This is a genomic window from Methylohalobius crimeensis 10Ki, from assembly GCF_000421465.1.
Classification (GTDB): Bacteria; Pseudomonadota; Gammaproteobacteria; order Methylococcales; family Methylothermaceae; genus Methylohalobius; species Methylohalobius crimeensis.
In genome coordinates this window covers 2303358-2361028 of sequence record NZ_ATXB01000001.1, presented here as the reverse complement: position 1 = coordinate 2361028, position 57671 = coordinate 2303358, and the positions used below count along the sequence as shown (strand labels likewise).

Genomic DNA, 57671 nt, shown 5'->3' with positions numbered 1-57671 from the left:
AGCGCGCCGAAGCGATGTTGCAGCTAAGGCCATCGGAATATCCCACCCTCGCAACCGAGGATGTTCGAGCGTTGATCCAGGAACTCAGCGTCCACCAGATAGAACTCGAACTCCAAAACGAGGAATTGCGCCAGGCTCAACACGAACTGGCGCAGGCGCGGGATCGATATACCGATCTGTACGATTTTGCGCCTTTCGGCTATGTCATGCTGGCAAAGGATGGCGCGATTCTCGAAGCCAACCACAAGGCCTCCACTCTGTTAGGCGTCAACCGTTCGCAATTGCCGCGGAGTCCGTTCTCGAAATTCCTGACCCAGGAATCGGCGGACGTGTTGTATCTGCATCTGCAAGACGTTTTTGGCGGCGATGATCCGCAGATTTGCGAAATCGAGCTCGTTAAGACGGGAGGATCGAGCCGGACCCTGCGCCTTGAAAGCATCTCCGTCGGCGCCGAGCCGGGACGCCTCTGCCGCTGTGCGTTGATCGACATCAGCGACCTCAAATCCGCGGAACGGCTTTTGAAAAAAAACAAAGAAGCGCTTCACCGGTTCAACGATACCCTAGAGCAGCAGATCGTCGAACAGACCCGCGAAGTCCGCTTACTGGCCGCGGCGGTTTCGCATCTGGGCGAAGGCGTATTGATCACAACTGACGATTTGGACTGGCCCGACCCCACAATTGTGTTTGTCAACGAGGCCATGTGCCGCATCTCCGGTTTTCACCGGGACGAATTGCTTGGCCGGACGCCACGGATGCTGCAAGGGGAGGACACCGATCACGAAGCGATTGCACGAATCAAGGCCGAATTGCAGGCAGAGCATCCTTGTACCGCCGAAATCGTCAATTATCGCAAGGACGGTTCGCGCTACGACACCGAATGGTTCATTACCCCTTTATTCGATGTCGAAGGCCGGCACACGAATTTTGTCTCGATTCATCGCGACATTACCGCGCGGAAACGCAGCGAGGCGGAGCTGAGGCAAAGCCATGCGTTGCTGGAGCGGCGCGTGCGGGAGCGAACGGCCGAACTCGAGGAGGCGAACAGGATCTGTCATAGAGCGAATGAAACAAAGTCCCGCTTTTTGAGTGCGGTCAGCCACGATCTGCGCCAGCCTTTGCAGGCGGCCGAGCTTTACCTTTCGGTATTGGCGTCACAGCTTGAGCGGCCGGAGCAGCGCGAACTCTACCAGAAAATTCGTCAGCCCTTGCTTTCCATGGCGGATATGCTCAACGACTTGCTCGATCTGTCGAAATTTGAATCCGGGACGTTGAAGCCGTCACAGATAGACTTCCCGCTGCACTCGGTGCTGAGCCGAATCGTCGCCAATCATCTGGCGCAGGCAACGGAAAAAAGTTTGCGCCTCGAGTGCGTGGAAACGAGCCCAATCGTGCATAGCGATCCGGCGCTGCTCGAGCGCGTGCTCGACAACTTCGTGGCCAATGCGGTTCGCTATACCGATCAAGGCATCGTCAAGATTGACTGTCATCGCGGCGCCCACAGTGCCTGGATCGCCGTCAGCGACACCGGCAAGGGGATTGCCGAGAAGGACTTGGAAACCATTTTCGAGACCTACCATCAACTCGATAATCCGATGCGTGATCGGAACAAGGGGTTCGGTTTGGGATTGTCGATCGTCAAGCTGATCGCCGAACTCCTCGACCACCGGTTGAAAGTCGATTCGACGCCCGGCGTCGGTTCAACCTTTGCGATCGAGGTGCCCCTCGCGCGCACGACGAAACCGCCGGCCGCTGTCCACCCATCGACCCAAGCGACGCATGAAGCGGCAGGTGGTTACGTCGTGCTGGTGGTGGACGACGATTCCGTGCTTGTCGACGCGATCACCCTGATTTTGCGGTCTGGCGGATATCAGGTCCATGGCGCATCGAACGGCGACGAGGCGCTTCAATGGATTGCGGACGGGGTGCGGCCAGACGCCATGATCTGCGACTATCGGTTGCCCGGGCGCAACGGCATGGATGTGATCGCAGAGGTTCGCAAAGCCTTGGACGACAATCTTCCGGCCTTGCTCTTTACCGGGGACACGTCGACGCCGGAAATCAAGGCGCAACAGAATTTGAACTGTAAGGTGCTCAACAAAGCGGTGGAAACGGAAATTCTGCTCTCCGCGGTCAGAACACTCATCGGAGGGAAGTGAATCCCGCTTCCCGAAGCGGGATTGAAGCTCTCATCGGTCCTTTGGTCTTTTGGATTCACATGCAAGATAAGCCAAATCTTGAACCGGATGGCCCAGGCGGCGGCCGCGGCGCTCGTATTTGGTGGGCGGTCGCGGCGGTATCAGCCGGTCGGGTTCGGTCGCTTGAAAAGCCGGGCTAGCTGCGAGGACGGTTCGCATGTGCTCGGCGTAGTCGGGCCAGTCGGTGGCGAGATGGAGCAGGCCGCCCGATTTCAAACGGTTGGCCAGCAAAGCGACGAAGTCGGGCTGAATCAGCCGCCGTTTGTGGTGGCGCTTTTTCGGCCAGGGATCGGGAAAGAAGATATTGATTCGGTCCAGCGTTCCTTCCGTCAAGCAGGACTGCAACACTTCCACTGCGTCGGCATGGTAGACCCGAACATTATCCAGATGGTGCTCCGAAAGCTCCAAGAAGAGACGGCCGACACCGGGGCGGTGGACTTCGATCCCCAGGTAATTGAACTCCGGGTATTGAACGGCCATCTGCAACAGGCTTTCGCCGTTGCCGAAACCGATTTCCAGGATGAGGGGCACCGGCCGGGAAAAGGTCGTCTCGGGCGTCAAGATCCGATCCGGCGAAAGGCCGTAGCGCGGCCATAGATTTTCCAATGCCCGTTCTTGACCGGGTGTGAGCCGGCCTTCGCGGCGGACGAAGCTGCGGATGCGGCGACGTGGGGGCGATTTCAAAGATTTGTTTGGAGACGGTCGAGATAGTTCAGCCATTGGTTTGCGTATTTTCGGGTTAGGGAATGCTGGGAAGCCTTGACGAAATCTTGTCAAGGCTTGATGCATCCAAATCAACGGGACTATTTTGTGCTCACGACCCTATGGGAGAGGAATGTCAAGATCCTTGCAGATTCGTTGAGCCAGATATTCGTTGATTTCCCGGTGACGAGGTACGGTGGAGCTTTTGCCTGCTGTGCGGTTTACAAACACGGTGTGTTTTCCACCTTCCCGGAATTGTTCGCAACCGTGTCGCTTCAAGTGCTTGAGTAGATCGCGGCGCTTCATTATGCCGTTGTGGTGAACCGCTCCTTGAGAACCGTATGGCCCCGGATGGATTCTTCGGCGAGCGCACGATTGGCTTCTAAGACCAGTTCTATGGCCTCGCGCAGATTGTTTCTTGCCTCTTCCAACGTGGCGCCCTGAGTGTTGGTACCGGGTAGCTCTTCTACAAACGCGATATAACCTTCAGGGACTTGCTCGAATATGGCAGTGAATTCCATCATAAGCGCTCTCTCGATAACTTTGTTTGCCCACCTTGTCGGTGCACGAAAACGTGTAAGCTTTTACGATATTTTACACTGGAAAAGTGAAATCATAATATCTATAGCTATCGGGGAGAGATGCCAAACCTAGGGGGCTGTCTGTAGGCGCTCCAGATAAGTCAGCCATTGGGTTGCGGATTTTCGGGTTCGGGAATATTGGGATGCTTTGCCGAAGGCCGAGCGGGCCTTGTCGAGGGCGTCTTGTTCGAAGTGGGCGCTGCCCAGCAGCAGCCACGCTTGCCCCGGGGAGTCGAGTTTGCCTTTGGTCAAAGCCTTGTTCAGGGCGGTGATGGCCCGGGACCAATCTTCCTGCTCGATGTGAATCTGGGCGAGTCGCAACCAGGTGCGGCCGTTGGCGCTCACGCTCGCCGCCTGTTCCAGCGCGGGAATGGCGCGATTCCACTCCCGCGCTTCGATCCACGCGGAAGCCAAGAGGTTCAGGTGCTTGAAATTTCGCTTCACCCGGCCGGCCTCGAGGGCGTCATTCAGGCGTTGCGCGGCCAGATAGGGGACATTGACCGAACGCAGCATTTGGACCAGATGGATGATCTCCGATTCCCGGTCTAAAAATCCCAAATAGTTTTCCAGTTCCTGGACCGCCGCGGCGGTGATCGGCCGGTCGACTTGGTGATAGAGGCCGGCCAGTTGCTCCCAATACTTGGTTGCGTCGGGTTTTAGGCGAAGCAGCGCTTTCACGTCTTCGATGGCGGCGGAATACTGTTTGAGCTGGTAGTGGAGTCCCAGCTGCAACTGCAGCCAGTCTTCCCGCGGGCGCGAAGATTGGGCGATGGCTTGGTTCAAGTGGCTCAGCGCTTTTCGGTATTGTTCCAGCTGAGTGTAAACCTGGGTCAGGAGAATGTGGTCCTGCGGCTCGATTTCGGGGGAGGTCTTGAGCCAGCGCTCGAGCATGGCGGCGGCTTTGGACGGTTGATCCGCAGCGGCGTAGAGCTGCCCCAGGTTGAGCCAGGTTTGCCGCTTCTGTGTTTCGTCCAATCCGTCGGTGGCCAGGGCCTGTTCCAGAAATTTCGCCGCCCGGGAATAATTTCCCTGAAGCGAATGAGCCGAGCCGAGCGCGCGAAGGAGATAGGCCTTTTCCAAGGGCTTTTCGACCTTCTCCAAGCGTTGCTTGAGGAGATGGGCGGCCTGGGCATAGGCTTCCCGATCCAATAATTTCTCGGCTTCCTCGAGCGCTTCGAAAGTGGCGGGCGAAACGGTGGTTTGGGCCGAAGCGATGGTCGCACACCCCAGGGTGAACCATAGCAGAACGATCGGGAGGCTCAGAATGCGTTTACAAAGCCACCTGTTTGGATGTTGAGGCAAGGGCTGGGGGGTTGCCTGAAGGGCGTTCACCCCCCTCCCTAGCCCTCCCCCCAGCGGGGGGAGGGTTGGGGGTAGAATCCCGATGCCGATGACATGGGCCACCCACCTCCATAGCCCTCCCCCCAGCGGGGGGAGGGTTGGGTGGGGGGAGTCCCCGGCGAGGGGTTCACGGCGTCCCGGATGGTAACCCCCCGGTCTTTGCAGCACGGGCAGGGAAAATTGTGAAAAGGCTTTCATTGGCGCAACTTGAATTCCAGTACTTGAACCGCTCTCTGTTCCACCTTGCGGCCGTCGATCTCCAGGGGCTTGAATTTCCAGCGCGAGATGGCGCGGATGGCCGCCCGATCGAACACGCCGCGCGGGTGAGCTTCCACTACCCGCACATCCTCGACGCTGCCGTCGCGGGTCACCGTGAATTCCAGTTTGACCCACCCTTCGGTGCGCCGCATTCGGGCCCGCATCGGATACCGGGGCGGTACGCGCACCAGGGGAATCAGGCCGGCGTTCGGAGAACCGCCGGGGGCCACTTCGATGCCGGCGGTCAAGGAACTGCGCAGACGCTGGGACACGGAAATGTCCAGCGGCGGCATGTCGATGTTCGGCGTCTTGGCGGTCACCGGTTGCGGAGTGGCCAGGGCCGGCTTGGGCGGCGGAGGCACTTTTTCCGGCGGCTTGGGCGGCGGTTTGCGGGTTTCAGGCGGCGGAGGCGGCTCGCGCTTGAGGCGCACGAAATCCACCAAGCGTCTGGATTGGGTTTCCGGCTGGGGCGGGTTGCCGTCGGAAATCATCCAGTGCATCAGCCAGAACAGCCCCAGGGAGGCCGCCAGTCCCAGCAGCAGGGCCGGTGCCCACCAGCGGAGAAGCGCCCTCATCGCGATTGGTCGGCCGCGGCGATGGCCATGTCGGTCACCCCGGCGAGGCGAATCTGGTCCATGACCCGGGTCAGGATGTTGACCTTGGCTTCGCGATCGGCGGCGATGACCACCGTGCCCAGCGGATTCTCGGCTTTCAGCCGGGCCACCACGGCGCGGACCGCGCGAATGTCCACCGGGCGTTTGTCGATCCAGATTTCCCCGTTGGGACGGATGGCGACGATGATATTGCCCCGTTCCTGGCGTTCGGCGGTCTGGGCGCTGGGGCGGTTGACCTGAATTCCGGCCTCCTTGACGAAGGAGGTGGTCACGATGAAAAAGATCAACATGATGAAAATGATGTCCAACATCGGCGTCAGATTGATGTCGCCGCTGTCTTGGTTGTCGTTGCTGCGATGACGTCGTCTCATGGGCTTAATCGAAATGTAGGCTGTCGGTCAGGTGCCGGGTTTCGTCCTCCACCCGGTGCTGAATTCTTTGGCTGAAGTAAAGACCGGCGATGGCGACGGTCATGCCTGCCAGGGTGGGCAAGGTGGCGTGGGAAATGTGGGTGGCCATGGCGCGGGCGTTGCCGGTGCCGAATACCGCCAGCACGTCGAACATGTGAATCATGCCGGTGACGGTTCCCAACAGGCCGAGCAGGGGACATAAGGCCACCAGGGTTTTGATCAGGATCAGAGGACGGGCCAGCTCAAGGCGCGCCTCGGAAATCAGGCCCTCCCGAATGCGGTGGGCGTACCAGGAATGGCGGTCATCGCGGGCGAGCCAACGGTCCCGATAGCGGTCGCGCAGGCGCGGATAGACCCAGCGGAAGAACAGATAGCGTTCCGCCACCAGGGTCCAGAGCACCACCGACAGCGCCAGTATGAATGGAATGACCGGCCCGCCTTGGGCGAGAAATTCGGAGACGGCGGTGAATAGGTGCATGCCGCTCCTTAGGCCGCCTTTCGCTTTTCCAGAATCTGGCTGACCAAGGCCGCGCTTTGTTCCTCCAAAATTTGGATGATCGTGCGGCTGCGGTTGGCCAGCAGGGAATGGAGGAACAGGAGCGGAATGGCGACCGCCAGTCCGAGCATGGTGGTGACCAGGGCCTGGGAAATGCCACCGGCCATCAGTTTGGGGTCGCCGGTGCCGAACAAACTGATGGCTTGGAATGTCTGGATCATGCCGGTGACGGTTCCCAGAAGCCCCAGCAGCGGCGTGACGGCGGTGAGCAGCTTCACCAAGGGTTGGCCTCGCTCCAAGGGAGGGATTTCCCGCAGAATGGTCTCGTCCAAGAGGGCTTCCAAATTCTCGGGATCCAAGGTCTTGGCGCTGAGGGTGTTTTCCAGAATACGCCCCAAAGGATTGTCGGCGCGCGGATTTTCCAGATCGGAAAGTTGCTTTTCCACCTGCCGGCCCGCCCGGAAGAGGTAGATCAGGCGCACCGCGACGATCAAGAGTCCCACCGCCCCGAGCGCCAGGATGATATAACCGATCAGTCCGCCTTGTTGGATGCGTTCCCAGACATTGGGGGTCTGAATGAGCATATCGAGCAGGGCGCCCCGGGTCGGATCGAGGCCTACGGGCGCGTAGTCGCCGCTGGCGTCCATGAATGCTTCGGCCAGCGAAAGGATGCGGCCTTCCGGCTGCCGCGGCAATTCCATCAGTCCTTCGGTTTCCGGCAGATAGCGGAGGTAAAGGCCGTCGGCGAGCGCGTTGAAGGTGCCGATGCGCACCACTTCGGCTTGACGGGGGACGCCTGCGCTATCCAGTACCTTGGTCTGGAATTTCACCACTTTGCCGGCCTCGGTCATTTCCTGTTGGAGGAGATACCAGAGGGTGTTCAGTTGTTTCAGGGTGGGCAGCCGCTTGCCGTCGGCGATCGGATCCAACTGGGTTGCCCGGCCGGAATATTGAGCCGATACCAGCGATTGCTTGAGATCGGCCCGCAGATCTCCGGCGGCCTGGCGGACGGTGCCGACGATTTCCCCCAAAACGCCGCTTTGCGCCTGCAGTTTATCTTCCAGTTCCGCCAAGGCTTGCTGATTGGCCTCGTATTCGGATTTCAACGAATCCGCCTGGTTTTCCAAGGTTTCCAGCGTCGTCTTGGCATCGGCCAACAAACGCTTGCGTTGGTCGTGGTCGGATAGAAACTCCGCCTCGCGTTCGCGGTTGATTTGGGTCATGGCCTGTTGTTGGCGCCGGACTTCCTGCAGCAGTTGGTCCAGATCCGGCGGTGCCGCGTGGGCGGGGGGGACAAGGAGCGCAACGCTCAACAATAAGGTGGAGAGAAACGTTGGCCGGAACCCATCATTCAATAACGATCGGTTTTGCTTCCGGAGGGAGGCGAGGGGTATGTTCATCAGGAATCGCACGACGTTTTTCATTGTTCGACCTCCGGCGCCGGTATGGGGAGAGTCAATAGATCCGGGGCCGCTTCCTTACGTGCGATGCGGAGTCCCTGACTGAGGGGGCGGAGATATTCGTCCGGAAGCGTCTCCCATCGTTCCTGGCGGGCGTTCCATAAACCGGCGGATTTTCCATCCAGCGTCAGGTAGAACAAAGCGACCCGGCCGACACGGAGGAAATCCATGGGCCGGGTTTCGTCACCTAGCGCCAGTTCGGCGCGATAGGCTTCGATGGTATGGGCGTAGTCGTTTTCGATCTGATAAGCCTCGATAATCCGACGGAATTTTTCCGCGGTGGAGGTTTCCGCCGAATCGAGCATCGCTTTGAGCTGGGCAATCCGTTGCCGCCTCTCTTCGGGCAGGAAGGGGGTGTCCAGTTGGACGAGTCGCTCCAGGGCGGTCACCATGTTCAGCATCAAGGGCACGATTTGCTGCTCGGCGGAGGCGATTTCCTCGATCTGACGCGCCAGGTCCGCCTTTTCGCGGCGCTGGGATTCAACCAGGGTCTTAAGATGGGCGGTGTAGGTTTTCAGCGATTCGATCTCGCGCAAGGCGTGGCGGTATTCGTCCAGCATGCGTCGGGTGGCGTCGTCCAGGCGGTCGATTTTTTTCTGGCTTCGAGCCGCTTCGGACAAGGTCCGGGTTTCGGTGTCGATGGCTTGCTCCAGCTTGTCGGCAAGGGCGGGAGCCGTCAGCATCCAGACGGCCGACGAAAACAGCAAGGTGCGAAAAGTTCTCAACATACTGAAATTATTCTATTAAAGTTGTTACGGGTAAGGAAATCGTCATGCACGAGGTTTCCCGGAAGGGGAGCAAATCCTGCCGCCGATTTAACGGGCGCACAGCCCGGCAAAAATGTTTATTGTACCGCACTGATCTGTCTAACTTATAGGATTGGTCCGTCGTTTCATCCGTTTGATCGTCGAGTCCTCGCATGTCCCGTTAACGTGGAAGAAAGGTGGGAAGTGCCCTGTTTAGCGGACAAAATTATTATTTATTATAAGGCATTTTTTGTGCCAAAATATATAAATGCAATTATATCAAGAGATTGCATGTGATTAGTAGTTTGGCTTTTACTTGGGTTCTGTGGCATTTGCCTGATTCGCTGTGGCATATCCCACAATGGCTGAGGGATGGTTGAAAACGATCAAAGAATTAAATCGATGTAATTAAAGTAATATTCAGTTTGTAAATATTCCATAATAAAAAATAACAACTAAAGGTATTGTTAATGCGATCCAAGATGCTATATCGCCATAGTCGTCATCTATAAGGGCTGAAATCAACCCTATGAGACTCAGGAGTGTTAAGCAGATTGGCGCAACCCAAATTTCCATTGCTTTGAGTGTTTTTTTCATATAACAATGCCAAAAAACATGAATTATTTTAAGTTTTTAACAAAGTTTCGAGTAAGTAATTATGACGTTTGATCCACAAATATAAGCCACTTCCTAATAAGAGGATTGAGAAAATATCCAAAGCGGCCCATAGAATTTTAAGCGGCATTCCGCCGTAATCGCCGAAATGCAAAGGCTGAGAAAGCAATAACATGGTTACATACCAAGGCAATTCTCGGCTATCCTCAACCACGGCACTTTCAGAATCGACGAGCACCGGTTTCAGTAACTTCGAGCTCCATGCTTTGGTTCCCTGCATGAAGGCGACATAGTGAAAAGGGGTGGAAAGGCTGGTTCCAGGGAATGCCATGAAACTCAAAACCTTATCGGGTTCGGCTTTCCGAGCGGAGTCGAGAACTTCTTGAGTGGAGGCGACCTTTTGTAAAGGTTTTCGTTTTCCATAAGCATCGGTCATGCTGGCCAGCTCCGTGGACTGCCAGTGACCGAAAATCGGAATGGCCAAGGTATTGATTACGCCGGTAGCACCAACCACTGCCAGCCAGCCCAAGGTAACAATACCGATCAAGTTATGAAGATCCAGCCACTTCAATACAGAGGAACGTCTGCGCCGTACAGTACCGAATGGCAGTTTGCGCATGAAGGGACCATACAAGACGACTCCGGATACTATCGAGGCAATTAACAAAAGTCCCATGAATCCGAGGAAAAGAGTGCCCGGCAGGCCCGAAAACATATCGTAATGCAGTCTGAACAGGAAATCCATTATCCCTTTATTCAGTGGATATTCATTTAGAAGTTTCCCGGTGCGGGCATCGTAGATCAAAAATGCCGACGGCTCGGAGGCAGTCGCTGTTTTTCCAAACCGGATAAACCAGGCATCCGGTTCTTCCAAGTCGCGTGACAAAAACTGCAGAACATCTTCAGGTTGGTGCTTTTTAGCCGCCTTGATAATTTTATCTATATTGATGTGTTCATGAAATTCTTGCATCTCAGGTGGTTTTGTCCTGTAACCCGATATATGATCAATCTCATCGTGAAAAATAAGAGGTAAACCGGTTATGCAGAGCAATAGTATAAATGCAGTACAAATTAAGCTGGTCCATTTATGAATTTGATACCACTTTATGAGAGTCGCCGGCTTCATGTTTTCTGATGTTCGAAATTATAACATAATGAGATAGTGATAAATATAATCGCGCCAATATTATAACCAGTTGAGTTCGTAGCTGATTCCAACTGTACGCCCAGGCCCTTTTGCAAAAGCGCTATTGATATTGAATGCCTGATTGACGGCTGGGAAATAATCATTGTTTAATAGGTTTCTGGCCGATATTTGCAAATGCCCCGGTCCAACTTTAAAACGGCTGATTATATCCACCAGTGCATAACCATTGACATTCCCGTTTGCAAATCCTGTAGTCGTTCCCGTATCCGGATTGCGGTCGCCGACATAAAGTAATTGCAGCCGGTTGTCCCACCAGGAAAGCGGTCGGTAGTCGAGGTACGCGGTGAGTTTAATCGGTGATATGCGGGTATTGTCCAGATCCACGGTTCCTCCGGCCTCGGAATCTCTCTCACCCTCGGCCCAAGAAAAAGTTCCGCCGATATCTAGATTGTGGAATGCGGAATAGTCCAAGGAGGCTTCGACACCCCATATTCTTTCGGCAAACTTTTGTATTGCCAGATTCGTGTCGAAGGTGGAACCATTATCGGATTCACTGAAAAATCCGACTACAGAATACTTTAGTTCACCTGTTCTTCCTCTTAGCCCGAGTTCATAATTGTTTACTTTTTCAGCTTCACTTTCAAACTGCTTGGCGTTAAATGTCGCGCCGGCACCAAAAGGTCCCGCATTGGATATCACGCGTCCAATATCGGCAACTGAAAATCCCTGGGAAAAACTAGCGAATAGATCAAGAGAATCCGTTAGGAAAAATACGGCGCTGGCATTGTAGACGGTTTCGCTGAATTCCAGGTTTCCGCCCAGCACGGTATTTTGAAATCGATTTAGTGCAACTGTATCGGTATCCACCCAGATTTGCTCGTGTCTTAATCCGCCACGCAGCAAGCCGATCGAACCCAGAGGAAGGTTCCCCTCCAGAAAGCCTGCAATGGCGTTTAGTTCCATGTTCGGAACGGCATTGCTCGTCCCTTCACCAAATTCATCCTGTACGGTTTGGTCGTTAATATAGTCAACCCCCCAGATGGCATTGAAATTGTAGTTATAGACTTCGATGGGGGTATCGATGGTTAGTCGCGTTCCGATTTTTTCTGAATTAATTTGGCCTTGATTGAACCCGGGAAAGCGCGGGAAAGTGGCCGATTGATCGCCATAATAAGCTTGTAAGTTGAGCGAGCTTCCCAAAAGGTTGCGGTTTGTATAACTCGCGCTCACGACGGTATTTTCGGTTCCCGGATCGATGATATTGGTACTTCCGGATAGGGCGGAATCGATGGGTATGGCAGGCGTTCTTCTGCTGTTCGGCGTAGGGTCTTCCGCCGTTGTGAAAGGTTCTGCACCGAAGATATAGTCCGTGTTTTGTTGATTATTCAGGTGGTTGACCATCAAATCGAAGCGCTGTCTATCTCCGTCGAAAGCATATCCCAGCTTGCCGAGCAAATCGTATTCGTTGGAGTCTGAAAAACCCCCTTGCGAACCTAAAGGATTCGGCGGTATTCGCCGCCCGTTCGCATCGAACTGACCGTTTCGGTTGACAAATGTACCCGACAGCAGATATTCAAAATTATCTGTGGTACCCGATAGGCGATGGGTGGTTTCATACGTTTGCGAATCTTCGAAATGCTCGGTCGAAAACCGGACACCCGCCTGAGAATAAGCTTCAATTGTTTGACTGGAAGGTTTTTTGGTAATGATGTTGATCAATCCTCCGCTGGCGCCAAAACCATAGACGGCGGTTCCGCCCCGAAGTACTTCTATCTGTTCAATGGAGGACGGCTCAATTGTATTTAGATCCCTGAACCCGTCTCGCAAAGGGGTTGATTGAGGAACGCCGTCAATCAAAACCAGGAAATTCCTGCCGCGAAGATCCTGGCCGAAATTGGAAACGGCTTCCGTACTGGGTCCCAGGCCGGGAACCGTATTGGCCAGAATACTGCTCAGATTTCTACTTAATCGGGCTTGCTTAGCTATTTCTTCTTTTGTGACCACGGTTACCGAGCGGCTGATCTCCGAAATCGGAGTTTCGGTGCGGGTGGCGGATACGACCACCTTATCCAGCACCTCTTTTTCGTTTTCATTCTCCTGAGCCACGATCGGCGACGCACCCAGCGCCATGATCGTGAGTATTCCAAGAATGCGCCGTGTTAAAAACATATCAATTATCAACATCTTATTATCCTTATACTAAAACAAAAATAAAAACAAATAATAACGATTATAATTAAAAAAGTTTTTCCACGAAGAAGCCGACGCAATTAACAAACATTTTCTAAATCAAATCGCCGGACTTCTGGTCGGAGTGCTGCAATCGGATTATTCAAGGTACCGGCGAATTTTAGATTTTTGGCTGGGTCCTGGAGATCGATCATCTGTTGATTGTTGCCCAATTGCAGCCTGTTCAGGCACGATCGCGCGAATTCGGGCGCGAACAAATCATAGCGTTGGAATTTGTCTGAGAGTTCGGGGTGCGCTGTTTGATAAGCCGTGACGCAGTCAGCCACTTGTTGCCAAAAACGCTGTTCGGAATAGTCGTTGTGTTCGAGCAAGATGGGCGCGACAAACCGAAAGATGCAATCGAATACATCCGTAAACAGGGACAGCACTTTGAGCACTTCCGGCACGTGGACGGACAGTCGTTGTACTTTTTCGGATAAAACGACGTCCTCGTTCATGATGGCCGTTTCTTCAGCGATATCCTTCATGATGGCCCGGACCGGCACATGGTTTTCCATCACCAGGATCAGATTTTCGCCATGCGGCATGAACACCAAATCATGGGCGTAAAAACAATGCAAAAGCGGACTTAAGTAGCAATCGAGATAGCTCTTCAACCAGCGATCGATATCCAGGCCGGAGGAGCGAATAATTTCGGGTAACAGCGCCCGACCCTCGGCATCCACGTGGAGCAGAGAGGCCATAGTGATCAGGCGTTGACCCGGCCGGATTTTCGGGATAGGGCTCTCCCGCCACAACGAGGAAAGCATCTTTTTATACGGGCTATCCTCAACGATCGCGTTTTCGAAATAAGCATTGCGATAGCCGATGGCGGCCACCTCCCGCAAGATGCTAAAACCTTTTTCGGCGAGGTAAGGGTCTTGCTCGATGAGGCTGCTTATCCAGTCGTTGATCGCGGGCGTGGTTCGCATGTAATAAGGGGACAAACCGCGCATGAAACCCATGTTGAGGATGGATAGCGCCGTTTTGACGTAGCATTTTTCAGGATGGCTCTGGTTGAAGAAAGTGCGAATCGATTGCTGGGGGCGATAAACATCCTTCCCGTAACCCAGACAAATGAGGTTGCGGTTCGCTATGTCCGCGGAAAACACGGTCGCCAGTTTATTGAACCATTGCCAGGGATGAACCGGCATCAGGTAATAATCCTCCATGGCCAAACCTTCGCTGCCCAGTTTTCGAGCAAACGCCTCCAGGGTTTCTTCACCTAGTTCCCGGGCGAGCAGTGACTGATAAGAGAGATCCTCGGAACAGGCGAACTCGGCCTTGCTCTTATGGGCGGCGAGCCAAATCAGCTTTACTGGTGCACCGGTCTCCGGAGCGTAGGTGTGGTAATCTATCGCGTCGAAGCCGATCCGGCCGTTGTTGGCCACAAAGACCGGGTGGCCTTCCAGCATCGCGGTTTCCACATCCTGAAAGTCGGCGTGGGCGAGTTCCGTGGCACTGAGTCCGGGTCGGGCGTGTTTGTACGCATTGCCGTATAGGGTGCTGGCGATCTCTTCCAGGTAGGTCGGCAGCATCGCCGGGTCCATATTCAGGCGTTCCCGGAATTCAATGAAAAAGCTCAGCGAATCGAGCGGGGCTGAATGCCCGTCGACGAGCTTTTCGATCGAATCCGAATCGATATGCCAGTGGTCCAGGCTCAGTAATTGCGCGCGAAACCGATACTCGGTGCCCGGCCGGTCGGCCGGCAATCGATAAGATTTCCAGTCGCCTTGAGTTTCGATGAGTTCCGGCTCGATCAGCAATTCGTGCGCGAATTCGCTGATTGCCTTGCGCAGATGCAGGCGATTGATGCGGGACCATCGATTTGGCTGGAGATGTTTCGTGACCCCATCCGGCGATGCGCCCAATAAACCGGGTAGGTTACCACGGTCGGCCGAACGGGCGGCCTGATATTGCGCTCGGGTGCAAAACGCGAGATAGGCCGATTTGTCGGGCATCGGAATGATTTTTTGATATTCGAAGCCCGCGCGCTTGTTGAGCGCATGAATTTTGTCGTTACGCACGTCGGGTTCCACCACCACGCGCTTCACCGTCGGGTCGGAGAATATAAAGTCCATTACCACGGTAAAGACGGTCCAGGTGAAATTCGGGATGCGTCGTTCGGCCGGTGCCACCAGAATATGCATCCCACGATCACCGGCGAGCACTTCGTAGTGCTCTCCCACGGGATCGTTTTCCGGCGGATAGGCTTCCACCAAGAAAGCCGGCTCGTCGTCGAAGAAGCCCAGAAAGACATCGGCGTGTTCGCAGGTTTCGAGGTAGGCTTGCTCCACTTCGGAAACGGAGTAGCCGACCATGCCCCAGTATTTGGCGTATTCCCGGCTGACCCAGCTTTGGACCCGGGGGATATCATCGGGGATTTGCAAAGGCCGCAGCCAAAAGCGCCCCATGTTTGAAATGTGTTTTTCGAAGCAGATATTTTCTTCACACATTGTTTGCTCCCTTGGTTGAATTTTCTGCCTGATAGCATTGCTCCCGAGCATCAACGCTCGATGCTTAGGTGGTTTGCGTACTCGCTTTAATCGCTTTAATGTCTCTCTTAAACAGCTGCAGGTAAAGAAAGGCGCTGACGACGAATCCCGTGACGGCCGTGATGAAAGGCACGCGCAACCCGGCGGTGGCGACCATGGAACCTGCGCTAAACGAAGCAAGCAGCACGCCTAAACTTTGAAAAAAGTGGATTTTGCTAAAGTTGGCGGCATAAGATGCCGGTGTGCTGAGTTCAAACACCAGCAAGTCCAAACGAACCACCGATTGGAAGAGCGCCCATCCAAACAGGCAGCGTCCGAGCAATACGACCGCCAGCTGATCGGAGGCTTGGAGGAATAGGCCGCCGGTACCCCAAAGCAGGGCGGGAACAACCCCCTCGAACGCCTTGATTTTTCTCCCGGCGTATCGATTGGACCAGAGGGCCAGCAAGGCCATAAACGCCGGAATGGCGAACACTAGGCCCGAGACGATCTCGCTCTTTAAGGCGGACAGGGTTTCCCAGTAGCGTGCAAAAAACGGCCGGATCAGGAAGGCGCTAAAGTAAAATACCAACATGATCAATGAGAGTTTGTAGATGAATGCCTTGCCACCAGATTCTGGCGAGTTGGGCGAGTCTTGATCGGTTGAAGCCGTTTGCCCTTGTGCTTTGTGATGGCCCATCAAGAAAACGCAGACCAGCATTTGGATGAAATCCCCGGCCGCCATCACCACAAATACGCGCCGAGGCTCGAAAAGCTGCAGCACCGTCCCGCCCAACAGCGCTCCGAGTATGGTGCCGAAATGCACGATTACCGAGAGCAATCCGATGGTGCCGCCGTGTTTCTCCTTGTCTTCCATACTCATGACAAACGGATAGATCAGCAAATAACTGCCTTTGAACACCAGCATGGCCAGCGAGAGCAGCCAAAATTCCACCACCGTACTCGCGTAGTAGCACGAAATGCTCAGTACCCCGGCGGCAAACTGGGTATACACCAGCAACTTCAGGGGTGGTATCTTGCTCGCCACCTTGGCCCAAAAGGGGAATGCCAGCATGACTACGAAACAACACGCGGCGATATAAGCGCCCACATACCGGGGGTCGGTAATCGAAAAGACCGTCGCAAAAAAATGGGGGTAAAACGGGACCAGCATGGAGTCGCTCATCACGGCCACCACGGTCATGGCGATCAAAAAGAATTTGAGATGCGTCTTCATGACCATGCCGATTTGGCTGGGTGCGGGGCGGTTTTCGGGGAGCCATTTTCTTCCGGGGCGGCAAACGCTTGAAACGCGATTTTGTCTTCGATCGGGTAATGTTCCCTTCCCGTCATTTCGCGGATGATGCACGAATTGCGGTAACACGCCATGCCCAAATCCGGGGTGACAAACCCGTGCGTGGGCAGCTCCGCATTTTGAACAAAGATTTCCCGGTCATCGTGATCGACCGTGTAGTGGCGATGCACATCGAACCAGCCTTGGTCGTCCCAGCGGATCCGGTCGGCGATTCCTTCCACGAACGGCGGGACGCGATAGTGGTAACCAGTTGCCAAGATCAGGCCCTGAGTGTGATGGCGATAGGATTTTTCCTGTTCGTGTTGGCGCAATGCCAGCTCGAATCGTCCCGTGGAATGGTTGAATCGTGCGTCGGTCAGCTCCGAGTTGGTCAGTAGCTTGACCCGAATGTCCGCCCAGAGGCTTTTGGTGTAGAGCAAGTCGTAAATGGCGTTGATCAGGTCGCCGTTAATGCCTTTGTATAAGTTCTTTTGCTCGCGGTTGAGTCGCGTCCGTTTGTCGGCGGGAAGATCATAAAAATAATCCACGTATTCCGGAGAGGTCATCTCCAGGGTCAGCTTGGTGTATTCCAGCGGCAAGAAACGCGGCGAGCGGGTAATCCAGTTAAGCGCGTAGTCGCGGTCGTCGATGTCCTGCAACAGGTCGTAAAAAACCTCCGCGGCGCTTTGACCGCTGCCCATCACTGTGATCGACTCTTTGGATTGCAAGTCCTGTTTGCGGGCGAGATAGTTCGACGAGTGAAGTGCGTGGCCCATCAGCGGCTCGCAACAGGCCGGCACATAGGGATTGGGGCCGGTGCCCAGCACTAGTCGCTTGGCGCGATAGGTTTGAGTGGCTCCGGTTTGGGTGCAGCACGCATGGATCAGATAGCATCCATCGCTTTTGCTGTACTGGATAGAGTGAACTTCGGTTTGAAATCGAACGTTGGGCAGTTTGCTGACGGCCCATTGGCAATACTGATTGTATTCGCGACGCAGCAGAAAAAAATTTTCCCGAATATAGAACGAGTAGATGCGCCTTTGTTCTTTGAGGTAATTCAAGAAGGTGAACGAGCTGGTCGGATCGGCCAAGGTGACCAAATCGGACAAGAACGGCGTCTGCAAATGGGCATCCTGCAGCATCATCCCCGGATGCCAGTCGAATCCTGCTGCTTTATCCAAAAACAGGCCGTTTAATTCTTTAATCGGTGCCGTAAGGCATGCCAGTCCGAGATTGAATGGCCCGATGCCGATGCCGATAAAGTCATAAGTCGTGTAGTCGTGCATTTTCCATCCCCCTTCTCAAGGAGTAGCTGTCCGGTAGAGAAACCGGTACTGAGTGATCCGTTTTCTGTTTTGCCAACGCTTCTTGCCCATGCTGCTTGATCCGTTTCAGCACGCCTTGAATGTCTTGGATCGTGGCGGCGGGATTGAGCAAGGTGCATTTCAGATAATGGTGCCCGCGAACTTTGGTGCCCGCCACCAGCGCCTCGCCCGACCGATAAAGTGCTTTTCGAATAGAAGCATTGACCTCGTCGAGGACCGCTTCTGAATGTTGACGGGACGGGTGAAAGCGAAATACCAGGGTGCTCAGCTGGGGCTGATGAATCACTTCGATCGATGGATCGGACAAAAACAGCAGGTAGGTTTGCCGGGTCAGGTGCATGACTCGATCGAAGGCCTCGCCGATGTTGCGGGCGCCTACGGTGCGAAGCGTGAGCCAAAGCTTGAGAGCATCGAAGCGCCGGGTCGTTTGCATGCTTTTGTTGACTAAATCGGGTGTGCCTTCTGGGAGCTGGTTACGTGGATTCAAATAATCGGCGTGATAGGTCACTGCCGACAGATGCCGTTTATCGCTTACCAGCAGGGCGCTGCAACTGACCGGCTGGAAAAACGATTTGTGGTAATCAACCGTCACCGAGTCCGATAGCTCGATTCCGCGTAGTAAGTGGCGGTGCTTGGGGGAAACCAGCAGACCGCAGCCATAGGCCGCATCGGTATGTACCCACATGCCCCGGGCATGGCCGAGGGTTGCAATCTCAGGCAGCGGATCGATGCTGCCGAAGTCGGTGGTGCCGGCGGTCGATACCACAGCCATCGGCAGCAAGCCTCGATCTTGACAGCGCTTTATTTCGCGGCGCAGGGCGTGCGGATCCATCCGAAAATAGCGATCGCAGGGCACCGGAATAACCGCCTCGTAGCCCAAGCCGAGCGTCGCCGCGGCCTTTTTAAGGCTGAAGTGGCCGATCTCGGAGGCGAAAATGCGCAGCTTAGCGAAATCCGCCGGCAGCCCCCGGGTTTTGATGTCATGCCCGCGTTTCGCGCAAAACCAATCCCGCGCCAATAACAATGCCATCAAATTGGACTGTGTGCCGCCGCTGGTGAATACGCCGTCGGCTTGCTTCTGTAGGCCGATTTTCCCTGCAGTCCAATCGATCAGCTTCTGCTCGATGAAGGTTGCGCCAGCGCTTTGATCCCACGTTTCCACGGCAGTATTGATCGAACTGGCAATCAACTCACCCAAAAGCGCAGGCACCACAACCGGACAATTGAGGTGGGCCGCATAGGAAGGATGATGAAAATAGACCGCGTCATCTAGATAGAGTGCCTGCACTTCCGCCAGAACTTCCGAATCTCGAGAGAAAGATTGATCCAAGTCGATGTCTCGAAACCGCTCCGCCAGTTCGTGAGGGTGAGTTCCGGTAAAAGGTTTACGTGAATTGGCGATGTTCCGATGCACCAGTTCCAGCCCCTGTAATATTGCCTCTTTATAGCGCTTCAAGTTTTGTGCATTGAATAGAAAATCACGGGCCGATTTGCCGCTTTGGCCCACCTCGGAATCGCTCTCAATCGTCTTTAAAACCGATGCGTCATTTGTCATGGCTTGCCATGTCTTTCCTGTTCTTCGTGATCAATCGAGTTGTGTTTCTGCTTTGAACACATTTAGCCCTAACTCCTGTTCAGTTTTAACAATGTAAGTACGAATCATTATCATTAAGTGTTATATTCATGTCAAGACGCAAATGGGCGACATTTATCAAGATGCCAAGATTGTCTACTTTAACCCTCGAACAGCATCACGCCTTGAGCCAGTTGCTCGTGCTGGCAGGCGATTTATATCCTCACCTGCCAGGGCGGATCGGAGCGGCCGAAGAAAATGACATCCTGATCGGCAGGGACAACCGGCAGGAATTGCAAGCGCTCTATGACCACTGGCGCCAAAGCTTTCCCGCAGCGGGACGCCCTTATTGGTCGACCCGGATTTGGACGCAGCTCGTCTGGCAGCCGGTGTTTCTCGCCGTTATCGGCGTCCATGGAAGAGGAATAGCACCTTCGTTGATTTCCTTGAGCCAGAAGATTGAAAAAGGGGTAGTGACAGGCTATGCGATTACCGATACCCGTTTTTATGCGGGTGAGGTGAATTCACTCATTAGGCGTGCTGGAAGAGATTTGCGCCGGATCGCCGATGAATTGCTCCACAAGTTGAACGGTGTTGCCCGGCTACGCCGACTCAATGCGCTGCGACTGACCGCCGACTGTGTGCTCTCGGCGCTTATTCAGCTACAACGAGTCAAGCCGGGGCTATCCCATGCTGAAATCCAGCGACTGGGTTCGCAATGGCTGTCGGCCATGAATCTTGAAAATGCAAGCGCTTTGATGAGAATCCGATCGCCAGACGGTCGGGAATGCTTGGCCTTGAACCGAAAAGCCTGTTGCATGCATTTTCTGCGGGAAGAGGGCGAGTTGTGCGCCACCTGTCCAAGGCAAAAAATGCCCGTTCGAAGGCAACGGTTGGAATCGGAGTGTGATGCTGGAATCGAATGATATTATTTCTTACTGCACTGATCCGCCTAACTGATGGGGTAGGGTTGTCGTTTGTATCGGCGTGCCCGGCGTTTCCTGAGCCATAAAGTAATCCCGGTGACATAGAGCACCAGCGGCACGAATCCGGCGGCGCACCAAAGAATCCGACTGGGTAAGCCGAGAAATTCGCCGTTGTGGAGCGGCCACATGAGATTGAAAAAAGTTTCTCCGGCGGTGAATTGTTGAGGATCTTCGATCGCCAGCACTTCGCCGCTGTATTGGTCGAGCCATATCTTGCTGCGGGGACGGCGGCGATTGGCTTCGCCGGGCTGGCGCTTTTCGACCGCGTAAACCCCCTCGGGGCCGTCCGGGGTTGCGATCCAGCGTAGTTCGGCGTCGGGAAAGATTCGATCGGCGACGGCGACGGCGTGTTCGATGGAAATCGGTTCGGCGCCGGGTCTCGGTATGGACTTCAGTCCTTCCGGATCATGGAAGTGCATCGCCTGGACCGGCGAAACGAGTGCGACCGTCGGCTTGAGATAATCGTGCCAGCCGAAGGAGAAGCCGGTGAAGGCCAGGATGATGAGAATACCGGAGCCGAAAAAGCCGACTACCCGGTGCAGGTCGAAATGAAAGCGGATCGCGCTGGCGCCGCGCTTGAAGCTCAAGGCCTTCAAGAATTTTCCGGTGCGGGGCCACCACAAATAAATGCCGGTCGCCGCCGATATCAACAGGAACAATCCCAAAAAACAGACGGTTTTGAAGCCGATGATGCCGATTTGCCGCCCCCAGATTTCCCCGCTAAGCAGGCTGGCGTGAAGCGAATAAATCAGGGTCCACGGAGTTTGCCCCCAGACATGTTCCGCGACGATGTCGCCGGTGCTGGGATTGAGCTGAACCCGGAGGGGAGCGAACACTTCATCGCCGGACTTCAGCGGCTTGAGGTGGATTGCCCAAATATAATCGCGTTCGTAGCCGGGCATGAACAAAAGCCAATGTCCTTGGTCGCGCAACTGGGGATATTCCCGGTTTAGATTGGTCGCGGCGGCGTTCAACGGGAGGTTCTCCTCGTTGCTTGGGCGCGTTTCCGGCGCCGGCAATCCCCATTCTTCCAGCTCCCAATGAAAGACATTGACTGAACCGGTCAGGCCCAGGAGTACGAATAGAAAACCCAGGGAAAGCGCGATCCAACGATGCAGGGCGACCCACCGCTGACGTGCTTTCACTCGGCGGGAAACGAGCCGAACGGTTGCGCTGGCGCGGCGGTCCGTCGGTCGGGGGCATTTGACGTCAAGTTTGGCGCTCATGAATATCGCTGATGTTTCGGGTAGGCGGTAATAGCCTATACTGATTTATTTTTTTAAATTGTTACCAACAAGCTTCATGCCAAGAGTATGTTTTCTTTCAAATCCTGTTATTGCATTGAATTGGTAGGCTCGTGATTACTCGGGTGTTGTGTCATGTGCCCGATTGACTGCGGCATATGCCGCAGTCATAATCCCCACACTTGTTTCGCACCCGATCGGCCGGTCCGGAGTGCGCTCGATCGATCATGCCCTTGTAAAAAGGGTAGGGGTTTTCTATGATATCCCGTTTGTGTGCGTAAGACCTTTTTGAGGTATAGCTATGAAACCCGGCATTCATCCTGAGTACAAACCCGTCACCATTACATGTAGCTGCGGGAATAAGATCGAAACCCGTTCCACCCTTGATCACGACATTCACTTGGAAGTCTGCTCGGCTTGCCATCCCTTTTATACGGGCAAGCAGAAGATCGTGGACACCGCGGGCCGAGTCGATAAATTCCGGCGTAAGTACGGCAGCAAGCGGGCTTGATGGCTACCAAGCGGGTTACGGTTACCGATCCTGCGTCCGAGACCAGCACCGAGCTTCCGGTGCTGGAGGGGAGCTTGGGAACGCCGGTAATCGACATTCAGAAATTGACCAAGGAGTTGGGTTATTTTTCCTACGATCCCGGCTTTGTCTCCACGGCCAGTTGTCAAAGTGCGATTACCTATATCGACGGGGAACAGGGGATATTGCTCTATCGGGGTTATCCCATCGAACAACTCGCACAACAGAGTACTTTTCTGGAAGTCGCGCACTTGCTGATTTTCGGCGAATTGCCCAAGCCGGCCGAGCTTTCGGCTTTCGCCGCCGAAATCAAGCGTGAAGCGATGATTCACGAGACCCTGCGCAAATTCTTCGACGGTTTCCAATACGATGCCCACCCGATGGCGATGATGGTCGGTGTGGTGGGGTCCTTGTCCGCTTTTTATCACAGCGAACTGGACATGACCGATCCCGAACACCGCCGCATCTCTGCGATCCGATTGCTGGCGAAGATGCCCACGATTGCGACGGCTTGCTATCGCCATTCGGTGGGATTGCCATTCGTGTATCCGCGCGGCGATTTGGGATACTGCGAGAACTTTCTCAATATGATGTTCTCGTTGCCCTCCCTCCAGTACAGCGGAGATACCCAATGGTATCTGGATCCGTTGGCGTCGGAGGCATTGAGCTTGTTGTTCATTCTGCACGCCGATCACGAGCAAAACGCCAGCACCTCGACGGTGCGTTTGGCCAGCAGTACCGGCGCCAATCCCTATGCCTGCATTTCCGCCGGCATCGCCGCCCTGTGGGGGCCGGCCCACGGCGGTGCCAACGAGGCGGTACTGGGAATGCTCAACGAGATTGGCCATCCCGATCGAATTCCCGAGTATATCCGCCGGGCAAAGGACAAGAACGATCCTTTCCGATTGATGGGGTTCGGCCATCGGATCTACAAGAACTACGATCCCCGTGCGATGATTATCCGCAAGGCTTGCCATGCGGTATTGGAACGCTTTTCCCAGTCCGATCCCTTGTTCGATCTGGCGATGGCGTTGGAAGAAATGGCCTTGAACGACGATTATTTCATCGAGAAACGCCTCTACCCCAACGTGGATTTCTATTCCGGGATCATCTACAAGGCGCTGAATATTCCCGTCAATATGTTCACGGTCATGTTCGCCCTGGCCCGCACCGCCGGCTGGGTGGCCCATTGGCTGGAATTGAAGTCCGATCCCAAGCAAAAGATCGGACGGCCGCGGCAGCTCTATGTGGGTGCGCCGCGCCGCGACTATGTGTCGCAAGATCGGCGCTAAGCTTGCAGGTCGCTTTCGGCGAGCAGGCGCCGCAAGGTTTTGATCGAAGCTCGGCGGGCGCCGTGCTTGGGCGCTTGCCGCAATGCTTTGGGCGGGTAAAGCCGGGTCTCGATTACCCGCCCCTGCCACTCGAAAGTCAGGCCGGGAACCGTCGGCCCCTCGCCATGGGCGCCGGGTTCGGCAGCGGCGAGGTGATTGACTTCCTGGTAGGGTATCTCAGCCTCTATCAGTTTCCAGATGACCGCTTCCGGGGCATCGGGAAACAGATGTAAGGTGATCGGACTGTAATCGCCCGCCGTCCCCTCCAGTACGGATCCCACCAAGCGAGGGGAAAAATCTTCCAAAAACGCCATCGCTTCCAGGGCGATTTCCCGCAATCGACGGATGAAATCCGATTGGTGTTGAAAGCGGAAAATGCGGTGATATTCCCGCACGGCTTCTTCGATGGTTTGATTGTCCGGCAGGTTGTGGCCCCAATTCAAACCGAGCCGTTGGGCGGCCTTGCGCTTGGCAATGGCGTAATCGTTCACCCCTTCCTCGAGGATGATTTGGGCGCTGAGTTGGGCGATGCGAATGCGATTGCGGTGGGAAGGTTCCATAGCGATTCAAAACAGCGTGTTGAGTATCGATTCGGGCGAGTTGTTCGAGTCGGGTTGGGTCATGGTCGGCTGATACTCGGGCAGTTGCTCTTCCAGGAAATATTCCTCGATGGCGTCGGCGTGCGATTCGGTGCGTTTCCCGGTATAAGGATCGATCCAGGCGGTAACCACCTTGTCCGGTACCGGAAACGGATGTTCCGGCTGATTCTCTAGAGCGGCTTTCATGTACTCGATCCACATGGGGAGTGCGGCCCGGGAACCGGTTTCGCCGTAACCCAAGGGCTTTCCGGAATCGAATCCCACCCAACTGATGGCGACCAAGGGGGAGGCGTATCCGTTGAACCAGGCGTCGCGTTGATCGTCGGTCGTGCCGGTCTTGCCGGCCAGATCCTGCCGCCCCAATTGCTTTGCCCGGACCGCGGTTCCCCGGCGTACCACGTCCTGAAGCATGGTGTGCATGAGGTAATGGGTGCCCGGGGATAGGATCCGCGGGGCGGGATGCTCGCAGCTTTCGCAAGCTCGGAGGGGCTGGAGGCGGGATACGATTTGATCGTCGCCGAGCGCCACTTGTTCGATCAAGTGGGGTTCGATGCGATAGCCGCCGTTGGCGAACACGGAAAACACCCGGCTCATGTCGAGGGGAGAGGCGGTTCCGCTGCCCAGTGCCAGGGTCGGGGTTCGGGGCAGCTGTGACGGCTGGAAGCCGAACCTCAAGGCGGTGGCAATCACCTTATCCAGGCCGATTTCCCGCAGCAGACGAATGGAGACCAGATTGCGGGATTTGCGCAAGGCCACCCGCAGGCGGGTAGGGCCATAAAATTTACCGCTATAGTTCTCCGGCCGCCAAGCCCCTTCCGCGGTGTGGACCACGATCGGCGCGTCGTTGATCAGGCTGGCCGGCGTAAATCCCGTTTCCAAGGCCGCCGTATAGAGCACGGGTTTGAAGCCCGATCCGGGCTGGCGTTGGGATTGGACGGCGCGGTTGAATTCACTGAGATCGAAATCGTATCCCCCCACCATTGCCCGAATGGCGCCGGTTCGGCTGTCCACCGATATTAGCGCGCCTTGGATCTGAGGGATTTGGGCCAAGCGCCAGCGGTCTTTCGTATCCCGGCGAAGGCGGATTAAATCGCCCGGTTCAAACACATCCTCCACGGTTTTCGGAAAAGCGCCCAGGCGGTTACCGGACAACGCCGGGCGAGCCCAACGGATTCCGGACCACTCCAGGGTAACGGTTTGCCCGGAGGGCAATCGAATTTGCGCTTGCTTGGCTTTTTGGTTGACGGCCACCACCAGGCCGGGCAGGGTCGCGCCGGCGGACTCAACCCGGGCCAGCGCTCGGCTTATCTCGGCCTCCGAGGCGCCGGCCGCCACTTGTCCTTCGACACCCCGGTAACCGTGGCGTTCGTCATAAGCGTGAAGGGCGAATTGAACCGCCCGTTCGGCGGCCTGCTGCAGACGACTGTCGATCGTCGTTGTAACGCGATATCCTTGCGTATAAAGGGCTTCACCGTAACGCTCGTATAGCTCGGCGCGGATCTGTTCGGTCACATAAGGCGCCTTTTGCTCGAAGGGGTCGAGCGCGGCGCTGACGGGGACGGCGACCGCCTGCCGATAGGCGCTTTCGCTGATGAAATCCTGGTCCCGCATGCGTTTGAGGACGTAATTGCGGCGGGCTTTCCCCTCCTGGGGGTTGGTGATCGGGTTCAAGCGAGAAGGCGCCTTGGGCAGGCCGGCGATCATGGCGATTTGGGCGAGATCCAATTCCTCTAAAGATTTGCCGTAGTAGATTTCCGCGGCGGCGGCGACGCCGTAGGCGTGATGACCGAGATAGATCTTATTGAGATACAGCTCCAGGATTTCATCCTTGCTCAAGGTTTGCTCGATCTCCAGCGCCAGCAAGATTTCCTTGAGTTTGCGGGTATAGGTTTTCTCCGGGCTGAGAAAGAAATTGCGCGCCACCTGCATGGTGATGGTGCTGCCCCCTTGGCCTTTTTTTCCCGTACGCACCAGCTCCCAGGCCGCCCGGAGAAGTCCTTGAATGTCGATCCCGGGGTGCTCGTAGAAGCGGGCGTCTTCCGTGGCCAGAAAAGCGTGTACGACGCTTTCCGGTATCTCTTCGATCGCCACCGGAAAGCGCTTTTTGCTGCCGAACCGGGCAAGCAATTCCCCGTCGGCGCTGTAGATTTCCAATGGCGTTTGATATTCGACGTGCCGGAGGCCGCCGGGGTCGGGGAGTTCCGAAGAAAATTGATAATAAACGGCGGCCAGCAATCCCAGCCCTGCTAGGGCGGCGATTGCCGCAAGCCAGGCCAATCCTTTGAGCAGTCTAAACATAAATGGTCCGAATCGAGGAGATTTGTGAGAGGCTTCGCAATTTTCGCCCCCGAGCGTTCGAGGAGTTTTGAAATTTTTCTCTGCGCCCGGCCCGTTTTCGATTCTTAACTATACTACAAACTGTGACCGACGCCGTGCGAGGGCGTTCCGGATCATATCAGGGATCCGCTCAATATAAATATGATACGCCTATGTTATTCAGACGCAGACAACCTCCTTTGTTGGGAGTCGATATCAGTTCCGCAGCGGTTAAATTGCTCGAGTTGAGTCGGCAAGGGGACCGTTACCGGGTCGAGAGCTATGCCGCGAATCCTTTGCCGCCGGATGCGGTGGTGGATAAAAACATTCACAACATGGAAGTCATCGCCAAGGCCATCCGCTCGGCGCTCAAGAAATCCGGGACCCGTCTCAAGCATGCGGCGGCCGCAGTGGCGGGGTCGGCGGTCATTACCAAAGTCATCACCATGCCCGCTTCCCTTTCCGACAAGGAATTGGAGGAGCAAATCGAGCTGGAGGCCGATCAGTACATTCCGTATTCGATGGATGAAGTCAGCCTGGATTTCGAGGTTTTGGGTCCCAATAGTCAAAACCCCGATATGAATGACGTACTTTTGGCGGCAAGTCGGCGGGAAAACGTGGATAACCGAGTGGCCGCTTTGGAAATGGCCGGGTTAAAGACCATGGTGGTGGACGTGGAAGCGTACGCCATGGAAAACGCTTTTTTCCTGATCAAAAAGCAGTTGCCGGATTTGCTTGAGGACGGAGCGATCGCCGTCGCGGACGTGGGGGCGACGATGACCACGTTCAACGTCTTGTATCGTGGCCGCATCATCTATACCCGGGAGCAGGGATTCGGCGGCAAGCAGTTGACCGAAGAGATTCAGCGCCGGTACGGCCTGTCCTACGAGGAAGCGGGATTGGCGAAAAAGCAAGGGGGATTGCCGGACAGCTATACCACCGAGGTGCTCGAACCATTCCGGGTGGCGATGGTTCAGCAGATCGGGCGCTCTTTACAGTTTTTTCTGTCCTCGAGCGCTCATCGTGATGTGAAGGCATTGGCTCTGGCCGGAGGGTGCGCCTCTATCGGCGGGATTGACCGGTTGGTCGAGCAAAAACTGGGCTTGCCGACCATTGTGGCCAATCCCTTCGTCAGTATGAGTTTGGGGCCCAGGCTGGATGTCCAGGCGCTGCGCCAAGACGCTCCGGCCATGATGATCGCCTGTGGATTGGCTATGAGGAGTTTTGACTGATATGGCTCGTATCAATTTACTTCCCTGGCGAGAGGAACTGCGTCGGCAACAGCAAAAGGAGTTTTTTCTAGGTGTGGGATTGGCAGCCAGCCTGGCGGTCCTGTCCATGCTGCTGGTGCATTGGTATATCGCCGATCAAATCGAATATCAACAGCAACGCAACCAATATTTGTCCGACCAGATCGCGATTTTGGACCGCAAGATCAAGGAAATTCGTGAACTGGAGACCAAGCGGGATCGATTGATCGCCAAGATGGATATCATCCAGCGCCTTCAATCCAGCCGGCCGGAAATCGTGCATTTGTTCGATGCGCTCGCCCGGACGCTACCCGAAGGGGTTTACCTGACCAAATTTACCCAGTCGGGAGGCAATCTCGCCGTAGACGGCATTGCTCAATCCAATGCGCGGGTTTCAGCCTACATGCGCAACATCGAGAATTCCCTCTGGATGGAAAAACCCCAGCTTCAAATCATTCAGTCCAAGGGGGCGACCCAAAGCGAGCGCGAAGGGGTTTTTTCTCTGAAGATCAAGCAAACGCATCCTAAATCGGGGGATGCAGGAGGTAAGCCGTCATGACCCCCCTCTCCGAAGTCGATTGGGATTTGGAATCCGCGGGTACCTGGCCGCTGCCGGTCAAGATCGCGGTCATGGTCATCATTGCCGCAGTGGTGGCCGGGTTGTGGATATATTTCGACACTCAGGATCAATTGGCGCAACTGGACAAAGTGCGTCAAGAAGAAAAAAACCTGAAAGACACCTTCGCCAGTAAACAGAAAAAAGCCATCCATTTAGAGGAATACAAGCAACAATTGGCGGAGATGGAAAAAACGTTCGGGGACATGCTCCGCCAATTGCCCAACAAGGCGGAAGTCCCCGATTTGCTGGTGGATGTTTCCCAGACCGGCTTGGCGGCGGGACTCGAGTTCGAGCTGTTCCAGCCGCAAGCGGAAAACAAAAAGGATTTTTATGCGGAGCTTCCCATCCGTGTCCGGGTGACCGGCGACTACGATCAGTTGGGGGCGTTTGTGAGCGGCCTGGCCTCCTTGCCTCGTATCGTAACGGTTCACGACGTCGCTCTGGCGCCGGTCAAAGATAACGCCCGGATGGTCATGAATGCGGTGATAAAAACCTACCGCTACCTGGACGAGGAAGAAATCGGAGGGCGAAGCTCATCCAAACGAGGCGGAAAACGGGGAAGACGGTGATGCGGTTGAATAAGTTTTTCATCTCCATCTGGAGTATTTCATTGCTGGCCGGTTGCGGCGGTCAGGATCTTTCCGATCTGCATGCTTACGTGGCCGAGGTGAAGGCAAGACCGAAAGGCGCCATCGAGCCCTTGCCGGAAATCAAGACGGTGGAAACCTTCGTGTTCGATCCGGAAGGCTTGCGCGATCCCTTCACTCAGAAAAGGCAGGCGCCGCCGCCCCAAGTGGCGGTGACCGGTAACGGTGTCAAACCGGATCCGACCCGCCCGCACGAAGTTCTCGAGGATTTCTCCCTCGACAGTTTGCGCATGGTGGGAACGATTGAAAAAGACGATCTGCTGTGGGGGTTGGTGCAGACGGCCGATAAGACCATTTATCGCGTCAAAACCGGAAACCATATGGGGCGCAACTATGGCCGCATCACGCACATAAACGAAGATCGTATCGAGATGGTGGAAATCATCCCCGACACTCCCGGTACATGGCGCGAAAGGCAAGCAGCGCTGGCTTTGGCGGAGTGAATTAGAGATTCGACTGCAATTGCGAATAGAGGGTAGCACTTATGTTTAATGACGATGTCGCGGGAAAAGAAGGATTGTCGCCCGCTTTTTCGGGCTCGATTCCTTCGGGTGTAGCTCGGCCACGAATGGATTCGCCATTCTGTCGAAGCGTCCGGCGGATGATGTTCCATCTGACCTGGTTGATCGGATGGTTGGGGTTGGCGATTGCCGCCGGCGCGGCGGAAATCAATCTGCAGGATATTCAATTCACGACTTTGCCGGGCGATCAGCTGCGCATGCGATTCGTCCTCGATGGGTCGGCGGAGGCGCCGAAGGTGTTTCAGACCGACAACCCCGCTCGTCTGGTGCTGGATTTCGACGGTGTGCGTAACGCCATGGGGGAAAAGAGAATCCCGGTCAACACCGGCGTGGTGACCGAGGTTAATGCGGTACAAGGAAACGGACGAACCCGTCTGGTCGTCAATTTGGTTTCCATGGTGCCCTACGATCTGGAGACGGAAGGCAATGAAGTACGGCTAACTTTGAAAGATGCCGGGGCCATTGCCACTACCGAAACGCCGAGTCGGGTTTCCGGCATGCCGGATCAGCGCATCGAGAAGATCGATTTTCGCCGGGGTCCCGGCGGGGAAGGGCGGATCCTGGTATTCCTCAAAGATCCCAATACCCTGGTGGACCTCCGCCAGGAAGGCGGGAAAGTAGTAGCCAGTTTCCTGAATACCCGGCTCCCATCCCGGTTGGCCAAAAAACTGGATGTCCTCGATTTCGCGACCCCCGTCGAAAGCATCGAAGCCTCCAGCGACGGACGCAAAACCCAATTGGTCATTACCCCGGCAAATTCGAATTACGACTATCTCTCTTATCAATCCGACCGTCTGTTGACGATTGAATTCCGGCCGTTGACGCGGGCCGAGAAAGAGGAAATCAAGAAGAAAAAATTCCCCTACACGGGCGATCGCCTATCGCTCAATTTTCAAGATATCCCGGTTCGCTCGGTACTCAAGATTCTGACGGAATTCACCGGGCTGAACATCATCGCCGCCGACTCGGTCAAGGGGAACGTCACTTTGGGCTTGAATAACGTCCCTTGGGATCAAGCCTTGGATTTGGTATTGAAAGCGAAGGGCCTGGGTAAGCGCAAGGAAGGCAACATCATCTGGGTCGCACCCCTTGATGAGATCATCAAGCAGGAGAAAAAGGAGCTGGAACACGTCAGCTTCCGGGAAAAAACCGAGCCTCTAAGGACCGAAATCATTCAGCTCAATTACGCCAAGGCGGTGGATGTATTAAAAGTCCTTAAAGGCATGCAAAAAAGCCGAATCCAAAAAAGATCGCAAAGCGGTCAAAACCAATCCGTTTCCCATTATGCGTCTAATTTTAAAGAAGAGGTCATCTCGAAGGAAAAAGTAGCTGGAGGCTCCGTGCTTTCCGAGCGCGGGGAAGTCAATATCGACGAGCGGACCAATATCCTGATCGTCAAGGATACCCCCCACAATCTAGAAGCGGTACGCAGATTGGTGCAAACCCTCGATCGGCCGGTTCGGCAGGTGTTGATCGAATCGCGGGTGGTCATCGCCAACGACGACTTCACCCGCGATCTCGGGGTCCGGCTGAATGCCGCCAAGCGAGGGGGCAATCAATCCGACGGCACGCAGACCTTGCTGGGCGGCGTATTGGGAAATAACAACGGTATCGTCGATTTGCCCGCGGCCATCGGTACAGGCGCCGGCGGCGGCATGGGAATCGCCATCTTCAAGCTCAATCGGTTCCTGATGCAGCTGGAATTGTCCGCCCTCCAGAACGAAAACCGGGGGGAGATCGTCTCCATGCCGAAGGTGGTCACCCAGGATCAAACCGAGGCGGTGATCGAGCAAGGTGAGGAGATCCCGTTTCAATCGGTGAGTCAAAACGGGACCCAGACCCAGTTCAAGGAAGCGGTGTTGAAGCTCCAGGTAACACCCCACATCACCCCCGACGACAACGTCATCATGGATCTTCAGGTGACCAAGGACGCGCGTGGCGAAGTGACGCCCGACGGGCAAATCGCCATCGACAAGCGGGAAATACAGACCACGGTCCAAGTGGCCAATGGCGAAACGGTGGTGCTTGGGGGAATCTACGAACAGGAGAAAAGCAAAACGGTCAACAAGTTGCCGTTCTTCGGCGACCTGCCCGGTCTCGGCTTCCTGTTCCGGCGAGATCAGAAGATCGATCAGAAGCGCGAGTTGTTGGTCTTCATCACGCCCAAGGTCCTGAAAGAAGCCACGGCCATGCGTTGATGGATGTGAGGGAAGATCGAGTTAACCGTAAATGCGTTGAGGATTGCGAATGATGAACACGAAGGCGATGGCGATTTCCTTGCTGCTCTCCATGGGGCTGAGCCAAGGAGTGCAGGCGGACTTGCTTGGACAGTTGACCGGCGGAAGCAGCGCTTTTCCCGATCTCAGTGGTGGGGACGGGGAAGATGAAGGCATTTCAAGTGACTTGGAGCAAGCGATTAGCGAAATTGAACCCAACGACACCCCTCAAAACGCCACTGCTTTGACGCCGGGCGAACTCCATCTGGGAACGTTCGATTCCAATTCGGATCTGGATTGGTACCAATTCCAGGCGATCCAGGCAGGAGCAACGGCAACGATCGAAATTCCCGCCCAAGGGGGAGGCTGGCGTTTGACCTTGCAGGATCGTTCCGGCCAGGTGTTGGCTCGTTTTCCCAATGAAGAGGATGCCGATCGCCGCTTCCAGGTGGTGTTGCCGCAGATTGGTGATTTTTTCCTGGTTGCCGAACCTTTGCAAGATGCCGCGGATTACTTCTTTTCGCTATCCGGGGAAGGAATTGTCCTGCCGGGAACCGGGACCCCGGATGAAGCGCCCGTGACATCCCGCCGCGACGAGTTTCTCGCAAAGGCGCAGCGCGAGAAAGAACCCAACAACCATATCGCCGCCGCCAATCCGGTGGACCCTGGTCAGCCGGTGAGCGGGCAATTGTTTTCATTGGAAGACGAGGATTGGTATGCCCTCCGCGCGACCCAGGCCGACACGATCGTCAATGTGGAAATGCCGGCGGGACCCGCTCAGTGGCAAATTGCCCTGCTGGATGAAGCGGGCAATCTTTTGGATGCCCGAGTGAGTTCGACCGAAAACGAACTGCTCTATTCCACTTTGCTCGAAAAAGCCGGGAAGTTTTATCTCGTTGTTTCGGGCGTGGAAGATTCCGATTCTCGTGACAATTACACATTCAACGTGACGGGTGAGGGGCTCGAGAATCCCGAGGACCGGAACCTCAATGCCAACTTCCACGATGCCGAGATCGAATTCAACGATACCTTGGAAGAAGCCAATTCGTTGACTTCCGCGGTGCGCTTGGTCGGGCAGCTGCGCAACAGCTCGGACGTGGACCTTTATCGGCTGGAAAGCCCGGGGGACGAGATTTTATCGATCGAATTGTGTCCGGGAAATGCGGTGTGCGGCGATCAATTCACGGAAGGATCGGGTCCCTGGGTGTTATACGTGTTCGACGGAGATCGGGTGACTCAATCCATGTTGGATGCGGAGGTACCGCTGACGGTTTGTTCAGGCGACCAACCGACTCAGGTTTTTACCAATCACATGTATTTATCCCTCAATGTAGGGGTGTTCGACGATGCCTTACTGGGGATCATCGATCCCGCCTTCGGCGTCAGTCGGCGGGTGGAGGTCGGCCTCAAGGACCCCGGGGCGTATTTTCTGGCGGTCTCTTCGCCGCTACGGCGGGATGAAGATGGCAGCGTGATCCTGAAGGAGGAGGGGACATGCGGCAAGGATGAAGAGGGCAACGATGTGAAGATCGAGGAACAAAAAATCATCATCGAACCCTTCAGCGATGACCAATATGAAATGCAAGTGGTGCAAACCAGCCTAACGCCTTCCATCACTTTGGATACCATCACTCAAACCGCGCTACGGGAAGATTACGGTAGCGACGTCATGCATGTGCCAGTAGTGGAAGTGAACGGGGTGGAATATAGTGCCGATTTGCTCCGCCTCGAGCAAAACGGCGAGGTCATGTTCGAGTTGCTGAATGCCGAGCCGATCGGCACGGCGACAGCGGCGACCGATGTGGAATCATTGAGGCGTGAAGCGATGCGGGCGACCTTGAACGGGGATAACGTGCATATCCCGTTGGCCCAATTAGACGGTCATTATTATTCGGGCGACCTGCGTCTCGTTCAAGATAACGACCGTATGTTGTTCGAGGTGATTCAATTCAAGCGTCTGGATTGATCAGGGGCAACCACCGGGAGATTGAGGGCAACCCCAGGGGGTTGCCCCGACCGACCAACGGGGGTTGATTGCGTAGGGGCGGCCCCTGTGGCCGCCCATCTTAGGCCGGGCATATGCCCGGCCTTTTTGTTATTCTACTGGGCAGTTTTTCGAATCTGTCAGTCATGGTTCAGAAGGATAATATTTTCCTGATCGGTCCGATGGGATCGGGTAAAACCACTATCGGGCGATTGCTGGCCCGAACCCTGGGGATGGTGTTTTTTGACAGCGACCGGGAGATCGAGGCCCGTACGGGCGTCGATATACCCTTGATTTTCGAATACGAGGGAGAAACCGGTTTCCGGCGGCGCGAGCACGAAGTTTTGGCGGATTTGGTCCAATTACGTGGTATTGTATTGGCCACCGGCGGCGGGGTAATTCTCAGACCTGACAACCGTGCGCTTTTGCAGCGACACGGGTTCGTCGTATATTTGCGCTGTGCGGTGGAAAAACAATTGGAGCGGACCTGCAAGGACAATCATCGACCCTTGCTCAAGACAGCCGATCCGGAACGGCGCTTGCGGGATTTGATCTCGGTCCGGGCGCCCCTGTACGAGTCCATCGCCGATGCCGTGGTCGATACCGGCACCTGCTCCAGTCGTCAGGCCGCCAAAAAAATTCAAAAGTTCTATCATGCTTTTGAGAAGCAATCATTAGCTAAATGACCGATTATCAGGACAGAGCATCTGCTCACCCCGTAAACACCCTTTCCATCGATTTGGGCGAACGCAGCTATCCGATCTATATCGGGACTGGTCTGCTGGAACAAGCATCCCTTATCAACCGCCATGTTCCGGCCCGCCAGGCGATGGTGGTCACCAACGAGGTGGTGGCTCCCTTGTATTTGAATAAGGTGATGGACGGACTCGACGTGCCCGCCAAGGCGAGCCTGGTGCTTCCCGACGGGGAAGCCCATAAAACCCTTGCCACCGTCGAACGAATCTTCGATGCGCTCCTCGAGCAACGCTTCAGCCGAACCGCCACTTTGATCGCCCTGGGCGGCGGCGTGATCGGCGACATCGTGGGATTCGCCGCCGCTTGTTATCAGCGGGGCATTCCGTTCATCCAAATTCCCACCACGTTGTTGGCGCAAGTGGATTCGTCGGTGGGCGGCAAGACCGGCGTCAACCACCCCCTGGGAAAGAACATGATCGGCGCCTTCTATCAACCCCAGTGCGTGATCGCCGACACTTCCGTGTTGGAAACCCTCCCCGACCGGGAATTGCGCGCGGGCATCGCCGAAATCGTCAAGTACGGCCTGATTCGAGACGAGCCGTTTTTCCGCTGGCTGGAAGCCCACATCGATCGACTCTTGGCCCGCGATCCCGAAGCCTTGGCCTACGCCATCGAACGTTCCTGCGCCAACAAGGCCGACGTGGTAGCGGCCGACGAACGCGAATCCGGATTGCGCGCGATCCTCAACTTCGGTCATACCTTCGGTCACGCCATCGAGACCGGCATCGGTTACGGCCGTTATCTTCACGGCGAGGCGGTGGCCATCGGCATGTGCCAGGCGGCGGATCTGTCCTGCCGAATGGGCTGGTTGGCGCCGGCGGATGGCAAGCGGGCGATCGCCCTCTTGGAGCGCGCTGGCTTGCCGGTGACGCCGCCGAAAACATTGGACAGCGACCGTTTTTTGGAGTTGATGGCGGTGGACAAGAAAAATATCGACGGTAGCTTGCGTCTGATTTTGTTGGAAGGGATCGGCAAAGCCGCCTTGCCGCGTTCGGTTTCAACCCCAACCCTCAGAGCGACGCTCGATGAGTACGGCAGGGCTGGCTGAGACTTTCCGGGACAGTCGTCGAACCGGAGGAAATTTCGATTTCCTCGGCGCCGAGCGGCAGCAGAAATACGACCTCTTGTCGCATCTGCTGACCAATCTGCACAAACCTTTGTTTCTGTGTGGTCCGGACGGCATCGGCAAATCCACTTTTCTCCGGCAGTTGCATGACCATCCTCCCGAGGAAGGCGTGGTTTGCTTGATCCAGGACGCGTCCGCGCTGAATATGGAGGGGGTGCATCAAGCTTTGGCCGAAGCCTTGAATCTCCGGGGCTCCGGGAATTTGCAAATCGGTGGCGTGGAGACGGCATTGCGCCGTCACCTGGAGACGCTTTCGCATCGAGACGAGTCCAGGATTTACGCCCGGGAAATCGTGATTTTGGCTTTGGATGACGCCGGATTGGCGCTTCCCGGCTTGTTGGAGGCACTCTGCCGTTTCGCCGCCGAGTTTCCGGCGCTGCGCTTGGTGGCGGCCTTGCGCCCCGACGATCTGCACGTCAAGGCGGTGACCGACGCTTGGGTGGTGGAAGAGGCTCATATCATCGAATTGCCTTCCTTGACCGAAAAGCAGTGCGCCGATTATCTAGGCCGCTTGTGGACGCGCTTGGGACGGAGCGGAGCGCCGGACGATGCGATGGTCCGGGAGGTCTATCGCCGTTCCCACGGCATTCCCGCCCGGGTTCGCGAGGAAATGCTGAATCTGGTCGGCAAGCCGCCGTTGCGTTGGCACCGCGCCTTGGCCAAGCCGGTCTACTTGGCGCTTGTTCTGGTGGTGGCCGCGGTCGTGGCATTGACCTATTGGCAACAGTCCCATACCCCGGCCGGCGAGATTCACGCGACGAGCGAGGATCCGGATTTGACGAGCGGGCCGGAAAATGGAGACCTACAAACCCCGACCGAGTTGCCGTTGACTATCGTATCCGAGGGGCAAACGGCTGCGCCTGGCGTGGAGCAGGAATCGGAGACGCCGCTGGATGCGCCGTCTTCCGTGGCGGTCGACGATCTTGCAGAAGTCCTTCCTCTGCCCGGGATTCCGCCTGCTCTTCCGAAATTTGCGGTTACGCCGGAAACGCCGGTGCAGCCGCCGCCAGCGGAGATGCCGACCGCTGCTGAGCCGCGGCCATCTGAACTTCAACTCGCGAAGGAAACAGATGTTTCGGCACCGATCCAACCGGAGCAGCCCGCCGATGCCCCGGCCGGCCTCGGGGCCTTGGGCGTCCGCGACCGCCAGTGGCTGATGCGGCAAAACCCTTCGCATTACACCCTGCAGATCGCCGCCTTCGAGACGCTGGTGGATCTCAAGGATCTCGTCGAACGCTATCCCAAGCTGCGACCCTTGGCTTTTTATCACAAGCTGCGGCGCGGAAAGGATTGGTATTCCCTGTTATACGGGGTGTATCCCTCTCTCGCCGCGGCCCGGCGCGCCGGCGAGAAGTTGCCTTCGGGCTTGGGCAAGCCCTGGTTGAGGCGGATGCGTTCGGTGCACCAAGAAATCGATACCGCCCAATCCCAATGAGAAATCAGGAGCTGTATTTTCATGTCTGACCATTTGTTGATCGATGCCTTGCTGCGGCGTCCCGTCTCCCGGACGCCGGTGTGGTTCATGCGCCAGGCCGGCCGCTATCTTCCCGAGTACCGCAAGGTGCGCGAGCAGGCCGGAAGCTTCATGAACCTGTGCAGCAACCCGGAATTGGCGTGCGAGGTGACGTTGCAGCCGCTGCGGCGGTTTCGGCTGGATGCGGCGATCCTGTTTTCGGATATTCTCACCATTCCCGACGCCATGGGACTGGGCTTGTATTTCAGCGAAGGGGAGGGACCGAAGTTCGAGCGCCCCATTCGCAGCGAGGAAGACATCGATCGCCTGCCGTCCATCGATCCGGAGAACCAGTTGCGCTACGTCATGGACGCGGTGCGCCTGATTCGGCGGGAACTGGCCGGAAAAACGCCCTTGATCGGTTTCTCCGGCAGCCCTTGGACCTTGGCTACGTATATGGTCGAAGGCGGGAGCAGCCGCAATTTCGGCAAGGTCAAAACCCTGCTCTACGACCGGCCCGATTTGATGCGGCGCTTGCTCGACAAATTGGCGACGGCGGTGGCCGATTACCTCAACGCCCAAATCGCCGCCGGCGCCCAAACGGTGATGCTGTTCGACACTTGGGGCGGGGTATTGACCGGGGAGGATTATCAAGCATTCGCCTTGGCGGCGGCGCGCCGGGTCCGCGAGCGGCTGAACACCCAATCGAACGGGGAAACCGTGCCCACCATCCTGTTCACCAAAAACGGCGGGCAATGGCTGGAGACCATGGCGGAAACCGGCTTCGACGCCTTGGGCGTGGACTGGACCTGCGATATCGGCCAAGCGCGCCAGCGCGTGGGTGGCCGTGTGGTTCTCCAGGGGAATCTCGATCCCGTGGCTCTCTACGCCCGACCCGAGACCATCCGGGCCAAGGTGGGGTATATTTTGGATCGTTTCGGCCCCGGCACCGGCCACGTCTTCAACCTGGGTCACGGTATTCTGCCGGACATGGCCCCCGCCCACGTGGAAGCGATGGTGGAAGCGGTCCACGAATTGAGTCCCGTCTATCACCGGTGAAGAAAGCGGGAACCTGGCTCAATCCGCCTTGGATCTATGCTGAAGTCCTGAGCTGATTGCCGGGTACGATACCTTCGGGGCCGATGCGGATGGTGCGGCCCGGCTGGGGTGAAACCGCTTGAGCGCCGGTGAGAATCGCGCTCAGGTTCAAGGGATCGGCGGCGGACAGGATGACCTCGGTCGAATCTTCCTTGGAGAGCTTGCGCAGCAGCGTCACCGCCTCGGACAAGGCGAACTGCTCCCCGAATTGACCGGCCACGAACCGCCCGCCCCGGATTTCCCCCTGCGCTTCCAAACGGCGATAGATGCGCACCAGCTCCCACCACGGCGGCAGACCGCGTTCGCGAGCGGCCAGGGCCCGGAAGACCACCCCGTAGCGTTTCAGCAATTTGCGGGCCAAGTGTTCATTACGTGTCTGTAGGTCGGCTTCTCCATCGCGAAGACGCTGCCAGCGGCCGGCGTTTTCCAAAGTATTGAGAAGGCGTTTGTAGCGCCGCTTCTTGGCTTCCGGCAGGCGCAGGGCGCGCAACCCCTCGAAGCTGTCGGCGCTGACCCGGCCCCGGGCGACCAATTCCGCCAGGGCATCCTCCAATTGGGTCGGAAGCAGCCGGCACGAATCCAAAAGCTCGTCGAAAAACAACGCCCCTGCTTGAGTCAGATTGTCCAAAACGCGCTGGGCGGTGGGGCTGGGCGACGCTTCCACCGCATCCGCGCGCCAGAGGGAGACGTGACGCCGGTTGACGAAGGCTATTGGCGTGTTTTTGATGGGGGTGCGCTTGCCGGTGGGATTCAGCCGGAGCCAGACGAAGCGTCCGGACAGGCAGAGCCGGTCCAGCCAGGCCGGCTCGTAATCGGGGATGCGCGCCGGCAGGATGGTCGATTCCCATTCCTTCGCTTGAGCCTCGAATCCTTCCAATTGGGTCAGAATCTCGGTGAGCGCCTGAGGACCCGCCAGGCGGGTATCGGGATGGACGTGCTGCCAATGCAGCAGGAAGCGCATGAACCGGGCCGCCGCGACCGGTTGCACCGCCTCCCGCAGGGTGTTCAGGGTGAGGCGGTGAATGCGGGCCAAAAGCCCCCGTTCACACCAGCCGAAATCTCCCCGCAAGAGATTGCCTTCCTGCTCCAGCCGCATTAGCGCCGCTTCGATTTCCAACGCCGGCAGATTCAATTCCCCCGCCAGTCGTTCGGTTTCGACCGGCCCTAAAACGGACATGCGCGCGCGCAAAATGGCCGCCAAAGCCTCGTCGGCGGTCCAGCTTTGATTGATCAAAGCTTCCGGCAATTGAGGTTCGGAGCCCCCCACCCAACCCTCCCCTCTGCGGGGGGAGCTCCCCACCCAACCTTCTCCCTGCTGGGGAGGGGGGGGATCCAAAAGCGCCCGAAACTGCGGCCAGTTTTCGGCGGCGATCCAGAGGTGGGCTCGGGAAGGCGCTCCTTGGAGGTCTTCCCGGCAGGGATGCCGGGAGGAAGCCAGGCCCGACCCCGGGATGAATCGACAGACGCGTCCCTGTCCCTGCAAGGTTTCCAGCCAGGGATTCCAGGCGGAAGCCATTTCGTTTTCCACCAGGTAGCCGCTTCCCAATAGCGCATCATGCAGTTCTTCCGGATCCCGGGGATCGGGCCGGGCTTCCCGGCGGATTTGCTCGATGGCTTTCGGATCGAGTCGGCACAGATCCTCGGCCTCGTCGGGATCGATCCAGCGTCTCTGGGAGACCGCCCGCACCCGGCGTTCCTCCAAGGGAGCGCCGTCCAGAAAGGCATAGACGCGGGCGTTGACGGTTTCGGCGGCGAGGGGGGAGGGCTCCACCGTCTCGCGGGAAATCACCTCGATGGCTCCGGACTCGATGCCGCGCAAGATTGCTTCCAATCCCGCCACGTCCATCGCCTCGAAAAGACAGTCGGCCAGGGTCTGATTCACCAGGGGATGATCGGGGATGTCCCGGTCTCCCTGAATGTTTTCCAGGCAGGCGAGCTGTTCCGGGAATACCGCGGTGACCAGGTCTTCCGACTGCATCCGGATCAGGTAGGGCGGTGTCCGGCGGCCGTTCTGGAAGCGTCTGACCGCCAGGGAAATGGTGGCGTTCCAGCGCCAGCGGGCGGTGAACATGGGGTTGTCGAGCACCGCCTGGGTCAGAATGTCCCGCACGTTGGTCGATTTGAGGAAATGTTTCACCTCGTCCAGCGGGAAGCTCTGGCCCGCGCCCAGCGACAGCAAGACCGCGTCTTCCGTGGCGGCGGCTTGGAGCTCGAAATTGAAATGACGGCAGAAGCGCTTGCGCAGGGCCAGTCCCCAGGCGCGGTTGACGCGGCTGCCGTAGGGGCTGTGGATGATCAAGTGGAGATCGCCGGCCTCGTCGAAGAAGCGCTCCAGCACGATGCGGCTTTGGGTGGGCATCGTTCCCAAAGAATTCCCGGCCGCCGCCAGATAGTCCGCCGCTTGACGGACCGCTTCCGGATTGACTGCGAGCTGGTTCTCCCTCCGCTCAACCCTCCCTTCGCTGGGGGGCTCCCCCCACCCAACCCTCCCCCCGCTGGGAGGCGCCCCCCACCCAACCCTCCCCCCGCTGGGGGGAGGGCTAGGGAGGGGGGCGCCCCCGGGGATGGGTTCATGGCGTCCCTTTAGACCGGTCTCCGGCCTCCCTGCTGAACAGAACTGCCGAAAGACCGCCTCGCGCAGCCTGGAGACAGACCAGGCCAGGACATCGCTACGGCCCGGGGCTTCCCCGAACCAGAACGGAATGGTCGGCGGCAGGCCCTGGGCGTCCTCCACCCGGAGGCCGTCGGTCTCCAGGCGCAATACCCGCCAACTGGCATTGCCCAGCTGGAAAATGTCCCCGGCGAGACTCTCGATGGCGAAGTCCTCGTCCACCGTACCGATGATTTCCCCGGAAGGCTCCAGAATCACCCGGTAGTCGGCGGTATCGGGGATCGCTCCGCCGCAGGTGAGGGCGGTCAGCCGCGCTCCGCGGCGGCCGCGCACCCGACCGCCGATCCGGTCTCGATGGAGATGGGCGCCGCGGCGCCCGCGCGGGGTGGCGTAGCCTTCCGCCAGCATGGTCACCACTTCCTCGAATGCCTCCCGGCTTAGGCTCCGGTAAGGCTCGGCGCAGCGGATGGTTTGAAATAATGTCTCTTCGTCCCAATCCTCGCAGGCCGCCATGGCCACGATTTGCTGGGCGAGGACGTCCAGCGGCCGCGCCTCGATCCGGCAAGTCTCCAACTCGCCCCGCCGGACCGCGTCCACCAGACTCAAGGCGGTGACCAGTTCGTCGCGGCTGGTGGGAAATAGGCGGCCCTTGGGAATGCGGTCGAGACGGTGACCGGCGCGCCCCACCCGTTGCAGGAAAGTGGCCACCGAATCGGTGATGCCCAGCTGGCAGACCAGATCCACCTCGCCGATGTCGATGCCCAGTTCCAGCGAGGCGGTGGCGACCAGGGCCTCCAATTCCCCAGCTTTGAGGCGGCGTTCGGCGTCCAGGCGCTGGTTGCGGGAGAGACTGCCGTGGTGGGAGGTGATCCGACCGTTCCCCAGACGCTCGCTCAGGGCCTTGGCCACCCTTTCCGCCTGGCGACGAGTGTTGACGAACACCAAGGTGGTGCGGTGGGCGCGGATCAGGTCGGCGATGCGGTCGTAGAGGGATTTGGCCGCCTCCTGGGATAACACCGTCTCCAAGGGCAGGTCGGGCAGCTCGATATCCAGATCCAGCCGCCGCAGGTGGCCGCTGTCGATAATCTCGCAATCGGCCAGGGGGCGGGCGCCGAGCAGAAAGCGGGCCACGGTTTCCAGCGGCCTTTGGGTGGCGGACAGGCCGATGCGGGTCAGGGGGTGCTCGCACAGCTTTTGCAGCCGCTCCAGCGAAAGCGCCAGATGGGCGCCCCGTTTACTGCCGATCACCGCGTGGATTTCATCGACGATGACGGTGCGCGCCGGGGCCAGCATCCTGCGCCCGCTTTCGGAAGTGAGAAGCAAATAAAGAGATTCGGGGGTGGTGACCAGAATATGGGGCGGCCTTTTGGCCATGGCGGTGCGGGTCGCCGCCGGGGTATCTCCGGTGCGGCTCTGGGCGCGAATGGCGGGAGCGAGAGCGCCGGCTTTCAGGAGCTTTTGCTGAATGGCCGCCAGCGGTTGCTCCAGGTTGCATTCCACGTCGTGGCTGAGCGCCTTGAGGGGGGAGACGTAGACCACGTGGGTGGCGTCCGTCAACTGTCCCACCTCGGCCTGGTGGACCAAATCGTCGATGGCGGACAGAAACGCCGCCAGGGTCTTGCCCGACCCGGTGGGCGCGGCGATCAAAGCGTGGCGCCGGTTTTTGAGTGCCTGCCAGGCCCGTTGTTGACAGTCGGTGGGGGCGGCAAAGGATTCCTTGAACCAGGCGGCGACGGCGGGATGGAAATTTCGCATCGCGGTAGGCGTTGTCTTGAACAACGGAATTGGATAAGTTCGATAGACTATTGTGCAAGTGTCAATCTAGGATGTCCATCTTAAAAGGAAATACAACCATGACCGATGCTCTCAACAAAATTGCCCAAAACTTGGGCCTTTCGGAAACCAGGCATCATATTTTTCTCTGCTGCGACCAAACCGCGCCCAAATGCTGTGGGCAAGAAGCGGGACTCGCCTCCTGGGATTACTTGAAACGCCGCTTGAACGAACTAAAATTGACCGGACGCGGCGGAATTCAGCGCACCAAAGCCAATTGCCTCAGGGTATGCATCCGGGGGCCGGTCGCAGTGGTTTATCCCGAAGGCGTCTGGTATCACTCCTGCACGCCGGAAGTTCTTGAACGCATCATTCAAGAGCATCTGATCGGAGGTCGAGTGGTGGAAGAATACGCTTTTTCGGTAGCGGAACCGATGCCCGGATGAAAATTTAGCCGAAGTCGTTCATAATATTGTTTGTTTGCCCCGGTAGCTCAGCTGGATAGAGCGTCCCCCTCCTAAGGGGAAGGTCATAGGTTCGAATCCTATCCGGGGTGCCAGTACTATCAAAGCCTTACGTGAAAGCGTAGGGCTTTTTTAATGCCCATGGCACACTCATGGCACAGTTGAAAAAAAAGATACCCCTTGAACCGTCTTGTATCGTGACGTTCAGCGGTTTGTGGTAAGCTATCAGAAACAAAAAACCCGGAAGGTGCGGCAACACCAACCGGGCATATCCACCACACCGATAATGAGGGTATCGGCATGGCTTCAATTCGAAAGCGTAACACATCCGATGGGCAGGTTTCATACCACGTTCAAATCCGCCTGAAAGGCTACCCCCCCCAAACCGCCACTTTCGACCGCAAGACCGACGCCAAAAAATGGGCGCAAGCCACCGAAGCGGCCATACGTGAAGGCCGTCACTTCAAAACCGCCGAAGCAAGGAAGCATACACTTTCCGAACTAATAGACAGATACAAACGGGACGTTCTACCCAACCAGAAACCCAAGCACCAAGCGAATGCCGCCCATGCCTTGGACTGGTGGAAGGATAGGTACGGTTATCTGCTGTTGTGTGACGTAACCGCCGCCGTTGTCGCGGAAGGCAAAGACGCCCTGCTGAATGAACCATGCGCCAGAGGTACTAAGCGGGCACCGGCCACCGTCGTCAAAGCCATGAATTGCCTATCGGCTGCTTTTACCCTGGCAGCCAATGAATGGGGCTGGCTGGAAGAAAACCCGTGTCGGAAGGTGAAGAAACCCCGTGTCGATAATGGCCGGGTGCGGTTTCTGGACGACGACGAACGCGCCCGCCTGCTGGAAGCCTGCAAACAGTCAACCAACCGCTATCTGTACCCCATAGTTTTGTTGGGGTTTTCTACGGGTATGCGGAAGTCAGAAATTCTTAACCTGACATGGGCGGACGTGAGCTTACATGGTGGTTTCATTCTGTTGAATGAGACGAAGAACAGGGAACGTCGCCGGGTGCCATTGGTGGGGGCTGCCCTGGAAGCGTTGAAGGGACATTCCAAGGTGCGGCGGCTGGATACCGAACTATTGTTTCCCGGTAGACCTACGAAGCCGGACGAACCGCCCACCAAACCCATGGACATTAAACGGGCATGGGCAAGCGCCTTGCAAAGGGCGGAAATAGACAACTTCCGTTTTCATGACTTGCGGCATTCATGCGCCAGCTATCTCGTTATGCAGGGGGCAAGCCTCAGGGACGTGGCTGAAATCCTTGGGCATAGGACCCTGCAAATGACCTATCGATATTCGCACCTGAGCGAAACCCACCTTCGCGGGGTGCTGGAAGACATGGCGCAAAAAGTATTCTGAAATACGTGGCGACACTGGCGACATGGCGACACATACCCTTCAACGCTAGGAACCATGCGGCCTACAGCGTTTTTCCAGTTTGGCGACACCGTGGCGACACTGGCGACACCACATAATCAGTAAGGTTTTTTATGGCACTTTCAGACTTCGAAAGCGATTTCATTCCCCTGCTCGAACGGGACGAACTGACGCCCTACGAAGCCGCCCGCCTATGGCACGGCGATAACGACAAAGCCCGCTTCGACTTCCAGCGGACGCTGGAAATCGCCTGCAAGCGTGGCGCGCTGAGGCCTTCCCGCGTCATCGAACCCCGCCGAATGGCACGCCCAGGCTGGGAGCACGTTAAGCTTGGTGGGGCATTCTACATTGGGCGGGAAACGCTTCGGGCATTCCTGAAAAACCACGACGCAATGCCGCCGCCGGATACCCAGCTTTTCAAATGGCTGATAGCTGGGACGGAAACGCCTGGCTATAAAGATAGGGAAGCAGCCTTTCTTTTGTGGGCTGGAAGAAAACCCCCCGGCTTACAGAAAATGACGCGCGAAGAAATATTCGAAAAGCTTCAATTCGATAATGACGCTTTCGAAGAAGACACCTTCGAACAATTCACGGAATTTTGGAAGGAATTAATTAAGCGCCACCCCCGATTCAAAAAGAAAGCAGGACGCCCGCGCAAAAACTTATAATTAATGGAAAACCACTTTCCCCAATTATTTTTTATCCCGCCAAAGCCCGCATACACCGCGCCCCAAAATTAGGAGAATATATTTCCCCCCAATTATCCCCAATTTATTTTCCGAAACAGGCTAATAGCATTGCCCGCGTCATTAACGAAAACGTGGGTAAACAACAATGCCTGAAACAAGACTTATCCCCCTAACAAAATGGGAAGAATTTCATCCATGGCCGAGCACCGGCGGACTGCGCCACCTGGCGTTCTACCGCGATAAAAACGGCTTTGCCCCAGCGTTCGTAAAAGTCGGAAGAAAACTGTTGGTGGACGAAGCCAAATTTTTTGAATGTGCCCGCCGGGAAGGGGGGGCGGAATGAGCCAAGCAACCCTTTACGGAAGCGACGACTTGCCCCCCATGGCGTTTCAATACCCCAGCGCCGCTACCTTGGACGGCTTCGCGCTAGGAGTCCTGTTGACTGGTAGGCTTATGGATAGCCCCGCATTCATTCGGACAACGGGTTCATGGCGCTTAGGTGCCGTAATGCACCGATTGCGCGGCATGGCTTGGCCGATAGAAACGATTGACGACGTGGCATTTCCTACCGCAAACGCGCCGTCTGAACGTCACCGCCCAGTTGCCCGATACAGATTGCCTGGATGGGCTATCACCATGGCCGGGACGCGCGGGCAGGAATTTTCGGCGCGAAGCTTGGGGCTTTGGGGGTGGCGCGCATGAAACATGTATTCGATTTGGCCCGCCGCCACGTGCCGCCCGAACACGTTTATGCTCGGTATCTGCCCGAAATGAAGCGAAGGCCAAACACCCATGGCTGGACTGACGGCGGACTATGCCCGTTCCACGACGACAACCGACGGGGAAGCTTTCGGGTGAACCTACGTACGGGTGGGTATAAGTGCTTCAGTTGCGGGGCTTCGGGTGGTGACACGATAAGCTTTGTCGCCCAATTCCACCGCATCCAGCCCCTGGACGCGGCCAAAATTCTAGCGGGAAGGGGGTGACTATGGACGGGATACCCCAAACATACGAAGGAAAGCGGTTTCGCTATGCCTGGTGCTACATCCAGGACGGCCGGACGCTGGGAATTGTGGCGCGGTATGACGGCCAGGACGGGAAGCATGTCGTTCCGTTCTTCAAGCCCAACGGCCAAGTCTGGAAACCGGGGGGGCTACCCACCCCCCGGCCTTTGTACGGACTGGACACGATACGCCCTGGCAAGACGACTTTCGTTTCCGAAGGCGAAAAAGCCGCCGCCGCGTTGCATTCCTTGGGGCTGCCATGCGTGACTTCGCAAGGTGGAAGCCAGGCCGCCGCCAAGGCCGACTGGAAGCCGCTTCGGAATGCCGGACGTGTCATCATTCTACCTGACGCGAACGAACCGGGGGAAGGCTATGCAAGGGACGTTTGCAAGGCGCTGAGCGGCTTAGACAAGCCACCAAAGATACAGCTTGCCCGGTTGCCCGGCCTGCCTGAAGGCGGGGACGTGGTGGACTTCATCCAAGCCCGGTATGACGGCTGGGACGGCTTTTCACCCATCGATGAGGCGGACGTGGAAACGCTGCGGGAAGTGGTTTTCGCTGCCGTCAAGAAAGTCCTGGAAGCGCCGCCGAAGGAATGGTTTGAAAGCGTCACACATTCAACCGTTACTGCCCTGTCGGAATGGACGGAACCATGCCCCCTACCGAGCGACGGAAGCGAACCGGAACGATACCCCGTGGAAATGTTGCCGGAACGGCTGCGGGTGGCCGCCCAGGAACTCGAAGCCAGCGCCTACGTCCCCGTATCCGCACCGGGCACCGTTGCCCTGGGTATGCTCGCCGCCGCGTTACGGAAGGCTGTCATCGTTCAGGAAAAGCGGGGCTTGCGACATTTTCCAACGCTCTTTGTGGTGCTGGTGGCTGGAAGCGGCGAACGGAAGTCGCCGGTATTCAAGGCTTTGGAACAACCCGTCTTGGAATGGCAGGAAGCGAAGCGGCCGGGCCGGGAGGCCGAGCTGGCGCGGGTGGCCGCCCACAATGCCGCCTTAGATGACCTTGCGGCCCAAACCCGACGGGACGCAAAAAAGGAGAGACTTGGGGTGGACGTTCTGGCGCGCGACCTGGCGGACATTGAAGCGCAGCGGAAGAAGCCGCCACCGGCCCCCAGGCTGTGGACATCCGACACGACGCCCGAACGCCTATTTCAATTGATGCACGACCGGGACGGGGCTTTTGCCGTCATGTCCGGCGAAGGTCGAACCGTCGTGAATAACATTCTTGGCCGCTATGAAAACGGCGGGACGGCTGAATCGATATTCCTGGAAGGGATTTCAGGCGACAGCATTTCGCGAGATAGGATAGGCCCCGGCGACATGCCAGACGAAAGGGTAATTCCCCACCCAGCGCTGAATGTTTGTTGCTACCTTCAACCGGATAAGTGGGCGCAGCTTGCCAAGCATCCCACCATGCGCGGGAGCGGGCTGCTGGCTCGGATATGGCCGGTAGGGCTTCCAAGCCTTGTGGGCTACCGCCTGGAAAGCCCCGACGATGCCGGCCTCGATGAAACAAAGCTGGAACCATTCTTCGACGTGGTACGCGCCGCCTTGGACGTTGAACTTGGCACGGAACCCCATGTTATCCGACTAGGCACCGAAGCCCAGGAAGCCCGGCGGGAATTGCACAACGCGATTGAAATTGAAATGCGGGACGGTGGCGCGTTTGCGGACTACAGGGACGTGGCAAGCAAGTTCACAAGCCAGGTCGTCAAGCTGGCCGGACTTTTCAGCGTCCTGGAGAACCCGGACGCGCTGAAAGCGGAATACAGCTACGTTTCATTGGGCACGTGGGACCGCGCGGAAGTGTTAGGCCACTGGCACCTGACCGAGGCAAAGCGCATGTTGGGAATGGCCCAAGGCACCGACGACGCCCGGCGCGCCCGTGCTGTGGTGGACTGGCTTCGGCAAAGCGGCAAGGAAACCGTCACCGCCCGGCAGCTTCAGCGTCAAGGCCCAAGGCCCCGGCCCAAGGGCGACGAGGCGCGAGATTTGCTGGCTTGGCTGTGCGAACTTGGATGGCTGCGGCTAGCCCCGCCCGAACGGGACCAGCCCGGCATGGTGTACCGCGTCCATCCTAAACTGTCGGGTAAATAGTCTTGCACACCGCACCGCTTCAGGGGGCTTCGGCCCCTTTTTTATGTCTGCCGCCAAGGTGTCGCCACTGTCGCCAGCGTGTCGCCAATCGGCCAATTCGGCTTCAGCCCTAGAACCATGCGGGATACAGCGGGTGGTGTCGCCGTGTCGCCAGTGTCGCCAGACATTTCTATGATGAAAACCGCCCCTCACCTGCTGCCAAAACCGACGCCATGTAAGCCGATATAAGCCGCGAAACGAAGGCACCCAGGGGGTAGGGCTACCCCAAGAAACCGCCATCACCCCAACCCTTCACTATCTATCAACGGTTGACAGATAAACCCACCACCGATGCCCCGTCACCTTGACCGAATAAGCAAGGGCATTACCGCCCTGGTGGATAGTCAATTCCAGACTATTAGAAAAAGCTAATATGCTGCTGTCCCATGGGGGGCTGAAAAACTTCCGAAAACCGCGCTGGTAGCGCGCCGCGCGGACTAGCCTACATCATAGGGTCCCCAACGATAATTATTCCCATTCAGGAAATAATACCTTCAATATCAGTAGCTTACGGCTTTCCGCTATCCGTATTGCCACCCCCACGTTACGCAGTAACAACTATCTTCCGAAAGCCTTCCGAAAGCCTTAACGAAGTGTCCCAAGCATCCCAGTTCTTGGAATGAATGCTCCAAGCACCGGCATTCCCAACCACGAAACCCCTGGAAGCCTTGATTGGTATGGGTTTACCCAACTGTGCCGTGGCACACTCATGGCACACTTGCACGCAAAATAGGGCGATATACGACGATAAAAGACAATACCACCAATCGGATAAATTATTGTTTATCCTTCATTCTTGTGTTGTGGTGAATGGTGGGAATTGGACGGTATCCCACTCCTAAGGGGAAGGTCATAGGTTCGAATCCTATCCGGGGTGCCAGTACTATCAAAGCCTTACGTGAAAGCGTAGGGCTTTTTTAATGCCCGTGGGACACTCAGGCACCCTGTCAACAAGCGATTTCGATGCCCACCGGGCAATGATCCGAGCCGGTAATCTCCGGCAAAATGAAGGCGTCGTTGATTTTGTCGAGTAAAGGGGCGCTGGCCAATACGTAATCGATCCGCCAGCCGATGTTTTTCGCGCGGGCGTTGGCGCGGAAGCTCCACCAGCTATAGGCGACCGTGTCCGGATGGAAGTGACGGAAGGTATCCTCCAAGCCGGCGTCGAGGAGGCGACTGAAGCCGTCGATTTCGGCCTGGGTGTAGCCGGCGGTTTTGTTGTAGTTCGCTTTGGGTCGGGCGATGTCGATTTCCTGATGAGCGACATTGAAATCGCCGCAAACGATCAGTGGTTTTTGTTTTTCCAGTTGCTGCAGATAGGCGAGAAATTCGCGGTCCCAGGTTTGCCGGTAATCGAGTCGTGCCAGTCCCTGGCCCGAATTGGGAACATACACGTTGACCAGAAAGAACTGGTCGAATTCGGCGGCGAGTACGCGACCTTCCCGGTCGTGCTCGTCTATGCCGATGTCCTTGATGACGTTGTTCGGCGGTTTTCGGGTCAATAGCGCGACGCCGGCGTAGCCCTTGCGCTGCGCGGAATTGCAGAAAATCCGATAACTGTCGATGTCATCCAGCGCTGCGGCGACCTGGTCGTCTTGGGCTTTGGTTTCCTGCAGCAGAATGCAGTCGGCGTCCAGTCGGGCCATCGTGTCGGCGAAGCCCTTTTTTTGTACCGCGCGAATTCCGTTGACGTTCCAGGAAATGATCTTCATCCGATAATTCCCTCCCATGAGCGAGTAGTCGTTGATGGCAAACATATTAACAGAGCCCTCGCTGACCTAGTAGGAAGGTATTGATTGTGATTCTGACTTCGTCCAGATTGGTTGAGGGAAGGCAACCCCATCCATTCGTGCTCGAAGAGGAAGCCATGGCAAGCAAACAAAATTCTCCAATTCATATCGGTACCTCCGGCTGGCATTACGATCACTGGCGGGGGCCTTTTTACCCCCAAGAACTTGCCAGCGAAGATTTTTTGGCTTATTACCAGGAGCGCTTAGACACTGTCGAACTCAACAATACCTTCTACCGCTTGCCTTCTCCCCGAACCTTCGAATCCTGGCGCCATAGCGTCGGCGACGACTTTATTTTTTCGGTCAAGGCCAGTCGCTACATTACCCATCTGAAAAAGCTCAAAGATCCCGAGCCTCCCTTGGCCCATTTTTTTGAAAATCTTGCGCCGCTGACCGAAAAAGTCGGAGTGATTCTGTTTCAGCTTCCGCCGAGGTGGCGGATGAATCTTCAGCGACTGCATGAGTTTTTGGAGGCGCTGCCATCGGGTTACCGCTATACCTTCGAGTTTCGCGATCCGAGCTGGTTCGACGAGCAGGTTTATCGGCTGCTGGCGGAATTCAACGCCGCTTTCTGCATTTACGATCTGGATGAAACGCTCTCGCCCAAGGAAATCACCGCGGATTTCGTCTATATCCGCTTGCACGGCCCGGATGGTCCCTATCAGGGTAAGTATGACACCCAAACCCTTTGCGGCTGGTTGGGAGCGATTTCGGCGTGGGTGGCCGAGGGAAGGGAGGTCTACTGCTACTTCGACAACGATCAGGCCGGCTACGCCGTCGAAAATGCCCTCGAATTGAAACAGATGTTGCAATCAAGATAAGCAGGTCGGAGTGGCGCAAAGGCTGTGCGAACGCGACTTACCCGATTTATTTGGGGAAGGGACGAATCACGTGGAAGGTACATGATTACGTTTGATTGATCTTGGGTGTCTATGATGTATGCAATTTGCTACAATTGTAGCAAATTGCTAGGAGATGAAATTATGAGCCATTCCATACGTATCGATGATGCGCTGTATGAATCCGCTAAAAGCCGCGCCAAAGCTGAATTCCGAACTATTTCCAGCCAGGTGACCTATTGGGCGCAAATTGGTCGGGCAGCACTGGATAATCCGGATTTGCCGGTGGATTTTATTCGTGACGTGATAATCGCGAGATCTGAGGAATCAGAGCCATTCGAGTTTGATCAGGATTGATCCGTGAGAATTGAGCAGAAGCCTACTTTCCGGCGCAATTACAAAAAACTTCACAAAAATCAGCGCCGGGCTGTTCAAGATGCTATTCGTTATATCGCTGCAAATCCTGAAACGGGTGTAGAAAAAATAGGTGATTTGCGTGGTATCAAAGTGTTCAAGTTTGACTGTATTAGTCAGGAATATTTGCTTGCCTACGAATACCATGACACCCATTGCGTGCTTTTGGCAGTCGAACCCCATGAAAATTTCTATCGCGATTTGAAACGCCGATAGCAACAATCCGCTTGGATTTGGGAACACCGACGGACTTCTTGCATTGGAATATTAGCGCGGGAAATCTCCCAGTATGGTTTCGGCATAATTGACGGGCAGGGAGTAATGCCCTTCGCCGGGCAGAATATGGAGTTTGGCGCGGGGCAGTCGTTCGGCCAAGTGACGGCTGTGGGCGAGAGGGACCACCGTATCGACGTCGCCGTGCCAGAAGGTGACACGTAGATCGACAGAGGCTAATTCAACCCCCCACGGACGGATGTAGTGGAGAAAATCCCGCAAGGTACCTGCGGACCCATGGCACAAGCCTTCGCGGATAGTGGCGCGAAAGACTTCGCGGATTTCAGGGGATGCCAAGACCTCTCGATCCTTGTCTGGTAGGCTTCGCATCAACAAGGAGAAGGCGAGATCGGGGTAGCGGTGGATGAGGTAAGCGGTGGGTTTGCCGAAGAAAATCGGCAAGGCCCAGGGCGCTTTCGAGGCGAGGAAAAAGGCCCAGCGGGCGGCCGGACTCATGCTTTGCCGCAGCGAGGTTTGGGCCACCGGACCCAGGGGGCAAACCAATCCTATCCGGTCGATTCTCGATCCTAAATATTGGCCGCACGCCAAGGCATAGGGACCGCCGCCGGAAACGCCCAGAACGGCGAACCGATCGATTCCCAAATGATCGGCCACCCGCGCCAGGTCCTTCGGCCAGTCGGCGATCCGGGTCGGAGGGAGGGGATCGGATCGTCCGTACCCCGGCCGGTCGGCCGCGAACAGATGAAGCTTCATGCGTTTTGCCGTGGAAGCGACCAGGGCGGCTTCCAGCCGGGAGGAAGGCAAGCCGTGGCAATAGCCTATCGGCCGGCCGTCGGGATCGCCGTAGCGGGCGAAAGCGATCCGGCGGCCTCGAGAGGTGGTGAGGACGGCGTCCTCGATCATCCCGTCTCCTGGAGCAGGGCTTTCATCTGGCTGAGGGCGGCCTTGCCACGGGCCTTCTTTTCCTCCGGGTCGAGCCCCGCCTTGTCGGGCCACTCCAGATCGTCCTCGGGCAGTTCGCCCAGGAATCGGCTGGGCTCGCACGAGATGGTTTCACCGTAGCGCTTGCGCTGGCGGCAGTAGCTCATGGTCAAACTTTTCTGGGCCCGGGTGATGCCCACATAGGCCAGGCGCCTCTCCTCTTCGATGGTGTCCTGGTCGATGCTGTTTTGATGGGGCAGGATGCCTTCCTCCATCCCCACCAGATACACGTGGGGAAACTCCAATCCCTTGGCCGCATGCAGGGTCATCAGAGCGACCCGGTCGCCGGTTTCATCCTCCTTGGTGCGGTCGAGGACATCCAGGAGCATGAGCTTGGAGACGGCGCTCCCCAAGGGGTCCTCGCCGCCTTCGGCCTCTTCTAGCAGGCGGCCCAGCCATTCCATCAGTTCTTCCACGTTTTCCCACTTGCGTTCGGCCTGGCGGGGGGTGGCGGCGTTATCCTTGAGCCATTCCCGGTAATCCAGGGTGTCGACCAGTTCCCGGATCACGCCCAGGGTGTCGCCGCGTTTGGCGCGATCGGCCACGTCCACCAGCCACTCGCAGAAATGGCGCAGGCGTTGGACGCCCCGCTGGGGCAATTCCTGTTCCAGACCCAATTCGAAACAGGCGGAAAACAGACTGATGTGGCGGCGTTGGGCATAGGTCCCCAAAATCTCCAGGGTGGCCGGGCCGATTTCCCGCTTGGGGGTGTTGATCACCCGCAGGAAGGCCACGTCGTCGTCGGGATTGACCAGCAGCCTGAGATAGGCGATCAAGTCCTTGACCTCGGCGTAATTGAAGAACGACTGACCGCCGGTGAGGAAGTAGGGTACGCGCTGCTCCCGGAGGGCCCGTTCGAACAGCCTGGCTTGATGGTTGCTGCGGTAGAGGATGGCGTAGTGGTGCCAGCGGCCGCCGCTGCGGAATTTGTGGTGGAGCAGGTCGGCGGCGATTTGGTGCGCCTCGGCGAAGTCGTCGGCGCAGCTCAGGACCCGAATCGGGTCGCCGAAGCCCAGTTGACTCCAGAGCTTCTTTTTAAACACGTGAGAATTGTTGGCGATCAACTGGTTGGCGGCCTTCAGAATACGTCCGGTGGAACGGTAATTCTGTTCCAGTTTGATGACTTGAAGACGCGGATAGTCTTTTTTCAATTGGGCCAGGTTTTCCGGCTGGGCCCCGCGCCAGGCGTAGATGGACTGATCGTCGTCTCCCACCACGGTGAAGCCGCCCAGGTTGCCGGTGAGCTGGCGCAGCAATCGGTATTGGCTGTGGTTGGTGTCCTGGTACTCGTCGACCAAGAGATAACGCAAGCGGTTGCGCCACTTTTCCAAAATTTCCTCGTCCCGCTGGAACAGAAGCACCGGCTGCAGGATCAGGTCGTCGAAATCCACCGCGTTGTAGGCTTTGAGGCAGCGTTCGTACTCCCGATAGAGCTGGGCCGCGGGACGTTGTTCGGCGTCGGCTTGTTGCTCGGCGTCGGCGGCGGTGAGGGAGGCATTTTTCCAGGTGCCGATTTGCCAGGCATAGCCGGGGAGATCGTCGGGGTTAACGGCGTAATCGCCGTGGCTCAGGATTTCCTTGAGCAAGGTGAGGCGGTCGTGGGGGTCGAGAATGGAAATGCCGGCCTTGTATCCCAGCGCCTTGTATTCGCGGCGGAGAATATCCAGCCCCAGGGAATGGAAGGTAGAAGCGGTCAGTCCCTTGAGCTGTTTGCTAGCCACCAGATTTCCCAGCCGGACTTTCATCTCCCTTGCCGCCTTGTTGGTGAAAGTGAGGGCGCCGATATTTCGAGCCCCCAGGCCCTGATCGATCAGGTGGGCGATCTTTTGGGTGATGACCCGGGTCTTGCCGCTGCCGGCGCCGGCGATCACCAGGACCGGCGTTTCGATCGCCTTGACCGCCGCCTTCTGCTGGGGGTTCAGGTCACGCATGTTCGAAGTGGCGGGCGAGGATATGGGCGACGCAGGCGGTGAGTTTCTTGGCGTAGGGAATATGCAGAAACTCGTTGGGACCGTGGGCGTTGCTGCCCGGTCCGAGGACGCCGGTGATCAGAAACTGGGCCTCGGGGAAATTCCGTCCCAACAGATTCATGAAGGGAATGCTGGCCCCCAGCCCCAGATAGGCGGCCGGGTTGCCGTACAGAGCGTGGGAGGCTTCGTCGCTGGCCTTGAGCAGCCAGTCGGCCGGGGCGGGCGCCTCCCAGCCGTCGCCGCCCTGGTCGAAGTGGACCGAGATTTGAGCTCCGTAGGGTGGATCGGCCAGCAGGGCTTTTTCCACGGCCGTCCGGGCGGCCTGGCAGGGAACCGTCGGCGGCAGACGCAGGGAGAGCTTCAAGGTGGTATAGGCCCGCATCACATTGCCGGCCTGGCGCACCGGCGGGAGACCGTCCTGGCCCACCACGCACAGGGTCGGGCGCCAGGTGTTGTTGAGGATCAGCTCCAAGGGGTCGTCGTTCAAGGGCTTCAAACCGGGCAAGGGATTCAGCCCCGCCAATTGCGCTTTGCCGAGGATGTCGGCCGCCGACCGGGCCTGTTCCATGCGAATGTCGGGAATCTCCGCGTGCAGGGCGTCGAGCTTGAACCTGCCGGTGGCGGGATCTTCCAGCCGGTCCAAGAGTTGGCGCATGACGGTCATCGATTCGGGCACGATGCCCGAGGCGATCCCCGAATGAGTCGCCTCTTCGAGCGTGCGGACGGTCACGGTCAGAGTCTGCATCCCGCGCAGCGAAGTCGTGGACCAGAGCCGGTCGTAATCGCCGGTGCCCGAATCGAGGGCGATCACCAGATCCGGCGTGCCGATCAGATCGGCGCAGCTGTCCAGATAGGCGGGAAGATCGGGCGAGCCGCTCTCTTCGGAGAATTCGATCAGCATCACCACCCGGGCGTGGGGGATGTTTCGCTGTCTGAGGACCTTGAGCGCTGCCACCGAGGCGAACAAGGCGTAGCCGTCGTCGGCGCCGCCGCGCCCGTAGAGCTTGTCGCCTTCGATCACCGGCTGCCAGGGACCCAAACCTTCCCGCCAGCCCTCCATCTCCGGCTGCTTGTCCAGGTGGCCGTACAGCAACACGTTTCCTTCGCCCCGGCCGGGGATTTCCACCAGCAGCAGCGGCGTTTTTCCCGGCTGTTTCAGATCGTGGATTCGCCAGTCGGGTTCGGCGTGCGCTTCCAGCCAGTCGAGGGCCAGTTGCCGGGCCCGCTCCATATGGCCGTGGACTTCCCAATCGGGATCGAAATCCACCGAGACATTGGGGATTGCGATGTATTCGGTGAGGGCGGGGAGGATGGCCTGATCCCAAAAAGTTTCGGTGAATGTGGTGAAAGCGGCGGGTGAATGATTCATGAAAAAATGCAGGGCAGCGTTGACCGAAATGTGCTCTTAAATCGATGGGATGATACCAAACAAATCGGCGAAATATCTGTATTTGCAATGGTGCGTTTGGATCTTGAGAAAAGTCTACAAAAAATAGGGTCAGACACGATATTCTGTGCTATGCTGTTTTTAAATTCCTTGAGAGAGTGCCCAATGGCCCGTCTTCCCCGCTACGTTATTCCCGGCCAGCCGCAGCACATCATCCAGCGTGGTAACAATCGGCAGGTGATCTTTGCCGGTGACGAAGATTATCAGTTTTTTCGCGATGCCTTGGTGGAAGCGGCAACCAAGCATGGTCTGGCGATCCATGCCTATGTCTGGATGACGAATCATATCCATCTGCTGGCGACCCCCGAATTCGACCATAGCATCAGTAAAGTTTTCCAGTCAGTGGGCCGACGGTATGTGCAATACTTCAATGCAACTTACCGGCGCAGCGGTACGCTTTGGGAAGGGCGCTATCGGGCAACGGTAGTGGATAGTGATCGGTATCTGCTGACACTGATGCGTTACATTGAACTCAACCCGGTCAGGGCGGGGATGGTTGCGCACCCTGGGGATTATCCTTGGTCGAGCTACCGCTGTCATGCAGAGGGCGAGTCGGGATCGAATGCCGACTGGTTGACGGCGCACGAGGAATATCTGCGATTGGGTCGCAATGAAGTGGACAGACAGAACGCTTACCGGCAATTATTTCAAACCGCGCTCTCCGACAACGATCTGGCGGAAATTCGCGATTGTACGCACAAAGGTTGGGCATTGGGTGGCGATCGATTCAAAAAACAAATCGAGGTATTGGCACGGTGACCCCATTCGTCCTCCCCCGCACGTACTTGAGGTCGGTCACGTCGGCACCGGTGGAGTTAGTGATTGTGACCAGGCTGCGGAACAGGGCATCCGGTGAGTTGGTCGCCGGTGCGTATTCGTGAGTAACGGCAAGACCCGGCAGGCTGGTCAGATGCACCGAAGAAGTGGCGGTCGACGCGGTCGATCCGAAGCCATCGACGGTCAGATTGGATATCCCGGGAGAGACGTTATCTATCGTTGCGTACCCCGAGGTAGCGCCGTTCACAGATACCCCCCATCCCTCGCACAAGCAGCCCGGGGCGGTGGCATCGCGCCAGTCGGTCGCGGCGGGGGTGCCGAAGTTGAACGCCAAACCCGTTGCAGCAGCATTAGATGTGATATTCGGCGTAGTGTTGAGATGCCCAACGTGTTTTCATAACAACTACCTCTAGTTGTGTTATTGGTGAAAAGTAGGTGCGAATCTACCTACAAAATGCTTTAAGCAAAATAGATACCAATTTTTTAAGTGGCTGATATGAAATGAATTAAATACTTGGAAGTAATTTTTTCTCTATCCTTGCAAGAAATTCTGACAGATTATTCGTACAAGTTCGGCGAATATATTGCTTACATTACGAAGATCAAGTAGGGCTGGAATTTCAGATTTCCTAGTGGGGGCCGAGTATGACTCTTGCCAAAGAAAAATCGTTGACAGGGCCTGGCAAAGCCGGTACCAAGGAGTACGCAAGCCAATCAAGCAAATAACAAATATTCTGAGGAGGATGGCTCATGCAGTATCTGCTTTATCTGTTGCCGCCGCTGTTGGGGGTGTTCGGGCTTTATGCCGCTTGGCGGATCTATCAGATCGTCAAGGAGACGCCGGCGGGAGAAGGCAAGATCGCCCACATCGCCGAGCAGATCCATCTGGGGGCGATGGTATTCATCCGCCGCGAATACCAGATTTTGGGGGGCTTCGTCGCGGTGCTGTTCGGTCTGTTGATCTATTTCCTGGGCTGGCAGACGGCCCTTTGCTTTTTGGT

48 protein-coding genes and 2 tRNA genes (2 of these 50 cut by a window edge) are annotated in these 57671 nt (G+C 56.8%); 26 read left to right on the top strand and 24 right to left on the bottom strand.

Going from position 1 to position 57671, the window contains the following annotated elements:
• Nucleotides 1–2156, top strand: partial view of a PAS domain S-box protein gene (locus H035_RS20865; RefSeq protein WP_084684901.1) — the 3' portion only. The gene continues 49 nt to the left of window position 1, outside the view; the window shows 2156 of its 2205 coding nt (coding positions 50–2205); the start codon falls outside the window, past its left edge; it ends in the stop codon at nucleotides 2154–2156.
• Between the two features lie 30 nt (nucleotides 2157–2186).
• On the opposite strand, the gene trmB is transcribed toward H035_RS20865, so the two are convergent.
• The 15 genes from trmB to H035_RS19450 form a co-directional block, all read right to left on the bottom strand.
• Nucleotides 2187–2879 carry a tRNA (guanosine(46)-N7)-methyltransferase TrmB gene (gene trmB, locus H035_RS0111635; RefSeq protein ID WP_022949151.1) on the bottom strand — a complete coding sequence of 231 codons (693 nt, stop codon included), beginning with the start codon at nucleotides 2877–2879 and terminating at the stop codon, nucleotides 2187–2189.
• Between the two features lie 138 nt (nucleotides 2880–3017).
• Nucleotides 3018–3203 (bottom strand): type II toxin-antitoxin system HicA family toxin, encoded by a 186-nt coding sequence (locus H035_RS21395; RefSeq protein WP_084684900.1) that lies wholly within the window; start codon nucleotides 3201–3203, stop codon nucleotides 3018–3020.
• The gene (locus H035_RS0111625) at nucleotides 3203–3421 is read right to left on the bottom strand and encodes a type II toxin-antitoxin system HicB family antitoxin (protein WP_022949149.1); all 219 of its coding nucleotides are present in this window, start codon (nucleotides 3419–3421) and stop codon (nucleotides 3203–3205) included. The genes H035_RS21395 and H035_RS0111625 overlap by 1 nt, the downstream gene beginning before the upstream one ends.
• A 126-nt stretch (nucleotides 3422–3547) precedes the next feature.
• Complete coding sequence (locus H035_RS0111620; protein WP_084684899.1) at nucleotides 3548–5017, bottom strand: tetratricopeptide repeat protein; 1470 nt, start codon at nucleotides 5015–5017, stop codon at nucleotides 3548–3550.
• Nucleotides 5014–5652 carry an energy transducer TonB gene (locus H035_RS0111615; protein ID WP_022949147.1) on the bottom strand — a complete coding sequence of 213 codons (639 nt, stop codon included), beginning with the start codon at nucleotides 5650–5652 and terminating at the stop codon, nucleotides 5014–5016. The genes H035_RS0111620 and H035_RS0111615 overlap by 4 nt, the downstream gene beginning before the upstream one ends.
• The gene (locus H035_RS0111610) at nucleotides 5649–6062 is read right to left on the bottom strand and encodes an ExbD/TolR family protein (protein WP_022949146.1); all 414 of its coding nucleotides are present in this window, start codon (nucleotides 6060–6062) and stop codon (nucleotides 5649–5651) included. Before H035_RS0111610 ends, H035_RS0111615 begins: the two co-directional genes overlap by 4 nt.
• 4 nt (nucleotides 6063–6066) lie before the next feature.
• Nucleotides 6067–6579 carry a MotA/TolQ/ExbB proton channel family protein gene (locus H035_RS0111605; RefSeq protein WP_022949145.1) on the bottom strand — a complete coding sequence of 171 codons (513 nt, stop codon included), beginning with the start codon at nucleotides 6577–6579 and terminating at the stop codon, nucleotides 6067–6069.
• An 8-nt stretch (nucleotides 6580–6587) separates the two neighbouring features.
• Nucleotides 6588–8021 carry a MotA/TolQ/ExbB proton channel family protein gene (locus H035_RS0111600; RefSeq protein ID WP_022949144.1) on the bottom strand — a complete coding sequence of 478 codons (1434 nt, stop codon included), beginning with the start codon at nucleotides 8019–8021 and terminating at the stop codon, nucleotides 6588–6590.
• Nucleotides 8018–8785, bottom strand: coding sequence for a DUF3450 domain-containing protein (locus tag H035_RS0111595; protein ID WP_022949143.1), 768 nt, complete (start codon nucleotides 8783–8785; stop codon nucleotides 8018–8020). The genes H035_RS0111600 and H035_RS0111595 overlap by 4 nt, the downstream gene beginning before the upstream one ends.
• A 643-nt stretch (nucleotides 8786–9428) precedes the next feature.
• Nucleotides 9429–10544: a PepSY-associated TM helix domain-containing protein gene (locus H035_RS19465; protein WP_022949142.1), complete on the bottom strand. Its 1116-nt coding sequence runs from the start codon at nucleotides 10542–10544 to the stop codon at nucleotides 9429–9431.
• A 60-nt stretch (nucleotides 10545–10604) separates the two neighbouring features.
• Nucleotides 10605–12749, bottom strand: coding sequence for a TonB-dependent receptor (locus H035_RS0111585; protein WP_022949141.1), 2145 nt, complete (start codon nucleotides 12747–12749; stop codon nucleotides 10605–10607).
• An 86-nt stretch (nucleotides 12750–12835) separates the two neighbouring features.
• Complete coding sequence (locus H035_RS19460; protein ID WP_022949140.1) at nucleotides 12836–15250, bottom strand: GNAT family N-acetyltransferase; 2415 nt, start codon at nucleotides 15248–15250, stop codon at nucleotides 12836–12838.
• 64 nt (nucleotides 15251–15314) lie between these two features.
• Nucleotides 15315–16505, bottom strand: coding sequence for an MFS transporter (locus tag H035_RS0111575; RefSeq protein ID WP_026596544.1), 1191 nt, complete (start codon nucleotides 16503–16505; stop codon nucleotides 15315–15317).
• On the bottom strand, nucleotides 16502–17848 hold the full coding sequence (locus H035_RS19455; RefSeq protein WP_022949138.1) for a lysine N(6)-hydroxylase/L-ornithine N(5)-oxygenase family protein: 1347 nt from the start codon (nucleotides 17846–17848) through the stop codon (nucleotides 16502–16504). The genes H035_RS0111575 and H035_RS19455 overlap by 4 nt, the downstream gene beginning before the upstream one ends.
• Nucleotides 17826–19394, bottom strand: a complete 1569-nt coding sequence (locus tag H035_RS19450; RefSeq protein WP_235044573.1) for a pyridoxal phosphate-dependent decarboxylase family protein — start codon at nucleotides 19392–19394, stop codon at nucleotides 17826–17828. The genes H035_RS19455 and H035_RS19450 overlap by 23 nt, the downstream gene beginning before the upstream one ends.
• Nucleotides 19395–19612: 218 nt before the next feature.
• Between H035_RS19450 and H035_RS19445 the strand changes: the two genes are divergently transcribed.
• On the top strand, nucleotides 19613–20386 hold the full coding sequence (locus H035_RS19445) for a siderophore ferric iron reductase (RefSeq protein ID WP_161624026.1): 774 nt from the start codon (nucleotides 19613–19615) through the stop codon (nucleotides 20384–20386).
• A gap of 26 nt (nucleotides 20387–20412) precedes the next feature.
• On the opposite strand, the gene H035_RS19440 is transcribed toward H035_RS19445, so the two are convergent.
• Complete coding sequence (locus H035_RS19440) at nucleotides 20413–21672, bottom strand: PepSY-associated TM helix domain-containing protein (RefSeq protein ID WP_022949135.1); 1260 nt, start codon at nucleotides 21670–21672, stop codon at nucleotides 20413–20415.
• Nucleotides 21673–21991: 319 nt separating this feature from the next.
• On the opposite strand from H035_RS19440, the gene rpmE reads away from it, so the two are divergent.
• Together rpmE and H035_RS0111545 are read left to right on the top strand one after the other, a co-directional pair.
• Nucleotides 21992–22201 carry a 50S ribosomal protein L31 gene (gene rpmE / locus H035_RS0111550; protein WP_022949134.1) on the top strand — a complete coding sequence of 70 codons (210 nt, stop codon included), beginning with the start codon at nucleotides 21992–21994 and terminating at the stop codon, nucleotides 22199–22201.
• A complete protein-coding gene (locus tag H035_RS0111545) occupies nucleotides 22201–23511 on the top strand; it encodes a citrate synthase (protein WP_022949133.1) in 1311 nt (436 codons plus the stop codon). Before rpmE ends, H035_RS0111545 begins: the two co-directional genes overlap by 1 nt.
• Here H035_RS0111545 and H035_RS0111540 read toward each other — a convergent pair.
• Nucleotides 23508–24110: a hypothetical protein gene (locus tag H035_RS0111540; RefSeq protein ID WP_022949132.1), complete on the bottom strand. Its 603-nt coding sequence runs from the start codon at nucleotides 24108–24110 to the stop codon at nucleotides 23508–23510. The two genes, H035_RS0111545 and H035_RS0111540, sit on opposite strands and share 4 nt — an antisense overlap.
• A 6-nt stretch (nucleotides 24111–24116) precedes the next feature.
• The gene (locus H035_RS0111535) at nucleotides 24117–26447 is read right to left on the bottom strand and encodes a penicillin-binding protein 1A (protein WP_022949131.1); all 2331 of its coding nucleotides are present in this window, start codon (nucleotides 26445–26447) and stop codon (nucleotides 24117–24119) included.
• 191 nt (nucleotides 26448–26638) lie between these two features.
• Here H035_RS0111535 and H035_RS0111530 point away from each other — a divergent pair, with 191 nt between their 5' ends.
• The 10 genes from H035_RS0111530 (at nucleotide 26639) to hemE (ending at nucleotide 38096) form a co-directional block, all read left to right on the top strand.
• On the top strand, nucleotides 26639–27697 hold the full coding sequence (locus H035_RS0111530; protein ID WP_022949130.1) for a pilus assembly protein PilM: 1059 nt from the start codon (nucleotides 26639–26641) through the stop codon (nucleotides 27695–27697).
• 1 nt (nucleotide 27698) lies between these two features.
• Nucleotides 27699–28274 (top strand): PilN domain-containing protein, encoded by a 576-nt coding sequence (locus H035_RS0111525; RefSeq protein ID WP_022949129.1) that lies wholly within the window; start codon nucleotides 27699–27701, stop codon nucleotides 28272–28274.
• Entirely contained in the window at nucleotides 28271–28903 is a 633-nt protein-coding gene (locus H035_RS0111520; RefSeq protein WP_022949128.1) for a type IV pilus inner membrane component PilO, read from the top strand. Before H035_RS0111525 ends, H035_RS0111520 begins: the two co-directional genes overlap by 4 nt.
• Nucleotides 28903–29424 (top strand): pilus assembly protein PilP, encoded by a 522-nt coding sequence (locus tag H035_RS0111515; protein WP_022949127.1) that lies wholly within the window; start codon nucleotides 28903–28905, stop codon nucleotides 29422–29424. The genes H035_RS0111520 and H035_RS0111515 overlap by 1 nt, the downstream gene beginning before the upstream one ends.
• 125 nt (nucleotides 29425–29549) lie before the next feature.
• Nucleotides 29550–31700 carry a type IV pilus secretin PilQ gene (gene pilQ, locus H035_RS0111510; RefSeq protein WP_026596541.1) on the top strand — a complete coding sequence of 717 codons (2151 nt, stop codon included), beginning with the start codon at nucleotides 29550–29552 and terminating at the stop codon, nucleotides 31698–31700.
• Between the two features lie 49 nt (nucleotides 31701–31749).
• Nucleotides 31750–33684 carry a hypothetical protein gene (locus H035_RS0111505; RefSeq protein WP_022949125.1) on the top strand — a complete coding sequence of 645 codons (1935 nt, stop codon included), beginning with the start codon at nucleotides 31750–31752 and terminating at the stop codon, nucleotides 33682–33684.
• A gap of 164 nt (nucleotides 33685–33848) precedes the next feature.
• Nucleotides 33849–34388, top strand: coding sequence for a shikimate kinase AroK (aroK, locus tag H035_RS0111500; protein ID WP_022949124.1), 540 nt, complete (start codon nucleotides 33849–33851; stop codon nucleotides 34386–34388).
• Complete coding sequence (gene aroB, locus H035_RS0111495) at nucleotides 34385–35506, top strand: 3-dehydroquinate synthase (protein WP_022949123.1); 1122 nt, start codon at nucleotides 34385–34387, stop codon at nucleotides 35504–35506. The genes aroK and aroB overlap by 4 nt, the downstream gene beginning before the upstream one ends.
• Nucleotides 35484–37019 carry an SPOR domain-containing protein gene (locus H035_RS0111490; protein WP_022949122.1) on the top strand — a complete coding sequence of 512 codons (1536 nt, stop codon included), beginning with the start codon at nucleotides 35484–35486 and terminating at the stop codon, nucleotides 37017–37019. Before aroB ends, H035_RS0111490 begins: the two co-directional genes overlap by 23 nt.
• Before the next feature lie 21 nt (nucleotides 37020–37040).
• On the top strand, nucleotides 37041–38096 hold the full coding sequence (hemE, locus tag H035_RS0111485; RefSeq protein WP_022949121.1) for a uroporphyrinogen decarboxylase: 1056 nt from the start codon (nucleotides 37041–37043) through the stop codon (nucleotides 38094–38096).
• Nucleotides 38097–38130: 34 nt separating this feature from the next.
• Here the strand turns inward: hemE and H035_RS19435 are convergent, their stop codons facing one another.
• Nucleotides 38131–42501, bottom strand: coding sequence for a DEAD/DEAH box helicase (locus tag H035_RS19435; RefSeq protein ID WP_022949120.1), 4371 nt, complete (start codon nucleotides 42499–42501; stop codon nucleotides 38131–38133).
• Between the two features lie 98 nt (nucleotides 42502–42599).
• On the opposite strand from H035_RS19435, the gene H035_RS0111475 reads away from it, so the two are divergent.
• From H035_RS0111475 to H035_RS0111440, 7 genes are all read left to right on the top strand, one after another.
• On the top strand, nucleotides 42600–42965 hold the full coding sequence (locus tag H035_RS0111475; protein WP_022949119.1) for a (2Fe-2S) ferredoxin domain-containing protein: 366 nt from the start codon (nucleotides 42600–42602) through the stop codon (nucleotides 42963–42965).
• Nucleotides 42966–43001: 36 nt separating this feature from the next.
• A tRNA-Arg gene (locus tag H035_RS0111470) sits at nucleotides 43002–43078 on the top strand.
• A 205-nt stretch (nucleotides 43079–43283) separates the two neighbouring features.
• Entirely contained in the window at nucleotides 43284–44360 is a 1077-nt protein-coding gene (locus H035_RS0111465) for a tyrosine-type recombinase/integrase (RefSeq protein WP_022949118.1), read from the top strand.
• A gap of 131 nt (nucleotides 44361–44491) precedes the next feature.
• Nucleotides 44492–45046 (top strand): hypothetical protein, encoded by a 555-nt coding sequence (locus H035_RS0111460; protein ID WP_022949117.1) that lies wholly within the window; start codon nucleotides 44492–44494, stop codon nucleotides 45044–45046.
• A gap of 719 nt (nucleotides 45047–45765) precedes the next feature.
• Entirely contained in the window at nucleotides 45766–46053 is a 288-nt protein-coding gene (locus H035_RS20860; protein ID WP_161624025.1) for a CHC2 zinc finger domain-containing protein, read from the top strand.
• Nucleotides 46054–46055: 2 nt separating this feature from the next.
• Entirely contained in the window at nucleotides 46056–48179 is a 2124-nt protein-coding gene (locus H035_RS0111445; protein ID WP_022949114.1) for a YfjI family protein, read from the top strand.
• Nucleotides 48180–49024: 845 nt separating this feature from the next.
• Nucleotides 49025–49098, top strand: a tRNA-OTHER gene (locus H035_RS0111440).
• 67 nt (nucleotides 49099–49165) lie between these two features.
• Here the strand turns inward: H035_RS0111440 and H035_RS0111435 are convergent.
• Nucleotides 49166–49930, bottom strand: coding sequence for an exodeoxyribonuclease III (locus H035_RS0111435; RefSeq protein ID WP_026596538.1), 765 nt, complete (start codon nucleotides 49928–49930; stop codon nucleotides 49166–49168).
• A 155-nt stretch (nucleotides 49931–50085) separates the two neighbouring features.
• Between H035_RS0111435 and H035_RS0111430 the strand changes: the two genes are divergently transcribed.
• The 3 genes from H035_RS0111430 to H035_RS21385 all read left to right on the top strand — a co-directional run bounded on the left by H035_RS0111430 (nucleotide 50086) and on the right by H035_RS21385 (nucleotide 51477).
• Nucleotides 50086–50829, top strand: a complete 744-nt coding sequence (locus H035_RS0111430) for a DUF72 domain-containing protein (protein ID WP_026596537.1) — start codon at nucleotides 50086–50088, stop codon at nucleotides 50827–50829.
• 162 nt (nucleotides 50830–50991) lie between these two features.
• The gene (locus H035_RS21390) at nucleotides 50992–51204 is read left to right on the top strand and encodes a TA system antitoxin ParD family protein (protein WP_084684898.1); all 213 of its coding nucleotides are present in this window, start codon (nucleotides 50992–50994) and stop codon (nucleotides 51202–51204) included.
• Nucleotides 51205–51207: 3 nt separating this feature from the next.
• The gene (locus tag H035_RS21385; protein ID WP_084684897.1) at nucleotides 51208–51477 is read left to right on the top strand and encodes a type II toxin-antitoxin system RelE/ParE family toxin; all 270 of its coding nucleotides are present in this window, start codon (nucleotides 51208–51210) and stop codon (nucleotides 51475–51477) included.
• Nucleotides 51478–51528: 51 nt separating this feature from the next.
• Here the strand turns inward: H035_RS21385 and H035_RS0111420 are convergent, their stop codons facing one another.
• The 3 genes from H035_RS0111420 to H035_RS0111410 are packed head-to-tail and all read right to left on the bottom strand — an operon-like array spanning nucleotide 51529 to nucleotide 55815.
• Complete coding sequence (locus tag H035_RS0111420; protein WP_022949110.1) at nucleotides 51529–52398, bottom strand: alpha/beta fold hydrolase; 870 nt, start codon at nucleotides 52396–52398, stop codon at nucleotides 51529–51531.
• The gene (locus H035_RS0111415; RefSeq protein ID WP_022949109.1) at nucleotides 52395–54407 is read right to left on the bottom strand and encodes a UvrD-helicase domain-containing protein; all 2013 of its coding nucleotides are present in this window, start codon (nucleotides 54405–54407) and stop codon (nucleotides 52395–52397) included. Before H035_RS0111415 ends, H035_RS0111420 begins: the two co-directional genes overlap by 4 nt.
• Complete coding sequence (locus tag H035_RS0111410; RefSeq protein ID WP_022949108.1) at nucleotides 54400–55815, bottom strand: M20/M25/M40 family metallo-hydrolase; 1416 nt, start codon at nucleotides 55813–55815, stop codon at nucleotides 54400–54402. Before H035_RS0111410 ends, H035_RS0111415 begins: the two co-directional genes overlap by 8 nt.
• On the opposite strand from H035_RS0111410, the gene H035_RS19425 reads away from it, so the two are divergent.
• Nucleotides 55807–56652: a transposase gene (locus H035_RS19425; protein ID WP_084684896.1), complete on the top strand. Its 846-nt coding sequence runs from the start codon at nucleotides 55807–55809 to the stop codon at nucleotides 56650–56652. The two genes, H035_RS0111410 and H035_RS19425, sit on opposite strands and share 9 nt — an antisense overlap.
• Here H035_RS19425 and H035_RS21820 read toward each other — a convergent pair.
• A complete protein-coding gene (locus H035_RS21820) occupies nucleotides 56621–56917 on the bottom strand; it encodes a hypothetical protein (protein WP_152486021.1) in 297 nt (98 codons plus the stop codon). The genes H035_RS19425 and H035_RS21820 overlap by 32 nt on opposite strands.
• Before the next feature lie 503 nt (nucleotides 56918–57420).
• Between H035_RS21820 and H035_RS0111400 the strand changes: the two genes are divergently transcribed.
• Nucleotides 57421–57671, top strand: partial view of a sodium-translocating pyrophosphatase gene (locus H035_RS0111400; RefSeq protein WP_022949106.1) — the beginning only. 1759 nt of this gene lie beyond the right edge of the window; 251 of the gene's 2010 nt are visible here — the first part of the coding sequence; its start codon is at nucleotides 57421–57423; the stop codon falls past the right edge of the window.

Coding starts and splice junctions, on each gene's coding strand:
- H035_RS0111625 (WP_022949149.1), bottom strand. CDS start 3,421: ATGATGGAATTCACTGCCATATTCGAGCAAGTCCCTGAAGGTTATATC.
- H035_RS0111535 (WP_022949131.1), bottom strand. CDS start 26,447: ATGTTTAGACTGCTCAAAGGATTGGCCTGGCTTGCGGCAATCGCCGCC.
- rpmE (WP_022949134.1), top strand. CDS start 21,992: ATGAAACCCGGCATTCATCCTGAGTACAAACCCGTCACCATTACATGT.
- H035_RS0111465 (WP_022949118.1), top strand. CDS start 43,284: ATGGCTTCAATTCGAAAGCGTAACACATCCGATGGGCAGGTTTCATAC.
- H035_RS19455 (WP_022949138.1), bottom strand. CDS start 17,848: ATGCACGACTACACGACTTATGACTTTATCGGCATCGGCATCGGGCCA.
- H035_RS0111540 (WP_022949132.1), bottom strand. CDS start 24,110: ATGGAACCTTCCCACCGCAATCGCATTCGCATCGCCCAACTCAGCGCC.
- hemE (WP_022949121.1), top strand. CDS start 37,041: ATGTCTGACCATTTGTTGATCGATGCCTTGCTGCGGCGTCCCGTCTCC.
- H035_RS21395 (WP_084684900.1), bottom strand. CDS start 3,203: ATGAAGCGCCGCGATCTACTCAAGCACTTGAAGCGACACGGTTGCGAA.
- H035_RS0111475 (WP_022949119.1), top strand. CDS start 42,600: ATGACCGATGCTCTCAACAAAATTGCCCAAAACTTGGGCCTTTCGGAA.
- H035_RS0111515 (WP_022949127.1), top strand. CDS start 28,903: ATGCGGTTGAATAAGTTTTTCATCTCCATCTGGAGTATTTCATTGCTG.
- H035_RS0111600 (WP_022949144.1), bottom strand. CDS start 8,021: ATGAAAAACGTCGTGCGATTCCTGATGAACATACCCCTCGCCTCCCTC.
- H035_RS0111620 (WP_084684899.1), bottom strand. CDS start 5,017: ATGAAAGCCTTTTCACAATTTTCCCTGCCCGTGCTGCAAAGACCGGGG.
- H035_RS19440 (WP_022949135.1), bottom strand. CDS start 21,672: ATGAGCGCCAAACTTGACGTCAAATGCCCCCGACCGACGGACCGCCGC.
- H035_RS19465 (WP_022949142.1), bottom strand. CDS start 10,544: ATGAAGCCGGCGACTCTCATAAAGTGGTATCAAATTCATAAATGGACC.
- H035_RS0111605 (WP_022949145.1), bottom strand. CDS start 6,579: ATGCACCTATTCACCGCCGTCTCCGAATTTCTCGCCCAAGGCGGGCCG.
- H035_RS0111595 (WP_022949143.1), bottom strand. CDS start 8,785: ATGTTGAGAACTTTTCGCACCTTGCTGTTTTCGTCGGCCGTCTGGATG.
- H035_RS0111530 (WP_022949130.1), top strand. CDS start 26,639: ATGTTATTCAGACGCAGACAACCTCCTTTGTTGGGAGTCGATATCAGT.
- H035_RS0111430 (WP_026596537.1), top strand. CDS start 50,086: ATGGCAAGCAAACAAAATTCTCCAATTCATATCGGTACCTCCGGCTGG.
- H035_RS0111460 (WP_022949117.1), top strand. CDS start 44,492: ATGGCACTTTCAGACTTCGAAAGCGATTTCATTCCCCTGCTCGAACGG.
- H035_RS0111525 (WP_022949129.1), top strand. CDS start 27,699: ATGGCTCGTATCAATTTACTTCCCTGGCGAGAGGAACTGCGTCGGCAA.
- H035_RS19460 (WP_022949140.1), bottom strand. CDS start 15,250: ATGTGTGAAGAAAATATCTGCTTCGAAAAACACATTTCAAACATGGGG.
- H035_RS0111520 (WP_022949128.1), top strand. CDS start 28,271: ATGACCCCCCTCTCCGAAGTCGATTGGGATTTGGAATCCGCGGGTACC.
- H035_RS0111490 (WP_022949122.1), top strand. CDS start 35,484: ATGAGTACGGCAGGGCTGGCTGAGACTTTCCGGGACAGTCGTCGAACC.
- aroK (WP_022949124.1), top strand. CDS start 33,849: ATGGTTCAGAAGGATAATATTTTCCTGATCGGTCCGATGGGATCGGGT.
- pilQ (WP_026596541.1), top strand. CDS start 29,550: ATGGATTCGCCATTCTGTCGAAGCGTCCGGCGGATGATGTTCCATCTG.
- H035_RS0111420 (WP_022949110.1), bottom strand. CDS start 52,398: ATGATCGAGGACGCCGTCCTCACCACCTCTCGAGGCCGCCGGATCGCT.
- H035_RS21390 (WP_084684898.1), top strand. CDS start 50,992: ATGAGCCATTCCATACGTATCGATGATGCGCTGTATGAATCCGCTAAA.
- H035_RS0111610 (WP_022949146.1), bottom strand. CDS start 6,062: ATGAGACGACGTCATCGCAGCAACGACAACCAAGACAGCGGCGACATC.
- H035_RS0111545 (WP_022949133.1), top strand. CDS start 22,201: ATGGCTACCAAGCGGGTTACGGTTACCGATCCTGCGTCCGAGACCAGC.
- H035_RS0111415 (WP_022949109.1), bottom strand. CDS start 54,407: ATGCGTGACCTGAACCCCCAGCAGAAGGCGGCGGTCAAGGCGATCGAA.
- H035_RS20860 (WP_161624025.1), top strand. CDS start 45,766: ATGAAACATGTATTCGATTTGGCCCGCCGCCACGTGCCGCCCGAACAC.
- H035_RS19425 (WP_084684896.1), top strand. CDS start 55,807: ATGATTCATGAAAAAATGCAGGGCAGCGTTGACCGAAATGTGCTCTTA.
- H035_RS0111435 (WP_026596538.1), bottom strand. CDS start 49,930: ATGAAGATCATTTCCTGGAACGTCAACGGAATTCGCGCGGTACAAAAA.
- H035_RS0111615 (WP_022949147.1), bottom strand. CDS start 5,652: ATGAGGGCGCTTCTCCGCTGGTGGGCACCGGCCCTGCTGCTGGGACTG.
- H035_RS0111410 (WP_022949108.1), bottom strand. CDS start 55,815: ATGAATCATTCACCCGCCGCTTTCACCACATTCACCGAAACTTTTTGG.
- H035_RS0111585 (WP_022949141.1), bottom strand. CDS start 12,749: ATGTTGATAATTGATATGTTTTTAACACGGCGCATTCTTGGAATACTC.
- H035_RS0111445 (WP_022949114.1), top strand. CDS start 46,056: ATGGACGGGATACCCCAAACATACGAAGGAAAGCGGTTTCGCTATGCC.
- H035_RS0111505 (WP_022949125.1), top strand. CDS start 31,750: ATGATGAACACGAAGGCGATGGCGATTTCCTTGCTGCTCTCCATGGGG.
- H035_RS0111575 (WP_026596544.1), bottom strand. CDS start 16,505: ATGAAGACGCATCTCAAATTCTTTTTGATCGCCATGACCGTGGTGGCC.
- aroB (WP_022949123.1), top strand. CDS start 34,385: ATGACCGATTATCAGGACAGAGCATCTGCTCACCCCGTAAACACCCTT.
- H035_RS19435 (WP_022949120.1), bottom strand. CDS start 42,501: ATGCGAAATTTCCATCCCGCCGTCGCCGCCTGGTTCAAGGAATCCTTT.